At 64.0% G+C, this 57,671-nt stretch carries 49 protein-coding genes and 1 other annotated feature (1 of these 50 running past the window's edge); of the genes, 29 read left to right on the forward strand and 20 right to left on the reverse strand.

What is annotated here, in order from left to right; all coding sequences use genetic code 11:
* Positions 1–226: 226 nt before the first annotated feature.
* Positions 227–973, forward strand: a complete 747-nt coding sequence (locus AB5Y59_RS00590; protein ID WP_180344821.1) for a site-specific integrase — start codon at positions 227–229, stop codon at positions 971–973.
* Positions 974–1,000: 27 nt separating this feature from the next.
* Here AB5Y59_RS00590 and AB5Y59_RS00595 read toward each other — a convergent pair whose 3' ends face one another.
* The 4 genes from AB5Y59_RS00595 to AB5Y59_RS00610 all read right to left on the reverse strand — a co-directional run bounded on the left by AB5Y59_RS00595 (position 1,001) and on the right by AB5Y59_RS00610 (position 5,168).
* The gene (locus AB5Y59_RS00595) at positions 1,001–1,330 is read right to left on the reverse strand and encodes a YbaB/EbfC family nucleoid-associated protein (RefSeq protein ID WP_368211257.1); all 330 of its coding nucleotides are present in this window, start codon (positions 1,328–1,330) and stop codon (positions 1,001–1,003) included.
* Between the two features lie 124 nt (positions 1,331–1,454).
* On the reverse strand, positions 1,455–3,935 hold the full coding sequence (dnaX, locus tag AB5Y59_RS00600; RefSeq protein WP_368211259.1) for a DNA polymerase III subunit gamma/tau: 2,481 nt from the start codon (positions 3,933–3,935) through the stop codon (positions 1,455–1,457).
* 177 nt (positions 3,936–4,112) lie between these two features.
* Entirely contained in the window at positions 4,113–4,658 is a 546-nt protein-coding gene (gene apt / locus AB5Y59_RS00605) for an adenine phosphoribosyltransferase (protein ID WP_010674707.1), read from the reverse strand.
* Between the two features lie 132 nt (positions 4,659–4,790).
* Entirely contained in the window at positions 4,791–5,168 is a 378-nt protein-coding gene (locus tag AB5Y59_RS00610; protein WP_368211260.1) for a YbaN family protein, read from the reverse strand.
* 177 nt (positions 5,169–5,345) lie between these two features.
* Between AB5Y59_RS00610 and dusC the strand changes: the two genes are divergently transcribed.
* From dusC to AB5Y59_RS00630, 4 genes are all read left to right on the forward strand, one after another.
* Positions 5,346–6,290, forward strand: a complete 945-nt coding sequence (gene dusC, locus AB5Y59_RS00615; protein WP_368211261.1) for a tRNA dihydrouridine(16) synthase DusC — start codon at positions 5,346–5,348, stop codon at positions 6,288–6,290.
* A 56-nt stretch (positions 6,291–6,346) separates the two neighbouring features.
* Positions 6,347–7,174, forward strand: a complete 828-nt coding sequence (locus tag AB5Y59_RS00620) for an AraC family ligand binding domain-containing protein (protein WP_368211262.1) — start codon at positions 6,347–6,349, stop codon at positions 7,172–7,174.
* A 74-nt stretch (positions 7,175–7,248) separates the two neighbouring features.
* A complete protein-coding gene (locus tag AB5Y59_RS00625; RefSeq protein ID WP_368211263.1) occupies positions 7,249–8,214 on the forward strand; it encodes a DMT family transporter in 966 nt (321 codons plus the stop codon).
* Positions 8,215–8,295: 81 nt separating this feature from the next.
* Positions 8,296–8,664, forward strand: coding sequence for a TraR/DksA C4-type zinc finger protein (locus tag AB5Y59_RS00630; protein ID WP_039039175.1), 369 nt, complete (start codon positions 8,296–8,298; stop codon positions 8,662–8,664).
* A gap of 158 nt (positions 8,665–8,822) precedes the next feature.
* On the opposite strand, the gene rnd is transcribed toward AB5Y59_RS00630, so the two are convergent.
* The 7 genes from rnd to AB5Y59_RS00665 form a co-directional block, all read right to left on the reverse strand.
* Positions 8,823–9,935 (reverse strand): ribonuclease D, encoded by a 1,113-nt coding sequence (gene rnd / locus AB5Y59_RS00635; RefSeq protein ID WP_368211265.1) that lies wholly within the window; start codon positions 9,933–9,935, stop codon positions 8,823–8,825.
* Positions 9,936–10,033: 98 nt separating this feature from the next.
* Positions 10,034–11,710: a long-chain-fatty-acid--CoA ligase FadD gene (fadD, locus tag AB5Y59_RS00640; protein ID WP_010674700.1), complete on the reverse strand. Its 1,677-nt coding sequence runs from the start codon at positions 11,708–11,710 to the stop codon at positions 10,034–10,036.
* Positions 11,711–11,906: 196 nt separating this feature from the next.
* A complete protein-coding gene (locus tag AB5Y59_RS00645; protein ID WP_368211267.1) occupies positions 11,907–12,758 on the reverse strand; it encodes an alpha/beta fold hydrolase in 852 nt (283 codons plus the stop codon).
* A 9-nt stretch (positions 12,759–12,767) separates the two neighbouring features.
* On the reverse strand, positions 12,768–13,283 hold the full coding sequence (locus AB5Y59_RS00650) for a Slp family lipoprotein (RefSeq protein WP_039039136.1): 516 nt from the start codon (positions 13,281–13,283) through the stop codon (positions 12,768–12,770).
* Between the two features lie 50 nt (positions 13,284–13,333).
* Positions 13,334–14,035: a tRNA (adenosine(37)-N6)-threonylcarbamoyltransferase complex dimerization subunit type 1 TsaB gene (gene tsaB / locus AB5Y59_RS00655; RefSeq protein ID WP_164882021.1), complete on the reverse strand. Its 702-nt coding sequence runs from the start codon at positions 14,033–14,035 to the stop codon at positions 13,334–13,336.
* 97 nt (positions 14,036–14,132) lie between these two features.
* Positions 14,133–16,052, reverse strand: a complete 1,920-nt coding sequence (locus AB5Y59_RS00660; RefSeq protein WP_261999616.1) for an ATP-dependent DNA helicase — start codon at positions 16,050–16,052, stop codon at positions 14,133–14,135.
* 61 nt (positions 16,053–16,113) lie between these two features.
* A complete protein-coding gene (locus AB5Y59_RS00665) occupies positions 16,114–16,359 on the reverse strand; it encodes a hypothetical protein (RefSeq protein WP_010674695.1) in 246 nt (81 codons plus the stop codon).
* Between the two features lie 190 nt (positions 16,360–16,549).
* Positions 16,550–16,674, forward strand: a sequence feature (His leader region).
* A 28-nt stretch (positions 16,675–16,702) separates the two neighbouring features.
* On the opposite strand from AB5Y59_RS00665, the gene hisG reads away from it, so the two are divergent.
* From hisG to hisIE, 11 genes are all read left to right on the forward strand, one after another.
* On the forward strand, positions 16,703–17,599 hold the full coding sequence (gene hisG / locus AB5Y59_RS00670) for an ATP phosphoribosyltransferase (protein WP_010674694.1): 897 nt from the start codon (positions 16,703–16,705) through the stop codon (positions 17,597–17,599).
* 31 nt (positions 17,600–17,630) lie between these two features.
* Positions 17,631–18,956 carry a histidinol dehydrogenase gene (gene hisD / locus AB5Y59_RS00675; RefSeq protein ID WP_128313010.1) on the forward strand — a complete coding sequence of 442 codons (1,326 nt, stop codon included), beginning with the start codon at positions 17,631–17,633 and terminating at the stop codon, positions 18,954–18,956.
* Positions 18,953–20,023: a histidinol-phosphate transaminase gene (gene hisC / locus AB5Y59_RS00680; RefSeq protein ID WP_104455914.1), complete on the forward strand. Its 1,071-nt coding sequence runs from the start codon at positions 18,953–18,955 to the stop codon at positions 20,021–20,023. The genes hisD and hisC overlap by 4 nt, the downstream gene beginning before the upstream one ends.
* Positions 20,024–20,042: 19 nt before the next feature.
* The gene (gene hisB / locus AB5Y59_RS00685) at positions 20,043–21,176 is read left to right on the forward strand and encodes a bifunctional histidinol-phosphatase/imidazoleglycerol-phosphate dehydratase HisB (RefSeq protein WP_368211270.1); all 1,134 of its coding nucleotides are present in this window, start codon (positions 20,043–20,045) and stop codon (positions 21,174–21,176) included.
* A complete protein-coding gene (gene hisH, locus AB5Y59_RS00690; protein ID WP_368211271.1) occupies positions 21,176–21,799 on the forward strand; it encodes an imidazole glycerol phosphate synthase subunit HisH in 624 nt (207 codons plus the stop codon). The genes hisB and hisH overlap by 1 nt, the downstream gene beginning before the upstream one ends.
* Before the next feature lie 5 nt (positions 21,800–21,804).
* Positions 21,805–22,551: a 1-(5-phosphoribosyl)-5-[(5-phosphoribosylamino)methylideneamino]imidazole-4-carboxamide isomerase gene (gene hisA / locus AB5Y59_RS00695; protein ID WP_010674689.1), complete on the forward strand. Its 747-nt coding sequence runs from the start codon at positions 21,805–21,807 to the stop codon at positions 22,549–22,551.
* 132 nt (positions 22,552–22,683) lie between these two features.
* A complete protein-coding gene (locus tag AB5Y59_RS00700; RefSeq protein ID WP_010674688.1) occupies positions 22,684–23,793 on the forward strand; it encodes a two-component system response regulator in 1,110 nt (369 codons plus the stop codon).
* Positions 23,786–25,939, forward strand: a complete 2,154-nt coding sequence (locus AB5Y59_RS00705; protein ID WP_180907286.1) for a PAS domain S-box protein — start codon at positions 23,786–23,788, stop codon at positions 25,937–25,939. The genes AB5Y59_RS00700 and AB5Y59_RS00705 overlap by 8 nt, the downstream gene beginning before the upstream one ends.
* Entirely contained in the window at positions 25,936–29,907 is a 3,972-nt protein-coding gene (locus tag AB5Y59_RS00710) for a PAS domain S-box protein (RefSeq protein WP_368211272.1), read from the forward strand. Before AB5Y59_RS00705 ends, AB5Y59_RS00710 begins: the two co-directional genes overlap by 4 nt.
* A 178-nt stretch (positions 29,908–30,085) precedes the next feature.
* On the forward strand, positions 30,086–30,859 hold the full coding sequence (gene hisF / locus AB5Y59_RS00715) for an imidazole glycerol phosphate synthase subunit HisF (protein WP_042881382.1): 774 nt from the start codon (positions 30,086–30,088) through the stop codon (positions 30,857–30,859).
* A complete protein-coding gene (gene hisIE, locus AB5Y59_RS00720) occupies positions 30,852–31,487 on the forward strand; it encodes a bifunctional phosphoribosyl-AMP cyclohydrolase/phosphoribosyl-ATP diphosphatase HisIE (RefSeq protein ID WP_029314506.1) in 636 nt (211 codons plus the stop codon). Before hisF ends, hisIE begins: the two co-directional genes overlap by 8 nt.
* A gap of 92 nt (positions 31,488–31,579) precedes the next feature.
* Here hisIE and AB5Y59_RS00725 read toward each other — a convergent pair whose 3' ends face one another.
* From AB5Y59_RS00725 to AB5Y59_RS00735, 3 genes are all read right to left on the reverse strand, one after another.
* Entirely contained in the window at positions 31,580–31,900 is a 321-nt protein-coding gene (locus AB5Y59_RS00725) for a hypothetical protein (protein ID WP_048207631.1), read from the reverse strand.
* A 66-nt stretch (positions 31,901–31,966) separates the two neighbouring features.
* Complete coding sequence (locus tag AB5Y59_RS00730) at positions 31,967–32,665, reverse strand: YafY family protein (protein ID WP_191967251.1); 699 nt, start codon at positions 32,663–32,665, stop codon at positions 31,967–31,969.
* A 190-nt stretch (positions 32,666–32,855) separates the two neighbouring features.
* Positions 32,856–34,478: an acyl-CoA synthetase gene (locus AB5Y59_RS00735; protein ID WP_368211274.1), complete on the reverse strand. Its 1,623-nt coding sequence runs from the start codon at positions 34,476–34,478 to the stop codon at positions 32,856–32,858.
* A gap of 467 nt (positions 34,479–34,945) precedes the next feature.
* Between AB5Y59_RS00735 and AB5Y59_RS00740 the strand changes: the two genes are divergently transcribed.
* Entirely contained in the window at positions 34,946–35,743 is a 798-nt protein-coding gene (locus AB5Y59_RS00740) for a helix-turn-helix domain-containing protein (RefSeq protein WP_368211277.1), read from the forward strand.
* 160 nt (positions 35,744–35,903) lie between these two features.
* Positions 35,904–36,443 (forward strand): glycine zipper 2TM domain-containing protein, encoded by a 540-nt coding sequence (locus AB5Y59_RS00745; RefSeq protein WP_010674678.1) that lies wholly within the window; start codon positions 35,904–35,906, stop codon positions 36,441–36,443.
* A 155-nt stretch (positions 36,444–36,598) separates the two neighbouring features.
* Here AB5Y59_RS00745 and AB5Y59_RS00750 read toward each other — a convergent pair whose 3' ends face one another.
* Positions 36,599–39,817: an ExeM/NucH family extracellular endonuclease gene (locus AB5Y59_RS00750; protein ID WP_368211279.1), complete on the reverse strand. Its 3,219-nt coding sequence runs from the start codon at positions 39,815–39,817 to the stop codon at positions 36,599–36,601.
* Positions 39,818–40,412: 595 nt separating this feature from the next.
* On the opposite strand from AB5Y59_RS00750, the gene AB5Y59_RS00755 reads away from it, so the two are divergent.
* From AB5Y59_RS00755 to AB5Y59_RS00775, 5 genes are all read left to right on the forward strand, one after another.
* A complete protein-coding gene (locus tag AB5Y59_RS00755; RefSeq protein ID WP_368211281.1) occupies positions 40,413–41,534 on the forward strand; it encodes an ABC transporter substrate-binding protein in 1,122 nt (373 codons plus the stop codon).
* Between the two features lie 123 nt (positions 41,535–41,657).
* The gene (locus AB5Y59_RS00760) at positions 41,658–42,758 is read left to right on the forward strand and encodes an ABC transporter substrate-binding protein (RefSeq protein ID WP_103243162.1); all 1,101 of its coding nucleotides are present in this window, start codon (positions 41,658–41,660) and stop codon (positions 42,756–42,758) included.
* 51 nt (positions 42,759–42,809) lie between these two features.
* Positions 42,810–43,862 (forward strand): FecCD family ABC transporter permease, encoded by a 1,053-nt coding sequence (locus AB5Y59_RS00765; protein WP_368211283.1) that lies wholly within the window; start codon positions 42,810–42,812, stop codon positions 43,860–43,862.
* The gene (locus tag AB5Y59_RS00770; RefSeq protein WP_368211285.1) at positions 43,855–44,625 is read left to right on the forward strand and encodes an ABC transporter ATP-binding protein; all 771 of its coding nucleotides are present in this window, start codon (positions 43,855–43,857) and stop codon (positions 44,623–44,625) included. Before AB5Y59_RS00765 ends, AB5Y59_RS00770 begins: the two co-directional genes overlap by 8 nt.
* Positions 44,626–44,680: 55 nt before the next feature.
* On the forward strand, positions 44,681–45,910 hold the full coding sequence (locus tag AB5Y59_RS00775; protein ID WP_253584870.1) for an MFS transporter: 1,230 nt from the start codon (positions 44,681–44,683) through the stop codon (positions 45,908–45,910).
* Between the two features lie 201 nt (positions 45,911–46,111).
* Here AB5Y59_RS00775 and AB5Y59_RS00780 read toward each other — a convergent pair whose 3' ends face one another.
* From AB5Y59_RS00780 to fadI, 5 genes are all read right to left on the reverse strand, one after another.
* Positions 46,112–46,996, reverse strand: a complete 885-nt coding sequence (locus AB5Y59_RS00780; RefSeq protein WP_368211287.1) for an AEC family transporter — start codon at positions 46,994–46,996, stop codon at positions 46,112–46,114.
* An 11-nt stretch (positions 46,997–47,007) separates the two neighbouring features.
* Positions 47,008–47,565, reverse strand: a complete 558-nt coding sequence (locus AB5Y59_RS00785) for a YaeQ family protein (RefSeq protein WP_010674671.1) — start codon at positions 47,563–47,565, stop codon at positions 47,008–47,010.
* A gap of 189 nt (positions 47,566–47,754) precedes the next feature.
* A complete protein-coding gene (locus AB5Y59_RS00790; RefSeq protein ID WP_010674670.1) occupies positions 47,755–47,895 on the reverse strand; it encodes a TIGR02808 family protein in 141 nt (46 codons plus the stop codon).
* 263 nt (positions 47,896–48,158) lie between these two features.
* Positions 48,159–50,306 (reverse strand): fatty acid oxidation complex subunit alpha FadJ, encoded by a 2,148-nt coding sequence (gene fadJ / locus AB5Y59_RS00795; RefSeq protein ID WP_045524938.1) that lies wholly within the window; start codon positions 50,304–50,306, stop codon positions 48,159–48,161.
* Positions 50,306–51,616: an acetyl-CoA C-acyltransferase FadI gene (fadI, locus tag AB5Y59_RS00800; protein WP_010674668.1), complete on the reverse strand. Its 1,311-nt coding sequence runs from the start codon at positions 51,614–51,616 to the stop codon at positions 50,306–50,308. Before fadI ends, fadJ begins: the two co-directional genes overlap by 1 nt.
* Positions 51,617–51,799: 183 nt before the next feature.
* Between fadI and AB5Y59_RS00805 the strand changes: the two genes are divergently transcribed.
* The 6 genes from AB5Y59_RS00805 to AB5Y59_RS00830 form a co-directional block, all read left to right on the forward strand.
* Positions 51,800–52,750, forward strand: coding sequence for an AAA family ATPase (locus AB5Y59_RS00805; protein ID WP_368211288.1), 951 nt, complete (start codon positions 51,800–51,802; stop codon positions 52,748–52,750).
* A 28-nt stretch (positions 52,751–52,778) separates the two neighbouring features.
* On the forward strand, positions 52,779–53,669 hold the full coding sequence (locus AB5Y59_RS00810) for a DUF58 domain-containing protein (protein ID WP_368211290.1): 891 nt from the start codon (positions 52,779–52,781) through the stop codon (positions 53,667–53,669).
* Complete coding sequence (locus AB5Y59_RS00815) at positions 53,654–54,211, forward strand: DUF4381 family protein (protein ID WP_234704006.1); 558 nt, start codon at positions 53,654–53,656, stop codon at positions 54,209–54,211. Before AB5Y59_RS00810 ends, AB5Y59_RS00815 begins: the two co-directional genes overlap by 16 nt.
* Complete coding sequence (locus AB5Y59_RS00820) at positions 54,208–55,170, forward strand: VWA domain-containing protein (RefSeq protein WP_368211291.1); 963 nt, start codon at positions 54,208–54,210, stop codon at positions 55,168–55,170. The genes AB5Y59_RS00815 and AB5Y59_RS00820 overlap by 4 nt, the downstream gene beginning before the upstream one ends.
* Positions 55,171–55,191: 21 nt before the next feature.
* Positions 55,192–56,652: a tetratricopeptide repeat protein gene (locus AB5Y59_RS00825; RefSeq protein WP_368211293.1), complete on the forward strand. Its 1,461-nt coding sequence runs from the start codon at positions 55,192–55,194 to the stop codon at positions 56,650–56,652.
* Positions 56,653–56,714: 62 nt separating this feature from the next.
* Positions 56,715–57,671: the 5' portion of a hypothetical protein gene (locus tag AB5Y59_RS00830; protein ID WP_368211447.1), read on the forward strand. The gene runs 522 nt beyond the window's last position; the window shows 957 of its 1,479 coding nt (coding positions 1–957); it begins with the start codon at positions 56,715–56,717; its stop codon lies beyond the right edge, outside the window.

Genomic DNA, 57,671 nt, shown 5'->3' on the forward strand with positions numbered 1-57,671 from the left:
TAACACGGTAGGGGTACCGTTTTGTTATCCGGTTTGAAGCCGTATGACCACTCCCTTTTGTGGGCAACTGTCAGGTGAATACCATCTCCATACACAAGCAATGAGCACCTTCATGCCGCCACCTTCCCTTTCTTTTTATCTTCTCTCGCCTGCTGGCGCTGTTTCTTCTGGACCAGCTAGGCCATGCGCTTAGCGTGCAGTTTTCGAAGAGGCCCTGAAAGATGAGGTGATCGACGAATCACCCTTCATGCGACTACGCCGTCTACGACAAAGTGACGAAGCGCCAGCGCTGAGAGTTGAGCCGTTCTCACGAGAGGAGCTTTCACGCCTGCTGGCCGTTACCAACATCGAGAACCACCGCTTGATGATCGAGTTCCTCTTCTGGACAGGGATGCGGCCGGGCGAGATGAAAGCTCTTGCTTGGGAAGACATCGACATGACTGAGGGCTTGCTCAAGGTTCGATACAACATCAATCGCCTGGGACATCTCAAACCACCCAAAACGCTGGCGGGATACAGAACTATCGAATTATTGCCGTCGGCAATGGCAGTGCTAAAACGCCAGCGCGAGTTGACCTTCATGCTGCCGGCCAGAGCTGAAATCCTATACATGCGCCATAACAAACAACGAGAGGAAATGCGAAGGAGAGTGTTTTTAGGGAGGGAGAATATGCCTTACGTAAGGCCTGAACTATTTACTGCACCAGGGTACTGGGCAGGGCTGCTAAGAAAAGCGCAGCTGACACATCGAGAACCGTATCAGCTGCGCCACAGCTACGCCTCATTACTCCTGATGGCGGGAGCACACCCAGCCTATCTGGCCAAGCAACTTGGACACAAAGACTGGGGGATGATCCGTACCATCTATGCCCAGTGGGTCAGCAACGACAACCCGGATTACCGGAAAGAGTTGGCGGAGAAACTGGGGCAAGATGACCCATATACGACCCACAGGCAAAGCAACAAAGCATAAACTATTGAATTAAAAGGGATAAAACCCTTAGAAAGGCATCTTGAAGCCAGGGGGCAGTTGCATGCCGCCGGTCAGCTCGCACATCTTGGCCTTGTTCTGCTCTTCCACGCGGCGCACGGCGTCATTGACGGCGGCGGCGACCAGATCTTCCAGCATCTCCTTGTCATCTTCCATCAGGCTGGGATCGATCTCGATACGACGCACGCTGTGGCTGCCGGCCATGGTCACCTTGACCATGCCTGCGCCCGCCTCACCGACCACTTCCATCTGGGCCAGCTGCTCTTGCATCTTCTGCATGCGCTCTTGCATCTGTTGGGCCTGTTTCATCAGGTTACCCATTCCACCTTTACCAAACATAGATCGTCTCTCGTCTTGAAATCCGGCATCCAGCGCCGGGCTGTGGGTTCATCTGCCCTAAGTGGGGGCAGCCAAAGGTCTTTTCAACCGGGGGCAAGCCCCGGCACGGTTTTTTCACCGCAACTCAGCGACTCAGGGGTTCGATGCTCTCGGGATGGAGCACGGCGCCGAAACGCTGCTGCAAGAATTTTACGTTGGGATCCGCCGCCAGATCCCGGCTCACCTGTTCACGCACCCCGAGATAGAGACGATGCTCTATCTCAAGCGGCGTCTCCCGCGCGGGATCCGAGCCCAGGGTCACATCGATGTGAACCGGGCCGCCCAGCTCGGGACCGATGATCTCGGCCAGATCGGCGCGGGCCTTGTCGCTCACCAGATGGCGCTGCTCGGGTTTGAGCAGCAGGGAGACACGATTGCCTTCCTGGGTCATCACCGCGTTGATGGCCAGTTGACGCAGCCGACCACCCACCCCGGTGCGGGCGATGAGCTCGGCCCAGGCGTCCCCGCAATTGACCAGCAAGGACGAGGGGATCAGACGGGCGACCTCTCCCTCCTCCTCGGGCTGGGCGTCGCTCTCCAGGGCATCCCAGTCGATGGTCTCCATCAATGCAATGGCGGGCTGAGGCTCGCTGGCGGCCACTGGAGGCGCGGCAGGCACCATAGCGACAACCGCAGGTGCCGCCGCATCCGCGCTGCCGACGTCAGTGCCCAGATCCCAGGGCGGCAGATCCTCCTGCGAAGGAGATGCCATGGTGGCGGGAGCTGGCTGGGCGGAAGTCACTGCCCGCGTGGGCAACGGGGCACTGGCAAACCCCTCGTCAAAACCCTGATTCAGATACTCTTCGTAGTCACTGGCCCCCTCTTCATAGGCATCCAGAGGGGGCAGGTCGTCATACGCCGTTTGCATGGCAGATCCCTGCCCCGGCATCTCGGGCCGCGCCGCTGGCTGCACCTCGGCCTGGGGTGAAGTCGCGATGGCAGGCATCGCAGGGGCCGGTTTGGTCGCGGCCACGGGTTTGACGGGAGTGATCCGGGCGGGTACGGCGTTTGCACTCTGCTCGCCACGCAGGCGGCTTCGCAGCAGATTGCGCTTGCCAAGCAGGCTCTGCATGCTGGAGGTCGAAGAGATGGCGACATCTTCCCCTTGGACCTCAACCTGCTGCGTCTGCCCGGCGTCATCCGCCGCCAACGGCGCAGAGGCAGGCTCTGTAGGCGGACTGGTGGGCACCGCGGCCTCGTAGCCCATCCGTTCGGCCTCACGCAGCAGCTCATCCTGCTCGGCAAAGAGCGGATCCAGCACTGCGCCCTCCTCCGCCTTGGGTGCGGGGGCGACGTGCTCGGCCTCAAGGACAGATGCTGGCGCGGCGGGAGCCTGTGGTGCTGCGCTGGCAGCCGGGGCCGGCTCAGCCCCCTGGGGCTTTCCCGGCAGGAGCGGCGCGCTTTCCCTCGCAGCCGCCATCACGCCGGAGTGCCCTGTCATGAGAGGTTGGACCGCCAGGTTGGCGGGATGGACCACCTCGCGCCGGGGAGAGAAGGCCAGCATCCGCAGACAGGTCATCTCCAGTGCGGTGCGTCCGTCAGGGGCCCAGGGCAGATCCTTGCGCCCCCCCAGCACGATTTGATAGCAGAGCTGCACCTCTTCCGGGCTCATGGCTCCGGCGAGCTGCAGCAAGGCATCGGCATCCGCCCCCTGCTCCTGCACGCTCGCAGGCAGCAGTTGCGCCATGGCCACCCGGTGGAGCAAGGCTTCCAGCTCGGCGTGGAGCTGGTCGAAATCCGGCCCCAGGGTAGCAATCTCGGTGATCTTGGCCATGGTGGCCGGGGCATCCTGGCGCAGCACCGCCTCCAACAACTGGTGCAGGTGGTGATGATCGAGGGTCCCCAGCATGGCGAGCACGCTCTCCAGGCGCACGCTGCCGTTGCCGTGGGCCAACGCCTGATCGGTGAGGCTCAGGGCATCGCGCATGCTGCCATCGGCCGCCTTGGCCAGGGCCAGCAGGGCGCGAGGCTCGAAGGGTTGTCCCTCCTGATCCAGCACCCATTCGAGCTGCCTGGCGATCTGGGTCTGATCCAGGCTCTTGAGATGAAACTGCAGGCAGCGCGAGAGGATGGTGATGGGGAGCTTCTGCGGATCTGTGGTGGCCAGCAGGAATTTCACATAGGGGGGCGGCTCTTCCAGGGTTTTGAGCAGCGCATTGAAGCTGTGGCGCGACAGCATGTGCACTTCATCGATGAGGTACACCTTGAAACGACCACGGGCCGGACGGTACTGCACGTTGTCGAGCAGCTCTCGGGTGTCTTCCACCTTGGTGCGGGACGCCGCATCGATTTCCAGCAGATCGACGAAATTGCCCTGATCGATCTCGCGGCAGGTATCGCACACACCGCACGGATGGCTGCTGATCCCCTGTTCGCAGTTAAGGCTCTTGGCCAGAATGCGGGCGATGGTGGTCTTGCCCACCCCGCGGGTCCCGCTCAGCAGGTAGGCATGGTGAAGCCGTCCCTGATCCAGGGCATTGGTCAGGGCAGTCAGCACATGTTGCTGGCCGACCACTTGTTCAAACGTATGGGGGCGCCATTTGCGCGCCAAAACCTGATAGCTCATAGATCTCGATGCTGGGAAACGAGGCATTGAGGCTGGATGCTAACACAAATGGAGGGCTGGCTGTATGGGGGATGCGCCGCCTTGGGAGGGATCGCTTGAATTTCAAACCGGTGCCCGTTCAGGCACCGGTTTGCGGCAGAAAGCAGGGTGACGAGGCCTGCCGCGCGAAGGGGCGATTTACGCCCCCGCGAGTTCCACCAGAGAGACCACCTTGACGCCAGCGGCGGTCAGGCGGGCATCACCGCCCAGGGACGGCAGGGAGATGATGAAGGCAGCATCCGCTACCTCACCGCCGGCGCGGCGGATGAGCTTGACGGTGGCATCGACGGTGCCGCCGGTGGCCAGCAGATCGTCCACCACCAGCACCTTGTCACCGGGCACGATGGCATCGGTGTGCAGTTGCAGGGTGTCGGTGCCGTACTCCAGGGCGTAGGACTCCTCGATGACGGCGCGGGGCAGCTTGCCCGGCTTGCGCACCGGCACGAACCCCAGCCCCATGGCGTAGGCAACCGGGGCGCCGAAGATGAAACCACGGGCCTCGGTGCCGACAATCTTGGTGATGCCTTGATCACGGTAATGATCGGCCAGCAGATCGATGGTGGCCTTGAAGGCCTCGGCATTCTCGATCAGGCTGGTGATGTCGCGAAACAGAATGCCCGGCTTCGGATAGTCGGGAATGGTCTTGATGCTCGCTTCGATAAACTTCAGGGTTTCCGGATTCATTATTTGACCGCTTATTTTTTGAGCCCTGCCATGGCGGCGCACGGGGTCTCCGCCTGGGGGCAATAAAAAGGCCCGTCACGCAAAAATGACGAGCCAACTCCATAGCATTATTGCCGCGATAGCTTAGGGATTTCACTTCTTCATTGCAACCGGCTCCAGCACCGGCAGACGCATCAACCAGGTGAGCAGGATCACCATTATGACAACCAGCAGCCACCTCACCCAGGGCAACGGCACCACCAGCAGCGATACCGAGAACGAGATCAGGATGAAGATGATGGCGCGGCTTCTGGCGTGGCGGCGAATGCCGCGATACTGCTGCCAGTCGAGGATGGGGGGGCCAAACCAGGGATGCGCCAGCAACCAGCCATGAAAGCGGGGGGAGGAGCGCGCAAACAGCGCCGCCGCCAGCAACATGAAGGGGGTTGTCGGCAGCAGGGGCAGGACTATCCCGACTATCCCGGTGGCGAAGGCAAGCCAGCCCAGGGCCATCAGACACCAGCGTTTCATGGGTACTCCTCTGCATGTATCTCTGCCTTTAGCCTAACAGAGTTGGCCCGGAAGCTGACAGCCTGGCCCAGTCTGCGGCCGTCGATGGGGGCCATCGAGTGGGCAGACGGCTGACAATCCCGGCCATTGCCACTACAATCTGCGCTCTTTTTTCTCCCCTTGTCTTCGGAAGCAGCTATGCGCGTTATTTTGGCCCCCATGCAGGGGGTGCTGGATCACCTGATGCGGGAGGTCCTCACCTCCGTCAATGATTACGACCTCTGCGTCAGTGAATTCATCCGGGTGGTCGATCAACTGCTGCCCGCCAAGGTCTTCCATCGCCTCTGCCCCGAGCTGAAACAGGATGGCAAGACCCGTGCAGGGACCCCGGTACGGGTGCAACTGCTGGGACAACATCCGGAGTGGCTGGCAGAAAATGCCATACGGGCCATCGAGCTCGGCTCTCCCGGGGTCGATCTCAACTTCGGCTGCCCTGCCCCCACGGTCAACAAGAGCAAGGGGGGCGCCGTGCTGCTCAAGGAGCCCGAGACCGTCTATCGCATCGTCAAGGCGGTGCGGGAGGCCGTGCCTGCCCACCTGCCGGTGAGCGCCAAGATCCGCCTGGGATACGATGACAAGGATCTCTATCTGGACAACGCCCAGGCCGTCTATCAGGGGGGCGCCAACGAGCTGGCGGTGCATGCCCGCACCAAGCGCGAAGGCTACAAGGCGCCGGCACACTGGGAGTACGTGGACGCCATCCGCCGTGCCCTGCCCATCCCCGTCACCGCCAACGGCGAGATCTGGAACCATGCCGATGCCCTGACCTGTGCCCGGGTGTCCGGTTGCGATGCCCTCATGGTGGGCCGGGGCGCCATCTCCCTGCCCAACCTGGCCAACGTGATGAAGACGGGGTGTGCCCACATGAGCTGGGCCGAGGTACTGCAACTGATGGTGACCTACACCGAGCAGGATCTGGCGAGCGACAAGGCCGACTACTACCCGAGCCGCATCAAGCAGTGGTTCTCCTACATAGTGCGGGAATACCCCAAGGCCGACGAGCTGTTTCGTCGCATCCGCACCATCAAGACCGCAGAGGAGATCCGCACCGCCCTCGAGCGCGAGTGCGCCTCACAGGCCTAGACTTGGCCGCCGCCCCGCGGCGCCCTATGATGAAGGCTCATTGACAGGAGGTCAGGATGCAAGGAGTGCCGGTCAACTTTACCCATCAGCACGACAGGGCCGATTTTCGCGCCCTGCCGGGGCAGCCTGCGACCGAGCTCTATCGCGCCCACATCCAGCACCACATCTTCGATCCCCATAGTCACGAGGGGTTTGGCCTCGGTGTCATCGAGTGCGGCGCCGAGCGCTTTCGCTATCGCGGCAGCCAGCTCCTGGCCGGTCCCGGCAGCCTGGTGCTGATGAACCCCGATGAGCTGCACACGGGCGAGTCAGCCTGCGAGCAGGGGTGGCGCTATCGCATGCTCTACCTGCCCGCCGATCGGCTCGAGGCCATCAGCGGCGAGCGCGACTGGTATTTCACCGATGCCGTGCGAAGCGATCCGCGCACTGCCCCCGTCCTGCAGGCGGCCCTGGATGCCCTCTGGCACTGTGACAGCGAGCTCGCCGCCGACGGCCTGCTGCTAAGGGTGTGCGAGACCCTGCGCCCCCATGCCCGGGCCCTGGCGGCCCCGCGCGAAGCGGCCCACCCTCTGGGCCGTGCTATCGACTATATGCAGGCCTATTTCGCCCGCCCCATTACCCTGGCCGAGCTGGCCGGTGCAGTGAACCTCAGCCCTTACCACTTCCAGCGCAGCTTCAAGGCCCGCTTTCACGTCACCCCCCAGCAGATGTTGATGGCCATCCGCCTGCAGCGCGCCAAGGGGTGGCTGGCTGCCGGCCTGCCCGCAGCCGAGGTGGCCGCCGCCTGTGGTCTGGCCGATCAGTCCCACCTCAACCGTGCCTTCCTGCGCCGCTATGGCACCACCCCGGTCCGCTACCAGAAACAGGTGCAGGCTGGCCGCTAAAGCGCAATCTGGTTCAATACGCCCCCCTTCCCCCCTGCTAGGCTGGCCTCCTTCTTCTTTACCGGATATGAAACATGTTGATCGGAGTCCTGTTTGCCCTGCTGGCCGGCCTGATGTGGGGGCTCATCTTCGTCGCCCCCCTCTTGGTGGACGGCTATCCCCCCGCCCTGCTCGCGAGCGGCCGCTACCTCGCCTTCGGCCTCATCGTACTGCCGCTCGCCTGGCAGGCACGCAAACACCTGGCGGCCCTCTCGGCCAGCGACTGGCGAGAGGCCCTCGCCCTCACTCTGGTGGGGAACCTCCTCTACTACTTCTGCCTGTCGGGGGCCATCTTGCGCATCGGCTCGCCCCTGGCGGCCATGTTTATCGGCACCCTGCCGGTGGTGACGGCCCTGGCCGCCAACCGCCTCTATGGCGCACGGGACGGTCGCCTCTCCCGCACCCGGCTCTACCCGTCCCTGGTGCTGATGGGGGCCGGCCTCTGTCTGGTCAACAGCGCCGAGCTCACCTGGCACACCGAGGCGCGCACCGAACAACTGCTTGGGCTCGCCCTGGCGGTGGGCGCCGTGCTGTGCTGGACCTGGTATCCCCTGCGCAACGCCCGCTGGCTGCGCGAGCACCCGGGCCGCAGTCCGGCCGTCTGGGCCACCGCCCAGGGGCTGGTGACCCTGCCGGTGGCGCTCATTGCCTATCTCGGCAGCCTCGGCCATCTTGCCCTTAGCGCACCGGACTTTCCCCTGCCCTTCGGGCCGACGCCCCTGCGCTTCGTGCTGCTGATGGGGGCAGTGGGGCTCCTCTGCTCCTGGCTCGGCACCCTATTCTGGAACGAAGCGAGCCAGCGCCTGCCGACCGTGCTGGTCGGGCCGCTCATCGTGTTCGAGACTCTGGCGGGGCTCTTGTACGCCTTTATGCTGCGCGGGATCATGCCCCCCATGAGTACTCTGGTAGGTGTCGTCTGTCTGGTGGCGGGAGTGCTCTACGTCATCACCGGCAAGCCGCAGCACCTGCCGGAAAAACCCGTCAAAGCACGGTTAACTTGACTCATGTCATCTTGATAAACCGCGGGTTTCCCTATACTGGCCGAGTTTTATCACTCGTTTTTGGGGGCTGCTGTGTGTGAAGTGACGCAAGCCCGGTTGGCCGAATGGCATCAGCGCCTTCTGACCGACTGGGCGCAAACAAGAGAGGAGCTGATCCGTCAGCTCAAGGCCTGTCGACAAGATGACTGGGCACAGAAGGTGGAGCGCTGCGAGCGGGATCAACTGGTTGATCTGACCAGCCGTCTCGATCTGCCCGGGGTGGAACACAGCGTGGCACGCCTCAAGCGGCTCGACGCGGCGCTCTGCCAGATGGATCTGGGGCTCTATGGCTTCTGCTCCGATTGTGAGGAGCCGCTGCTCCCTGAACAGCTGGAACAGGATCCGACCCTGCAACGCTGCCCGCGCTGCGAGGCCCGCTACCGCAAGGGATTCCACGCTCACGAACTCTGATGGGGGCACCCTTTGTGCCCGCCATTTTCCTCCTCCACCCTTTCTCGCTTCCCATCATGACCAACCCCCTGGTGCGACGATCCCGGCAACCCCCGGGGGCAGCCGCACAGGCATGAAAAAGGGGAGTCATGGACTCCCCTTCTCGTACTGCGTACTCGTCACTGGGCCAGCAGGTGGCCTACCAGCTCATGACGCCACCCTTGCAGCAGCATGGGCTTGTCCGCCCTGGCCCGCTCCTCGACACTCATGCGCCAGCTCCAGGTGAAGTACTGGTGGATGATCTTCTTGCTCGCCACCAGCTCCGGCGGAATGTTGCTGGCCTTGGCCTTCTCCTCCACCATGGCCTTGATGCGCTTGAGCTCGGCCTTGTACTGGGGGAAGTCCAGCAGACGGCGGATGGGATCGGGCCAGCTAGCAGGGTCGCTCTGCTGGGCGGCGGCGACGATGTCCAGCATCCGCTTGCCGTGGATCTTGATCTCGATGGGCGAGAGGCCCAGCTCGTTGAGATCCCGAAGCGAAGCGGGACGACGCTCCGCCACCTTGAACAGGTGCAGCTCTTTGACCACGAAGTTGAGGGCGAGATCCCGGCGTACCGCTTCCTGCTGGCGCCAGGCGGCCAGCTCGCGCAGGATGGCCAGCTCGCGGCGACCCAGTTGCCAGGCGTTGACTATCTCGAGGTAGGCCTGACGGGGATCGCTGCCCTGGGTCTTGCGGGCGGAGTGGTTCTGGCACTCCTGTTCGAACCAGGGGAACTTGCCGCTCTCGCGCAGTCTGGCCATCACCTTCTCGTAGAGGGGCATGAGGTAGAAGACATCCGCCGCGGCATATTCCAGCTGACGAGGGGTAAGGGGGCGCGCCAGCCAGTCGGTACGGGCCTGATCCTTCTCAAGCTCGACCCCGAGGAATTCGTTGACCAGGGCACCAAACCCCACCGACACGCCATGGCCCAGGAAGGCTGCCGCCAGCTGGGTATCGTGCATCTGGTTGGGCAGGTGACCCGCCTGATGCTGGATGAGCTCCAGATCCTCACCGGAGGCGTGCAGGATGGCAATCTGTCCGGCCCGACCGAGGCGCTGCCACAAACCGGAGAGATCCAGGGTCAGGGGATCGAGCAGGGCAAGCTGCTTGCCATCGTAGATCTGGAACAGACCGAGCTGGGGATAGTAGGTACGGGTGCGAACGAATTCGGTATCGATGGCCAGGGGAACGTCGGCCAGAGAAGCGAGATACTGATCCAGTTCGGCTTGCTGTGAAATGAGTTGATATTGCATCGTTGCCTGCACGTTGGTCGGATCCAGAAAGAAAAAACCGTGGATGTCCCACGGTTTTGCATAACGACAGCGCTGGACTGCAAAGCAGTGCATGCCGGTTACTGCTTGGCAATCTCCTCGTCGCGCAGTACGCGGCGCAGGATCTTGCCCACGTTGGTCTTGGGAAGTTCGTCGCGAAATTCTACCAGTTTCGGCACCTTATAGGCAGTCAGATGTTTGCGGCAGTGGGCAATTATCTCCTCTTCCGCCAGCTTTGCATCTTTCTTGACCACGAAGATCTTCACCTGCTCGCCGGACACCGGGTTGGGTACGCCGACGGCGGCCACCTCCAGCACCTTGGGATGCAGGGCCACCACGTCTTCTATCTCGTTCGGGTAGACGTTGAAGCCGGAGACCAGGATCATGTCCTTCTTGCGATCGACGATCTTGAAAAAGCCCTGCTCGTCGCATACCGCGATGTCGCCGGTGCAGAGCCAGCCATCCTGCATCACCTCGGCGGTCGCCTCCGGGCGCTGCCAGTAGCCGGTCATCACCTGAGGACCGCGCACCTGCATCTCGCCGGGGGCGCCCCGTTCGGTGACCTGGTTCCCCTCGTCATCCACCAGACGGATCTCGGTGGAGCAGACCGGCAGACCGATGGAGCCGTTGTAATCCACCAGATCATAGGGGCAGACGCTCACCAGGGGCGAGCACTCGGTCAGGCCATAGCCCTCCAGCAGCGGGGTGCCGGTCAGTCCCTTCCACTGCTCGGCCACCGCCCGTTGCACCGCCATGCCGCCACCGATGGTGAGCTTGAGCTTGGCAAAATCCATGCCCTTGAACTCGTCGTTGTTGACCAGGGCATTGAACAGGGTGTTCACCCCGGTGATGCAGGTGAAGGGGTACTTCTTGATCTCTTTGACAAAGCCCGGGATGTCGCGGGGGTTGCTGATGAGCAGGTTGTAGCCCCCCAGACGCATGAACAGCAGGCAGTTCACCGTCAGGGCGAAGACGTGATAGAGCGGCAGCGCCGTGACCACGAACTCCTTGCCGCGCTCCAGCACGGGGCCATAGACACCGAGGCACTGCTCGACGTTGGCGATCATGTTGCGATGAGTCAGCATGGCCCCCTTGGAGAGGCCGGTGGTCCCGCCGGTGTATTGCAGGAAGGCGATGTCCTGGTTGCTGATCTCGGGTTTGATGTACTGCAGGTAGCGCCCCTTGGCGAGGGCCTGGCGCATGGTGCTGGCATGGGGCAGGTTGTACTTGGGCACCAGCTTCTTGACGTATTTGACCACGAAGTTGACCAGGGTCCCCTTGGCCAGCCCCAGGTTGTCCCCCATCCGGGTCAGGATCACGTGCTTGACCGGGGTGTCATACACCACTTTTTCCAGGGTGTGGGCGAAGTTGGAAACGATGACGATGGCCTTGGCGCCGGAGTCTTTCAACTGATGCTCCAGCTCGCGCGGGGTATAGAGGGGGTTGACGTTCACCACCGTCATGCCGGCCCGCAGGATGCCGAATACCGCGATGGGGTATTGCAGCAGGTTCGGCATCATCACGGCCACCCTGTCCCCCTTGCCGAGCTTCAGCTCGTTTTGCAGGTAGGCGGCGAAGGCTCGGGACTGCTCCTCCAGCCGGCGGTAGGTAATGGTCTGCCCCATGTTGACGAAGGCGGGCTGATCGGCGAACTGGTTCACCGACTCTTCAAACATCTCGACCAGAGAGCCGTATTGGTCTGGATTGATCTCGGCGGGCACCCCTTCTGGATAACGCTTCAGCCAGACTCTTTCCACGAACTTCTCCTGCATAACTCGCACCTGTGCGCTCACTGTGTTGCCTCCGTCCCTGTCACATCCATTTCAATCAATTGTTTTAAGTTCATGCTCTAATGCCGCACATATTTACATAAGGCAACATCAATTAACAGTGAATTAACAACGGGAAATGTGAGGGAGAAAGCAAACCTGACATGATTCAAAGCCGCCGATCCTACCGGATTTGAGCGAAGTTTTCGATATAAACGGCGGTTTCTGATGAATTTTCCATATGAAAATGATGGCCTCCTGCCACTGTCACCCGTTCAATGTGGCCAAAGGCCGCCTCCCGCAACTGCCACTGTGCCAGGAGCCCGGGGAAGCCCTGCTCTCCCCGGATAAAGAGCACCGGACAGACGATGGCCCGGATCAGGGCCTGGGCCTGCCCCTCGCTCATGCGCAGGGGGGAGAGATCGCGAAGACGGGGATCACTGCGCCAATACCAGCGCCCTGCCCGCGCCTCCAGTTGTCGCTCGCAGATAAGGCGTGCCGCACTAGGGGGGATGTCCGCCACCTTGCAGCGGGCAGCCACCGCCTCCTCGAGGGTGGCAAATCCACTGGTTGCACGCTCACGGGTACGAGTGCGGTTGAGGATGGCGCGGCGCAGCTGCCCCGGTACCTCCTCGTCGGGCTGGCTCAAGGGGCCGAGCCCCTCCAGCAGAATGAGCCGCTCGATTTGCTCGGGAAAAACGCCGGCATAGGCAGAGGCAATCAGCGCCCCCAGGGAGTGACCAAGCAGGATGAAACGCTGCCAGCCCGCGGCCTGGGTGATCTGGTAGAGATCATCCAGCCAGTCCACGAAGACATAGGAGGTATGCTTGTGATCGGAGTGACCATGGCCCGGCAGATCGACGCAGACCAGATGAAACGCCCCCAGCCAGGGGGCCAGAGGCAAAAAGCTGGCACCGTTGTCGAGCCAGCCATGGAGGGCCACCAGCAGCGGTCTGCCCTCCTGACCATTGTCCAGCAGGGCGATGTGCCGCCCGTCCGCCAGGCGCAGCCTGCGCTCCTGCAATGTCGCCGTCATCCGGGCTCCTCAGCGGCGCAGGGGCCGTCTGGGCCAGAAGGGATCATAGAAAGGATCGTAAAAGTAGGGATCCATGTAGCGGATCTCCACCTCCTTCACCGGTGGCCACAGCTTGCTCCCCGTCACCTTGAGTACCGAGAAGCGATACTTGTGCTCGCCAATCTGGCTGTCCACCGGCTTGTCGAGGGTGCCGAGCACCGTCAGGCTGCGACCCTTGGCATAGAGGGTCGGGTCGACAAACCCCTGCATGATGGCGAGAAAACGACCTGGGCTCTGCTCGGTCTGCTCCGGCACCCCGTTGGACTTGAGGGGCAGATAGACCACCTCGATGACACTCTGATCCGCCTTGTTGTGGACCGCCGAGATGACACCGCTCCAGCGGGCCGGCTTGCCTTCCATCCCCTGCAGGGCAGGTTGATAGGCCACCAGCTGATCCGCAGGCTCATAGGCAAGCTCTTTGGGCACCGTGCTGCAACCGCCCAGCAGCAGCCCCACCAATCCCAGCATGATCACGGATTTTCTCATTCGTCTCTCCTTCATCGTCCGACAAAGCAGCCCGGGGCAGCTGTTGCCGCCTATTCGCGACCCGGCAGTTTCTTCCAGGTCACCTTGTCACGCAGATAGACAGGGGTGGCTTGCTCAACCGGCACCGCCTCACCCGCAAACCAGGCCTGGCGTGCCAGAGGCAGCATGTCGGCGGCCGCCGGGAAACGCACCTGGCTTGGCATCAGCACATCTGCCAGGCCGCCCAGGGCCTCACCATAGGTTTCAAAACCGGTGCCAACGCAGCTCACCGCGCCAGTCAGCTTGTCACGGGCCTGCACCAGTGCGGCTGGCTCGCTCACCACCTCCTCGCCCACCAGCGTCATCACTCCGTCCACCAAGGCGTAGTGGCCGAAATAGACCTCGTCCATGCGCGCATCGATGGCGGCAAGCACCTGCTCGGCCCCTTCCAGCTTATGGGCCCCCTGGGCCATGGCCGCCAGGGTGGAGACACCGATCATCGGCACGCCGGCACCAAAGGCGAGCCCCTGGGCCACGCTGATCCCGATCCGTACCCCGGTGAAGGAGCCAGGCCCACGACCGAAGGCGATGGCGTCGAGCTCATCCAACGATAGACCGGCTTCATCCAACAGAGCCTGAACCATGGGCAGGATCTTGCGGGTATGGTCACGGGGCGCCTCTTCCCAGCGGGAGTAGAGGGTATCGCCCACCAAGAGGGCTGCGGAGCAGGCTTCGGTGGCGGTATCCACGGCCAGGATCTTCAACTCATCCATTCTTTTTATTCTCTTCACATCAGTCAGTTAAATCGTCAGCATGGCCAAGGCCTGCCGTCATGCATGGCCGGGTGCAATCAGCCCCGGCGCGGCGGACTCACTCCCGTGGTCCGAAAAATTCTCCCAGGGTCGCCAGCTCCCGGGTCCGTGGAATGGCAGGCAGGCTCTTGATGAAAGTGGCGCCATAGGGCTTGTTGACCACACGGGGATCACAAATAACCAGTACGCCGTGATCACTGCGATCACGGATGAGCCGCCCCACCCCCTGCTTGAGGGCAATCACCGCCTTGGGCAACTGCAGCTCGGCAAAGGGATCCCCCCCCTTGAGCTTGCAATCCTCCACCCGTGCCTTGAGCTGGGGATCGTCCGGGCTCGCAAAGGGCAGCTTGTCGATGATAACACAGGACAATGCCGCCCCCCGCACGTCTATCCCCTCCCAGAAACTGCTGGTGGCCACCAGCACGGCCCGACCGTTTTCCACGAAGGTCTTGAGCAGCCGCTGCTTGTTGTCTTCCCCTTGCAGCAGGACGGTGCGGCCGATTTCCCGGCGTAGCACCTCAGCCACCTGGCGCATCACCTGATGGCTGGTGCAGAGGAAGAAGCACCCCCCCGGCGTCTTGTTGATGAGGGGGATCATCAGGGTCGCCAGCTGCTCCCCGCGCCCGAAGGCATTGGGCTCTGGCAAGAAACGGGGTACGCACAGGCGCGCCTGCTCGGCGTAATCGAACGGACTGTCGAGAATGAGTTCGGCGCTGCCGGCCAGCCCCATCTCGGCGACGAAGTGGGCGAAGCGATTGTCCACCGTCAAGGTGGCCGAGGTGAAGACCCAGGCCACCTCGGGGCGCTGCACCTCGGCACCGAAGCGCTCGGCGACCGACAGCGGCGTCAGATTGAGGGTAAAGTGCAGACGCGAACAGTCATACCAGTAGGAGAAACCGGTCTGGTTGACCGCCAGCACCTCCCCAAGGCGAGTACGCAGCTCGCTGATGCGCTCGAAACAGTGATCCAGCTGCTCCCCTCGCCCGAGCGCCAGTTTCAGCACTTCATAACAGAGCCCGATGGCATCGTTGAGGCGGGCCAGCGCCTGGGCCCAGAGGGATTGTCTCAGCAGATCCCGGGTGTTGCCGCGCCCCCCCTCCACGCCGAAGGCAAGGCGCAGATCCTGACTGGCAATGGCGAGCCTGTCCGCCGCCTTGCCAAGCTGGGCCATGTCATGAGCCTCTGCCCGGTAGGCGAGCTGGATATCCTGCGCCAAATCCTGGATGGTGCGGCTGCCCACGGACTTGCCGAAGTAGTGGCTGGCGATCTCGGGCAGCTGGTGCGCCTCGTCGAATACATAGACCTGCGCCTCGGGCACCAGCTCGCCAAAGCCGGTGTCTTTGACCGCCATGTCGGCGAAAAAGAGGTGGTGGTTGATCACCACCACCTGGGCGTCCATGGCTCGGCGCCGGGCGATGACCAGGTGACAATCATCGTAATAGGGGCAGTCGCGGCCCAGGCAGTTGTCGTTGGTGCTGGTGACGTGGGCAAGGATCTCGGCGTTCTCCTGTAGCCCCGGGATATCCCCCACATCGCCGTTGTCGGTGGCAGTCGACCAGGATTTGACCTTCACGAGATCGCTCAGGATCTCGGGCTTTTGCAGATGGGATTCACTCAACAGCCGGTTCATCCGCTCGATGCAGAGGTAATTGCTGCGCCCCTTGAGCAATGCCACCGGCGGGGTGTAGTGAAGCGCCCCCGTGATGGTGGGCAGATCCCGATAGAAGAGCTGCTCTTGCAGGTTCTTGGACCCGGTGCTGATCACCACCCGCTTGCCGGATTCCAGCGCAGGCACCAGATAGGCATAGGTTTTGCCAGTGCCCGTTCCAGCCTCCACCAGCAAGCGGCTACCTTGCTTGATGGCGCGCGACACCGCCTCGGCCATCTCCAGTTGCGGGGCACGGGCCTTGAAGCCGTCAATATGGCGGGCCAGGGGGCCGTCTGGCTTGAACAGGGTCTGGATGATGGTCAAAGGCATGTCCCGCTGCAAAAGCGGGCATTATGCCAAAAGCGCGGAAAAAGCGGGACTGATAATGCGTTCAGACGAAGAGATCAATCCGGTGGTCCGGATCCGGTTTGTGATCATCATCCTGCACCGCTGGTTGATCAGGCTTTGGCGGCTGCTCTCTCTGCTGGTGATGCTGGCCACCGCCGCCGTTGTCGGTGCCTATCTTGCGCAGCTGATGTTTCTGGCTGATCTGGGTCACCTCCCGCTTGATGTCATCCGGGCTCGGTGTCGAGGGTGCGCGGGGCAGGATGGGAAATAACAGGTCCTGGCTGGGCATGATGTCGCCTCCTTTGGCATCTCATTGTCTAGTTATCGACCAGAAAACCGTTTTCTCAACTTTAATCGTCCGGATCACATTTTTCGGTTGCATTTTCTGTCAAGGCAGGTAGTTTAAACCGGGCGTCAACAACGGCATCTGATTTGTAAAGGATTGATTACATCATGAAGTTCACCAACCTGAAGACTCATTATCACCATCATCATCCCGAATAGTCTTTCAGGAGGTTGACTGCTGGAAGACACTTAACTGGTGACTTCCAAAAGGACCGCAAGATTCATGAACCCTCGGAAGCACATACTTCCGAGGGTTTTTTCGTTTTTGACTAAAAGGAAATCGAGCAATGGAAACACAACGTCTGCGCATCGCCATGCAAAAATCCGGTCGTCTGAGCCAGGATTCCCAGGCCCTCTTCAAGAGCTGCGGCCTCAAGATCAACCTGCGGGAACAGCGCCTCATCGCCCATGTCGAGAACATGCCCATCGACATTCTGCGAGTGCGTGATGACGACATCCCGGGTCTGGTGATGGAAGGGGTGGTCGATCTTGGCATCATCGGCGAGAACGTTCTCGAAGAGGTGCAGCTCATTCGCGCAGCCCAGGGGCAGCCCTTTGCGGTGAAGACCCTCAAGCAGCTCGACTTCGGCGGCTGCCGCCTCTCTCTGGCGGTGCCGGACGATGTCAACTACACAGGACCCGAGAGCCTGGCCGGCAAGCGCATCGCCACCTCCTACCCCGGTCTGCTCAAGCGCTTCTTCGACGAGAAGGGCCTGGGCTTCAAGAGCGTGATGCTGGGTGGCTCGGTGGAAGTGGCCCCCCGCGCGGGTCTGGCCGATGCCATCTGCGATCTGGTCTCCACCGGCGCGACCCTGGAAGCCAACGGCCTGAAAGAGGTCGAGGTGATCTACCGCTCCAAGGCCGTCCTGGTGCAGGCTCCCAACCCCCTGAACGATGCCAAGCAGAAACTCATCGACAAGCTGCTGCCCCGCATCCAGGGGATGCAGCAGGCGCGCGAAAGCAAATACATCATGCTGCACGCCCCCAAAGACAAGCTCGATGCCATCACCGATCTGCTGCCGGGGGCGGAGCGTCCCACCATCATGCAGCTCGCCGGTGACACCAACCAGGTGGCCCTGCACGTCGTCTCCAGCGAAACCCTGTTCTGGGAGACCATGGAACAGCTCAAGGCCCTGGGTGCCAGCTCCATCCTGGTGCTGCCCATTGAAAAGATGATGGAATAAGCCGAGAGAGATGGAATAAGGAAGACACATCATGCAGACCCTGATCTGGAAGACCCTCTCCCCCGCCCGGCAAGCCGAGGTCCTGACCCGGCCCGCCCTTGGCGACGAAGCCGACATCGGTACTGTGGTGCGAGACATCATTGCCGCGGTACGCAGCCGGGGCGATGAGGCCCTGCGCGAGCTGAGCCAGCGTTTCGAACGCGCGCCCCGCGAACAGCTTCGGGTGAGCGACGCGGAAGTGGATGCCGCCTGCGCTCGACTCGGTGATGACATCAAGGGCGCCATCGAGGCCGCCATCGCCAATATCCGTACCTTCCACGCCGCCCAGGTGCAGCCCGTCGTGCGCGTCGAGACCCAGCCAGGCGTACTGTGCGAGCTGCGCACCCAACCCATCAGCCGGGTCGGTCTCTATGTCCCGGGAGGCAGCGCGCCGCTCCCCTCCACCGTGATGATGCTGGCCATTCCGGCAAGCCTGGCCGGTTGCCGTGAGGTGGTGCTCTGCACCCCGTCTCCGGCGAGCGACGAGATCCTGTTTGCAGCCCGCGCCTGTGGTGTTCGTCAGGTGTTCGCCATCGGCGGCGCCCAGGCCATCGCGGCCATGGCCTATGGCACGCAGACCATCCCCAAGGTGGACAAGATCTTCGGCCCGGGCAACGCCTATGTGACCGAAGCCAAGGGCCAGGTTTCCCGTGACTGGCGGGGCGCCGCCATCGACATGCCAGCCGGCCCCTCCGAGGTGCTGGTGATCGCAGACGAGAGCGCCAACCCGGCCTTCGTGGCATCGGATCTGCTCTCCCAGGCCGAGCACGGCCCCGACAGCCAGGTGGTGCTGGTCACCACCTCTGCTCCCCTGGCCGATGCCATCGGCAGCGAGATCCAGGCGCAGCTCGCCGACCTCAGCCGCCGCGACATCGCCGAGCAAGCCCTGAAGGCAAGCCTGGTGATCCTCTGCGACAACCTGGAGGAGGCCTGCGCCATCTCCAACGCCTATGCCCCGGAACACCTCATCGTGCAGACCCGGGCACCCCGGGATCTGCTGGACAAGCTCGAGAACGCGGGCTCCATCTTCCTCGGGGCATGGACACCGGAGTCGGTCGGTGATTACGCCAGCGGCACCAACCACACCCTGCCCACCTACGGCTATGCCCGCACCTGCTCGAGCCTGGGGCTTGCCGACTATCAGCGTCGCTACACGGTTCAAGAGCTCACTGCAGACGGCATTCGCGGCCTTGGCCCCATTGTCCAGCGCATCGCCCAGGCCGAGGGGCTCGATGCCCACAAGCATGCCGTCACCCTCAGGTTGAACGCCCTGGCCGCCGAGCCCCAACAAACAGCACAGCAGAAGGATTTGTCATGAGCATCGTCAATCTGGCCCGTCGCGTTGTACGGGCTCTCACTCCCTACCAGTCCGCGCGCCGCATCGGCGGCCAGGGCCACGTCTGGCTCAATGCCAATGAGGCCCCCCTGGCCTATCCCTTCACCGTCGAGGGGAGTCGCCTCAACCGCTATCCCGAGTGCCAGCCGGCCGAGGTGGTGAATGGCTATGCCGCCTACGCCGGGGTCAATCCGGATCAGGTGCTGGTAAGCCGCGGTGCCGACGAGGCCATCGAGCTGCTGATCCGCACCTTCTGCGAGGCAGGGGAAGATCAGATCCTCATCTGCCCCCCCACCTACGGCATGTACGCCATCAGCGCCGAGACCTGTGGCGTGGGGATTGTCGAGCAGCCATTGACCGCCAGCCGTCAGCCGGACTGGCCCGCCATCGCCGATCGCCTCTCTGACGTGAAGCTGGTGTTCCTCTGCTCCCCCAACAATCCCACCGGGGATCTGGTGGGCCGCAAGGGACTCGTCGCCCTGCTGGAGAAGGCCCGGGACCGCGCCATCATCGTCGTGGACGAGGCCTACATCGAATTCTGCCCGGAGGCCTCCGTGGTGGACCTGCTCGCCCAATACCCGAACCTGGTGGTGACCCGCACCCTCTCCAAGGCCTTTGCCCTGGCGGGGATCCGCTGCGGCTTTACCCTGGGGGATCCCGAGGTGATTGCCATGCTGGCCAAGGTGATCGCGCCCTACCCCATTCCCGACCCCATCGCCCAGATTGCCGCCCAGGCGCTCTCTCCCATGGGGCTGGAACTGATGCAGGAGCGGGTGCTAGAACTCAACAAGCAAAAGGCGCTCATCAAGGCGGAGCTGCTTCGTCTGTCCTGCGTCAAGGAAGTGTTCGAGGACAAGGGCAACTTCGTGCTGGTGCGCTTCAAAGATGGCGCCGCCGTGTTCGCCGCCATGAAGGCCGCCGGCATCATCTTGCGTGATTTCTCCAGCAAGCCTGGCCTTGACAACAGCATCCGCATCACCATCGGCTACCAGGGCGAAATGGACGCCGTGCTGGCGGTATTGCGTGACCTGCCCCCACCCTCTCTGTAAGACAAGCAAGGATGTAGCGATGAAAACCCCGTTTTTGTTTATCGACCGTGACGGCACCCTGATCGAGGAGCCGGTCACCGACAAGCAGGTGGACAGCCTTGCGAAGCTGCGCTTCGAGCCCATGGTGATACCTGTGCTGCGTGAGCTCCAGGCCGCCGGCTACGTGCTGGTGATGGTGACCAACCAGGATGGGCTCGGCACCGCCAGCCTGCCCCTTGAAAACTTCCAGCCGCCTCACGACCTGATGATGCACCTCTTCGAATCCCAGGGTGTTACCTGGGAACAAGTGCTGATCTGCCCCCACTTCCCCACCGACGGTTGCAGTTGCCGCAAGCCTCACCTTGGGCTGGTGAAGGAGTATCTCGCCTCGGGCCGCATCGACTTTGCCAACTCCTTCGTGATTGGCGACAGACAGACCGACATCCAGCTTGCCGAGAACATGGGCATCCGCGGCATACGCTACCACCCGCAAGATCACGGCTGGACTGCCATTTGTGATCAGCTGCTCTCCAAGGGGCGCGTGGCCGAGGTGGAGCGCTACACCAAGGAGACCCGCATCCAGGTGGCGGTGGATCTCGACAAGAGCGGTGGCAACCAGATCGCCACCGGCATCGGCTTCTTCGATCACATGCTGGATCAGATAGCGACCCACGCGGGCTTTCGCCTCAAGCTCAAAGTGAGCGGCGATCTGCACATCGACGATCACCACACGGTGGAAGATGTGGGATTGGCACTGGGTCAAGCCCTGCGCCAGGCCCTTGGCAACAAGCGCGGCATCGGCCGCTTCGGCTTCGTGCTGGCGATGGACGAGGTGCAGGCGGTGATCGACGGGCGTCCCCGCCAGGAGGCTGACAGCACCTCGCTGACCGAGCTGGACGTGGCCACTGCGCTGGATCTGAGCGGCCGTCCCTACTTCGTGTTCGACTGCCCGAGCGGCTTTGGTCGCGACAGCGTGGGAGAGATGGCCACCGAGATGGTGCCCCACTTCTTCCGCTCCCTCTCTGACGCCATGGCCATCACCTTGCAGATGAAGGTGGGCAGCGGCAACACCCACCATCAGGTGGAGGCGCTGTTCAAAGGCTTTGGCCGCGCCCTGCGCCAGGCCATTCGCGTGGAAGGGAGCGAGCTTCCCTCCAGCAAGGGGGTGCTGTGATGGGGAAACAGAACCTGGTCATCATCGACACCGGCTGCGCCAACCTCGCCTCGGTGCGCATGGCGTTCGAGCGCCTCGGCGTGCAGCCCAGGGTGAGCTGCAAGGCCACCGACATCGAGCAGGCGGACAAACTGATCCTGCCCGGCGTCGGCACCGCCATCGCCGCCATGAAGAACCTCAATGAGCGGGAACTGGTGCCCCTCATTCGCGCCGCCAAGCAGCCGCTGCTCGGTTTTTGCCTCGGCATGCAGATGCTGGCACAGGCCTCGGAAGAGAACATGAGCGCCGATGGCAGCGAAGGAGCGCTCATCGACTGCCTCGGCATCGTGCCTGGCAGGATCCGCCTGATGGAGGTGGGCAACCTGCGCCTGCCCCACATGGGCTGGAACCAGATTGAACACGACGAGACCCACCCGCTACTCAAAGGCATTCCCAGCGGCAGCTACTTCTACTTTGTCCACTCCTATGCGCTGGAGGTGACCGACGCGACCCTGGCGACCTGCGACTACGGCCTGCCCTTTACCGCCATCGTCGGGCGGGACAACTTCTTTGGCGCCCAATTCCACCCGGAGCGATCCGGCCAGGCCGGTGCCCGCCTACTGCAAAACTTTCTGGAGCTATGACAGGCATGATTATTCCCGCAATCGACCTTATCAACGGTCAGGTCGTGCGCCTCTACCAGGGCGACTACGGCCAGAAAACCGCCTACAGCGACAACCCGCAGGCCCGCTTCGATGACTATGTCAGCCAGGGGGCGGCGCAGCTGCACCTGGTGGATCTGGACGGCGCCAAGGATGCCAAGGCACGCCAGTTGGCCCTCATCGCCCAGCTGCTGTCCGCCACCGAGGCACCGGTGCAGGTCGGCGGCGGCGTGCGCAGCGAACAGGACGTGGCCGACTTGCTGGCGGCCGGCGCCAGCCGGGTGGTGATCGGCTCCACCGCCGTCAAATCCCCGGATCTGGTGGCCAGCTGGATGGAGAAATATGGCCCCGAGCGCATCGTGCTGGCGCTGGATGTCAACATCGATGAACAGGGCAACCGCCACATCGCAGTAGCTGGCTGGCAGGAGAACAGCGGCATCTCCATCGAGGCGCTGATCGAGCGCTTCCTCCCCGCCGGACTCAGACACGTGCTCTGCACCGACATCAGCCGTGACGGTACCCTGGCGGGCACCAACGTCGAACTCTACCGGGATCTCTGTGCCCGCTACCCGAGCGTCGGCTTCCAGGCCTCCGGCGGTATCGGCGGTCTGGCGGATATCGAGGCGCTCAAGGGAACCGGCGTCAAGGGGATCATCCTCGGCCGTGCCCTGCTGGAGGGCAAGTTTGACGTGGCAGAAGCCATTCGCTGCTGGGGTGACGGCCGCGCTGCGTGACGCGCCCCTTTCCGGCATCAGACAGCCTGCCCATCCGGGCAGGCCTCTTTCTCCCCGATGGGGGCGAACCTTATGATTTGGCAGCAATTGGCTCTATACTCGACCTCACAGGGATAGCGTCATGGAAGACATATGTTGACACCTCACAACGCCACCATCCTGATCGTCGACGACTCACCCGAAAATCTGATGGTACTGACCGAATTGCTTTCGCCTCATTACCGCGTGCTGGCTGCGCAGAGCGGGGAAAAATGCCTGCGCATCGTCAGCGCGGATCCAAAGCCTGACCTCATCCTGCTGGATGTGATGATGCCCGGCATGGATGGTTATGAAGTGCTCAGGCAATTGCGTCAGTCCCCGATCAGCAGCCGTATTCCCGTCGTTCTGCTCACCGCCCTCGCCGACCCCCAGAGCGAGGAGTTCGGCCTCTCCCTCGGCGCCGCCGATTACATCACCAAGCCCATCAAGCCGGTGGTCGTTCAGGCCCGGGTACGTACCCAGCTGGAGGCCAAGCAGGCCCGTGACGGCCTGCAAAACCAGAATGCGGCGCTGGAAGCCGAGGTCGCGCGGCGAATGGCGGAAAACGACCTGATCCAGCAGGTCTCCATCCGCGCACTCGCCCATCTGGCGGAGATCCGCGACCCCGAAACCGGCAACCATATCCTGCGCACCCAGGGCTACGTACGTCTGCTGGCCAGCGCCCTGGCTGATCACCCCCGTTTCGCCGATACCCTGACCCCGGGTTACATCGACCTGCTGAGCCGCTCCGCACCGCTTCATGATATCGGCAAGGTGGGCATTCCCGACCACATCCTGCTCAAGCCGGGCAAGCTGACCCCGGAGGAATGGCAGATCATGCGCACCCACGCCAAGCTCGGCAGCGATGCCATCGAGGAGGCCGAACAGGACATGGAGCAGCCCCTGGCCTTCCTCACCCTGGCCAAGGAGATCGCCCACTGGCACCACGAGAAGTGGGATGGCAGCGGCTACCCGGACGGCTTGCAAGGGGACGCCATACCCCTCTCGGCCCGCCTGATGGCGCTGGCAGACGTGTTTGACGCCCTCATCTGCGCCAGGGTCTACAAGCCGGCCATGAGCTACGACGAGGCTCGCGCCCTCATCCTCTCCGGCAGTGGCCACCATTTCGATCCCGATGTCGTGACCGCCTTCGATCGCCATTTCGACGCGTTCGTCACCATTGCCGAACGCTACCAGGATGGCAGCGAGGCCGTGGATGGCTGAGGCTCCCCTGACCCGGGCACATGTGCTCAACGTCGTGCTCACCTATGCCGCCGTGGCAAGCCTGTGGATCCTGCTCTCCGACAAGGCGGTGGAGTGGCTGTTCAGCACCCCTGCCCAGTTCGCCATGGCAAGCACCATCAAGGGCTGGCTCTTCATCCTCATCACGGCCCTCATGCTTTATGCCATGCTGCGTCGTCGCATTGACACCACCGGCAGCACACCTGTCTTTACGCGGCGTCAATGGATCCCCTTCCTGTTGCTCAACGGGCTCATTCTGGCCCTGACCGCCATGGCCATCGCCCGCAACATCGAACTGGCACGCAACAAGGAGGTGGCTCGTCTCGAAGCCATCGCGGATCTCAAGAGCCAGCGCGTTACCGAGTGGCTCGGAACCCACGAGCAGGATATTCACCAGCTCATAAAGGGTCTGGGCAGTACTGATTTCTATCGTCCCGGACAAGCACCATCCTCACCCGAAGCGATCACGCCACCACTGGCAAGGCTGCTCGAATTCATCTCGGTACGCGGATTTCACGGTGCGGCCGTGTTCAATCCTGCCGGACAGCCCCTGTGGCATACCCCGGGTGGCGACACCATGAATGCCACGTTGCGTGACGCCCTGCCACGGCTCGAGCAGGGCAAAGTCATGCGTCTTGGTCCCTATCTCGATGATCGCGGTCACGCCAGGCTGGACTTTCTGGTCAATCTGGAGGTTGCTGCAGGACCTGCCCCCGTGCTGGTGATGCAGATAAGCGCAAATCGCTGGCTCGATCAGATCCTGGGGTCCTGGCCCGTCCCAGACAGCAGCGGAGAAGCCATTCTGTTTCGCCAGCAGGGGGATCAGGTCCACTATCTGAGTAGCCTGCGCTATCGCCCGGAACCGGCTCTCACCCTGCACTATCCCGTCACCCACCCCACCCTGCTGGCTGCCCAGTATTTGCGGCTCGCCGAACGCGGCATGCCCCAGGTACTCTATGGCCAGGATTACCGGGGCAGCGAGGTCTTCGGGGTTGTCTATCCGGTCATGAACACGGACTGGTACCTGCTGGCCAAGATCGACAAGGCGGAACTCTACCAGGCCACCTTCAAGGAGAGCGTCTGGATCGGTCTCATCGGCCTGCTGGTGCTCTTTGTCACCAACGCCGGCATCATCCTGCTGCGCCAGCACACCCGGCTGCAGATGGCCGAGCAGCTTCAGCATTCCCAGTCCCAGCGGCTGGAGGCGTTGCAACTGCTCTCCGCCATCGCCGACAGCTCGGAAGACGCCATCTTCGCCAAGAACAAGGAGGGCAGATACATCCTCTTCAACCGGGCCGCCAGCCAGTTTGTCGGCAAGCCGGTTGACGAGGTGCTGGGCCAGGATGATCTGACGCTCTTCCCGCCGCAGCAGGCGCAGATGCTGATGGCATCCGGGCGCCAGGTCATAGAGCGCAACCGGGTGCAGACCGAGGAGGAGTACCTGACCCTGCCCGATGGCGAGCATGTGTTTCTCGCAACCAAAGGCCCCTTGCAAGACAGCGAGGGGCAGGTGATCGGGATCTTCGGCATCTCTCGGGACATCACGGACTTCAAACGGGCCGAGGCCGACTTGCGAGAGCGCGAGGGGCTGTTCCGTGCCCTGGTGGAGCAATCCCTTGCCGGGATCTACATCATCCAGCAGGGTCGGCTCTGCTACATCAACCCCTGTTTTGCCCGACTGTTTGGCTATGACACCCCGGGGGCGCTGATCGCCGTTGGCCAGTTACACGCCCTTGCCGCTCCCAAGGACAGCACCAGGGTCGCCGAGCTGGTGCACGCGTGCGAGCAGGACGCGCGCGATATCCACACCCGCTTCAGTGCCCTGCATCAGCACGGGGAATCCCTGGAGGTCGAGCTGTACGGGCGGCGCGTCGACTACCTCGGCCAGCCCGCCATCATCGGCATTCTGCTCGATGTCACCGAACGGGAGCAGGTTGAACAGGCCCTGACCCGCCAGGCCAGCGAGCTGCGCCAGCAGAACCATGAGCTGGAGCGGTTCAACAAGGTGATGGTAGACAGGGAGCTCGCCATGCTGGCCCTCAAGCACCAGATCAACGGGCTCTCCCGTCAGCTCGGAGTGCCGCCCCCCTATCCCCAGGCCCCCATGCCACCGGAGGATCTCCCATGATGAGCTGGTCACCCCTGTGGCATGTGCGCCCCTCCACCCAGCGCTGGGGGATCTCCCTGCTGGCCGTGCTGCTGCCCGTTCTGATGTTGCAAATCCGGGTCCAGCTGCCCATCGCCTTTGGCGAGCGACCGCTGCTGGTTCTCTTCATGCTGCCCATCATCGTTTGCGCCCTGTTGGGGGGCTTGTTGCCAGGTCTGCTCTGCACTCTGATCACCGCCCTAGTCACCAGCTATTTCATGCTCCCCCCCATTTATTCACTGAGTGTCGAGGCTGGCCAGGATCTGGTGCAATGGTGCCTGCTCATCGCCAACGGTCTGCTCATCAGCGTGCTCAGTGCCGCCTTTCATCGCGCCCGGGCCAGAGAGGTCCTGCGCTGGCAGGAGCTGATGAACACCCAGAACCAGTTGCAGCAGAGCGAGAACCGCTTCCAGGTCACCTTCGAACAGGCAGCGGTCGGCATCGCCCTGGTCTCCCCCGATGGACACTGGCTGCGTGTCAATCAGCGGCTGTGCCACATCCTGGGCTACCGGGCCGACGAGCTCACCGGGATGACGTTCCAGCAGTTGACCCACCCGGACGATCTCTACCTCGATGAGGCCCATGTGGCCCGGGTGCTGGCGGGAACTATCCCCCACTACACCCTGGAGAAGCGCTACCTGCACAAGGGGGGCGAGATCATCTGGACCACTCTGACGGTGGCCCTGGTGCGCGACGCCGAAGGCAATCCCGACTACTTCATCTCCATCATCGAGGACAACCGGCAGAACAAGGAGACCGAGGAGGCGCTGCGCCGCAACGAAGCCATACTGCGCGAGTCCCAGCGTCTCGCCAAGATAGGGAACTGGCGCTGGCGCGTGGCCGATGACAGCCACTTCTGGTCACCGGAGATCTATCGCATCTATGGCCGGGATCCGGCCCTCCCCCCCGCCGTCTATCCCGAGGTCAGAAAATACTTCACTCAGGAGGGGTGGCACACGGTGGCCCAGGCCGTCGAGCGCTGCAGGATGGACGGGCAGCCCTACGAGTGCGATGCCGAAGTGATCACGGAGCAGGGGGAGACCGCCTGGGTCATTGCCCGCGGGGCGGCGCTCAGGGACAGGGATGGCACCATACTCGAGCTCTACGGCACCGTGCAGGACATCACGGAGCGCAAGCTCGCGGAGCAGCGCCTGCAACACAATCAGCAGATGGCGCTCGATACCCAGCGCCGTGCTCGCCTCGCAGCCCTCAACCTGATGGACGACGCCATCAGTGCACGGGTGCGCGCCGAAACCGTCAGCAGCGCCCTGCGCGAGAGCGAGCAGCGCCTGCTGATGGCCCAGGAAGGGGCCCATGTCGGCATCTGGGAATGGGACATGGTCAGCAACCGTCTCTTCTTCTCGCCGGAATGCGCCCGCCTCTATGGCCGCAGTGCCGAGGTGCTCGGCGAGCTGGCAGCCTGGCAGGCCTGCCTGCATCCGGATGACAGGCCCCGCATCGAGCAGTTGCTGGCGGAGCGGGCGGTCAGCGGCGCCCCCGTCGAGCTGGAGTTCAGGATCCTGCTGCCAGATGGCGGCATCCGCTGGCTGGTGAGCAAAGGGAGCGTCTATCGGGACGCCCAGCAGCGACCCGTGCGCCTCCTTGGCATCCATCTGGACATCACCCAGAGCAAGCTGGCCGAGCAACAGTTGCGCCAGTTGTCCCTGGCCCTCGAACAGAGCCCTGACGGCGTCTTCATCACCGACACCCGGGCGCGCATCGAATACGTCAACCCCGCCTTCCTCGCCGCCAGCGGTTACCAGCAGCACGAAGTGATAGGCCGGACCCCGTCCCTGCTGCGCTCGGGCCTCACCCCGGATGCCAGCTATGTCGCCCTGTGGGATGCCATCAACCACGGCCAGCGCTGGCATGGCGAATTCATCAACCAGCGCAAGGATGGCTCCCACTACCAGGTGCTGGCCACGGTGTCGCCGATCCGCCAGGAGAGCGGTGAAATCACCCACTACGTCACGGTCCAGGCCGACATCACCGAGAAGAAGCAGCTCGGCGAGGAGCTGGACCAGTATCGCTACCACCTGGAGGAGATGGTCAACGAGCGCACCCGGCAGCTGGCCCAGGCCCACCAGCGGGCCGAAAGTGCCAACCACGCCAAGAGCGCCTTCCTTGCCAACATGAGCCACGAGATCCGCACCCCCATGAATGCCATCCTGGGGCTCACCTATCTGCTCAAGCGCGACACCCGGGATCCCACCGACCTCGAACGGCTGACCAAGATAGACACTGCCGCCCAGCACCTGCTCAGCATCCTCAACGACATCCTGGATCTCTCCAAGATCGATGCGGGCAAGATGACGCTGGAGCTGACCGATTTCTCCCTCACCGCCATGCTGGACAACGTCCGCGCCCTGATGAACGACCAGGCCAGGGCCAAGGGGCTCACCATAGTGACGGACATCGGCGATACCCCCGCCTGGGTGCACGGCGACATCACCCGCCTGCGCCAGGCCCTGCTCAACTATGCGACCAACGCCATCAAGTTCACCGAGCAGGGAACCGTCACCCTGCGCGTCAGGCTGGCCCGCCCCCTCACCACCGGCTACCTGCTGCGCTTCGAGGTGGAAGACACCGGCATCGGCATCACCCCTGCACAGCGCGAGAAGCTGTTCCAGGCGTTCGAACAGGCGGATGTCTCCACCACTCGCAGATATGGCGGCACTGGCCTTGGCCTTGCAATCACCAGCCGGATCGCCGCCCTGATGGGGGGTGAGGTCGGAGTCACCAGCGAGCCAGGCCAGGGAAGCTGCTTCTGGTTTACCGCCAGGCTGTTCAAGGCAAAGGAGGACGCCCCTTCCCGGACCTCGTCCGAGCAGGGGAACCAACAGGCCTTCAGCTTCCCTCGCCACGCCCGGATCCTGCTGGTGGAAGACAACGCCATCAACCGGGAAGTGGTGCTCGAGCTCCTGTGCCACAGCGGCCTCGTCATCGAGACGGCCGTCAACGGCCAGGAGGCCCTGGCCCTCGTCAGCCAGCACCCCTTCGACCTCATCCTGATGGACATACAGATGCCGGTGATGGATGGCTACAGCGCCACCCGCGCCATCCGGGCCCTGCCCGGCATGGACAGGCTGCCCATCCTGGCGCTCACCGCCAGCGCCTTCGAGGAGGACAGAAAGGCGAGCGCATCGGCCGGCATGAACGATTTCATTGCCAAGCCCGTCACCCCCGCCAAGCTGTTTGAAGCCCTGCAGCGCTGGTTGCCCCAGGGCAAGGTCCCCGAGCTTGCCCCGGACGACAGCACTCGCCATCCCGTGACAGGCCCCCTTGCCCGCCTGCAGGCACACCCGGGTCTGGATCTCGACCAGGGGCTGGCGGCCCTCAACGGCAATCAGGAGAAATACCTGGCCCTGCTTCGCTACTTCATCCATGAACATGGCCAGGACATGGCCCGGCTGCACCGCCACTTGCAGGCCGGGGAGCACAACGGTGCAACCCGCATGGTCCACAGCCTGCGCGGCGTGGCGAGCACCCTGGGGGCACGTGAGCTGTCGCGCCACTGCCTGGCCCTGGAGCAGGCCATCGCGGACGGCAACACTGAGCCCACCGGACTCATGTCATCCATCGATGAAGAGATCGCCGCCCTTTGCGCTCTGCTCGGGGACGATCTCGCCGCCCCGACCACCGATCTGGTGCCTCTGGGGGATAAGTGGCGCCAGCAACTGCTGGGCCAGATGGAAGCCCTGCTGGTGCAAAGCGACACCGCCGTGATCCCCCTCTACGAGCAGTATGCCGGTCCCCTTCGCCTCATGCTGGGGTCTCGCAGCGACACCCTGACCAGGCAACTGAAGGCGTTTGATTTTGATGCCGCCCTGCTCACCCTGCGCCAGCATATGGCAACGGACGAGACCCACCCGGACGATCGGGCTCCCCTCCCCGAGGCGCCAGCCTGCCATCCGGGGCAGGTGAAGGGCGACAAAGGGTTGAATCACTGAATGAAGTCATGCATATAGTGGGGTGCCCAGAGGCGACGAGACGACCTGCCGGGCCTGTCGTTTCCCCCGTCAGGGGCCCCCGTTCAAGGCATGCCAACCGTGTTCCCGTCCGCCGCCCGGGCCAACGCCGGCGGCAGAACGACGTTTCTTTAACCGTGCTTTACATGGAGCAATGAGCATGTTGTCAAAGCGTATTATCCCCTGCCTCGACGTCAAAGATGGCGTGGTGGTCAAGGGCGTGCAGTTTCGCAACCACGAGGTGATGGGCGGCATTGTCGACCTCGCCCGCCGCTACGCCGCCGAGGGCGCCGATGAGCTGGTCTTCTATGACATCACCGCCTCGAGCGACGAACGGGTAGTGGACAAGAGCTGGGTAAGCCGGGTGGCGGAAGTCATCGACATCCCCTTCTGCGTCGCCGGCGGCATCAAAAGCGTGGAGGATGCCCGCCAGATCCTGGAATTCGGTGCCGACAAGGTCTCCATCAACTCCCCCGCCCTGGCCGATCCCACCCTGATCACCCGGCTCGCCGAGCGCTTCGGCGTGCAGTGCGTGGTGGTGGGTATCGACTCCTACTTCGATGCCGCCCTCGGTCAATATCAGGTCAAACAGTTTACCGGCGACGAGAGCCGCACCCGCACCACCACCTGGACCACCCTGGAGTGGGTACAGGAAGTGCAGCGCCGGGGCGCGGGGGAGATAGTGCTCAACGTGATGAACCAGGACGGCATGCGTCAGGGGTACGACCTTGAGCAGCTCAAGCTGGTGCGCGCCGTGTGCAAGGTGCCCCTCATCGCCTCCGGCGGCGCCGGGGCCATGGAGCACTTTCGCGATGCCTTTACCCTGGCCGACGTGGACGGGGCGCTGGCCGCCTCCGTGTTCCACAAGGGCCTCATTCCCATTCCCGAATTGAAACGCTGGCTGAAAAACGAAGGAGTCGCCATCCGTGAATAATCAAGCAGTAGACAATGCATTGCCGCTGGCCGAGCGCCTGGACTGGGCCAAGTGTGAGGGCATGATCCCCGCCATCGTCCAGCATTCCCTCAGCGGCGAAGTGCTGATGCAGGGCTTCATGACCCGCGAGGCGCTGGAAAAGACCCAGACCACCGGCCAGGTCACCTTCTTCAGCCGCAGCAAGCAGCGCCTGTGGACCAAGGGCGAGAGCTCGGGCCATGTGCTCAAGCTCGTCGCCATCACCACCGACTGTGATCAGGACTCCCTGCTCATTGCCGCCGACCCGGTCGGCCCCACCTGCCATCTGGGCAACCCCTCCTGCTTCGACGGCCACCCCGTGCCGCCGCTCGGCTTCCTGGCCGAGCTCGAACAGATCCTGGCATCACGCAAAGGGGCAGATCCCGCCACCAGCTACACCGCCAGCCTCTATGGCAAAGGCACCAAGCGCATCGCCCAGAAGGTGGGTGAAGAGGGGGTGGAAGTGGCCCTGGCCGCCATGGCGAAAGACAGAGAAGAGCTCATCAACGAATCCGCTGACCTGCTCTACCACCTGACCGTCTTGCTGCAAAACGAAGGCTTGGGTTTGAAGGATGTGGTGCAGCGCCTGCATGAGCGCCACACCAAGTAATTATTGAATTCTGTTCAACAAAACGGGCCCTATGGGCCCGTTTCATTTCATGATTGTCCCCTCGCCGGGGGATGGCAGGCCCCGCTCCGCCCTCAGCCGATACGGGTCCAGAAGCTCATGTTGACCGAGTGATGGTCAAGCAGGGTCAGGTACTCCCCTGCCACGTCGTTGTGCAGCCACTGCTGGCAGTAGGCTTCCACCAGCGACTGGCTGGGGGCCATCACCACGTCCGCATAGAGGCCGTCGGCGCCGCGCAGCAGGCAGTGCATGATGAGCCCGGATTGCTGGACAAGAAACTCGGACTCGACCCGCCGTGACAGGGCGAGCAAATCCGCCTCCGTCACCCCTTCCCTGAGCCTGAAGGTGGCAAATTCGACGCCCCCTGCCTGTTGCATGTCACCCTTGATGATCATCTCGTTTTCTCCGTTGTGGATGGTCTGGAGAACCCAGCATAACGAAGGGCTACTGACAGCCTTGTGTCAGTCCTGAATGACCTTTTCGGCGCCACTGCGCCCAGGGGGAAACGCGTCCGACTGGCGCAGGGCAAGGTAATCGGCCAGGGTCGCGCCAGGTGGTGCCCCTTCTCCCGGTCGGCACGGCGCCAGGGTGTCGATGCGATCCACCCTGAAATCCCGGTAGGCCCGGCGCAACGCACACCAGGCGCCGAGCGTCCAGCATCCGCCCCAGTAGAAGAGCCCGAGGGGAAAGAGCTGGCGTTCCGTCCTGCTGGCGCTGGCATCCCGGTAGCCAATGTGCAGCCAGTAACCGGCCGTGATGGCGTCGTGCAACCTGTCCCAGCGAGCGTATGCAGGGTGCGCCGTGGAATAGTCCGGCACCCGCACCACGGGGACGCGAGGTGCCCGAGCCTCCTTGGCGGGCAGAGCCGCCTCAATCTTGGCGAGCAGGGCGCGGGCAGGATCGGCCATCCCCTTGCCCGTCAGCACCGCCACCAGGTTCACCCCGGTGATGAGGGCCTCCAGCTCGGCCGCACTCAGTTGCAACGGGGCCATTTCGAACCCCTCGCTCAGCCGATAGCCCAGCCCGGCTTCCCCGTAAACCGGAATGCCCGCCAAAGAGAGATCGTCGATATAGCGGTAGATGGTGCGCTCCGACACGCACAGGCGCGTCGCCAGCTCCCGGGCGGTCAGGGGTTGATGCGCCCGCAGCAGGTTGGTCAGTTGAAACAGTCGGTCCGATTTTCTCACAGGCATCCTCAGGCTGGCGGGACATGGCGGCCATGGTAAGCCGGGACGGGCTCGAAAGGCACGTCTTGTTGGCTGGCGACCGCTACCGGCGAGGCCCTGCTTCTTTGCATCACGCAACACAAAACGGGCCCGCAGGCCCGTTGATGGCGCGGCGCCTTTGCCGTCACGCCAACTGCTTGCGCAGCATGAATTTTTGCACCTTGCCGGTGGAGGTCTTGGGCAGCGGGGTGAAGATGATGCGCTTGGGGGCCTTGAAGTGGGCCATCTGCTCGCGGCAGAACGCAATGAGCTCGGCCTGGGTGAGCTCGCGCCCCTCCTTGAGCTTGACGAAGGCGCAGGGCACCTCCCCCCAGGTCTCGTCCGGCATGGCGATCACCGCGGCTTCTTCCACATCGGGGTGGCGATAGAGCACGTCCTCCACCTCCAGGCTGGAGATGTTCTCCCCGCCGGAAATGATGATGTCCTTGGATCTGTCCTTGATCTCCACATAGCCGTCCGGGTGCCAGACCGCGAGATCCCCGCTTCTAAACCATCCCTGTGCCATCGCCTCTTCGCTCGCCGCCGGGTTCTTGAGGTAGCCCTTCATGACGATGTTGCCCCGCAGCACTATCTCTCCCAGGGTCTTGCCATCCATGGGGACCGGATCGCCGCTGACGGGGTTGATGACCCGCATCTCCCCTTGCAGGGGGGAGGCCACCCCCTGGCGCGCCTTGAGACGGGAGAGGGTGGTGGCATCCTGCCCCTGCCAGCGTCTTTGCGGCTCGCACACCACGCAGGGGCCATAGGTTTCGGTGAGGCCATAGACATGGGTCACGGCGATCCCCATGGCCTCCATGCCGGCGATCACGGTGGCGGGCGGCGCTGCCCCCGCCGTCATCGCCTTGACGGGGTGGTCGAGTCCCTGTTTGAGGGCCGGATCGGCATTGTTGAGCATATTGAGCACGATGGGGGCGGCGCAGAAATGGCTCACCTTGTGTTCGCGCAGCGCCCCGTAGATGGCCGCCGCCTGCACGTGGCGCAGACAGACGCTCACCCCGGCGGTGGCCGCCAGGGTCCAGGGGAAGCACCAGCCGTTGCAGTGAAACATCGGCAGGGTCCAGAGGTAGACCGGGTGCTTGGGCAGCTCCCAGGAGAGGGCATTGTTGACCGCATTGAGGTGGGCGCCGCGATGGTGATAGACCACCCCCTTGGGGTTCCCCGTGGTGCCGGAGGTGTAGTTGAGGGAAATGGCCTGCCACTCGTCCGCCGGCAGCCAGCCGGGTTCGTCCCCGTTCCCCAGGGCGATGAACTCCTCGTAGTCGATCTCGCCGACCAGCTCCCCTTCCCGGTAGAGGGGATCGTCGATGGCGAGCACCAGGGGCTGGCTGTCAATGAGAGAGAGCGCCTTTCGCACCACTGCGCCGAACTCCCGGTCCACCAGCACCACCTTGCTCTGGGCGTGCTGAAAGATGAAGGCCATGGCGTCCGCATCGAGCCGGGTGTTGATGGTGTTGAGCACGGCGCCGCTCATGGGCACCCCGAAGTGCGCCTCGAACATGGCCGGCACATTGGGGGCGACGATGGAGACTGTGTCCCCCTCGCCAATGCCGCGACGGCGCAGGGCCGAGGCGAGCTGGCGGCAACGGCGTTCGGTCTGAGCCCAGCTCTGGCGCAGGGGCCCGTGGATCAACGCCGGATAGTCGGGATAGACCCGGGCTGCCCGCCCCAGAAAGCTCAAGGGGGTCAGCGCCTCGAAATTGGCGGGCGTCTTGCCAAGGCCGGCGTCGTACATGTTCTGCTCTGTCATCGGATCCTTCCTCACAGGGGCACAAAACGGGGTGGCTCTCGCGGTTCACCACGACCGGCATTGCGCCCTTATACGGAGCCAGGACGCCGGCGGGAACCAGATGAAAGGGTATCAAGGGGGGCCGAGCCCAGGTATTAGCGAAACGTCTTAGGGTGGTGAAGAGATGACACATGCCCCCACCGACCACCTTGCCACGGGAGCATGAACGAGCCTCAAATCAATGCCGCCAGCACAAACATCAGACAAACCAGAAGGCACGCCAGTACGTTGACTACGGGGGGCAGCGCCAGTCCCCTGAGCCCCCCACTCACCCACAGGCTGTGCTCACTCCTGTCTATCCACTGAACACCGCCCCTCATCTGATCGCGATACATGACTACCTCTCCTGTGCTAAAAGAGAGCAAAGCATCACGCCAAGACCACATCAAGGCCATAAATACAAATGAATGGTCACCAGGAGATACCAAATGGATAGAGAGAGGACCCTCCCTCGGGACAGAGACAGCATCGATCACGCCATGTGCCAGTTGTTCAAGCGCCACCTCAAGCGCGCCGGCATCTCGTACAAGGCGCTGGCGGGAGAGTTGAACATGTCGGAAGCCAGTGTCAAACGACTGCTCAATCAGACTCAACCCTTCACTCTGGACCGCATGCTGGCGATTGCCACGCTCCTCGGCGTTCCCCTCTCCCAGATCCTGACGGAGGCAGAGCAGTTGGCCGCAAGCGTCGTCCACTTCACGCCGCAGCAGGATGCCGCCTTCTGCCAGCGCCCCGAGCTCTACAGCCTGTTGCTGCAGATCCTGCAACAGGGCACGGATCCCGATGCGCTGTGCCAGCACTTCGGGCTCAATGCCCCCTCGCTTTATCTGTATCTGCGCGAGCTCGAGCAGCTCGGACTCGTGGCGCTGCAGAGCGGACTCAGCTTTCGTCTGCTGGTGCCCCGGCACGTGGCATTTCGGGACTCGGCCCGCTTTCCCCTGCGCTTCAAGAATCAAGTCATCGAAGGGTTGCAGGCACGCGTCCAGCACCTGACGCCCCGCGATCGTCAGGCCTATCTCATCACCGCCCGGCTTCGGCTGACCGAAGCCGAGTTCATGGAGTACCGCCTTGCGCTGGAGACGCTCATGCTGGACACCCTCAAACTGAGCCTCAAACGTGACCCTGTCACGCCGGATCTGGCGGACTACACCATCCTGGACATGGGCGCACTGGGCAGTTATCAACCCATGTTGCCGCAACCCGTCAACCTCAATCCCTCCACATAGGTCTCTTCTTTGTCGCCAATCGCCGACGCTATTTTTGTGCGGTCATTTTTTGCGCAGTCAGCCCCTGTCGCGATCCCGTGGCCCTTGCCTTGAGCCTGCGGCGCAAAATGCCAAGAATGATCCCAAGCCCTCAACGGGTATGAGTACAAGGAGAAGAGTGATGAACAAATCCATGTTGGCAGGTGTCGGGATCGGTGTGGCCTCTGCGCTGGCATTGTCGGCGGTCGCCAGCGGATCCCTGTTTTCATCAGAGCCCCAGTTTGCCGAGGTGCTGGCCAGCAAGCCGGTGACCGAGACCATCAAGACGCCACGTCAGGAGTGCCGCAACGTCACCCTGACCCACCGCAAGCCGGTGCAGGACGAGCACAAGATCCTGGGTACCGTGGTTGGCGCAGCCCTGGGCGGCGTGGTCGGCCACCAGTTTGGCGGTGGCAGCGGCAAGAAGGTGGCCACCGCCGCCGGTGCCGTGGCAGGGGGTTATGCCGGGAATCAGGTGCAGGGCAACATGCAGGCGGGTGATACCTACACCACCACGGAGCAGCGCTGCAAGACGGTGCAGGAGAGCAGCACCCGCACCATCGGCTATGACGTCACCTACCGCCTCGCCGGCCAGGAAGGGGTGGTACGCATGGAGAAGCAACCCGGCCCCACCATTCCGGTCAAGGATGGCAAGCTGGTACTGAGCAACGCGCAGGGTTGATACTCCGTTAGGAGCGCCCTGCCATGAGGAAGGCCCACCATGACGGTGGGCCTTTTTCATCTTCGCAACCCCACCTGTCTGCAACAGGTCTTCCCAACAAACGTTTTCTCAACAGAAAGGGGCCCGCAGGCCCCTTTCTTGTTGCTCAATCATCCTCAGTGGCGACCGAAGGGCCACCAGGGCTTGTCGTTGTCCTGGATGTCGACCCGGGTCTGCTGCAGGGCGCCGGGCTGGCCCCCTTCCACCCGATCGAGGCTCACCCTGAACTGCTCGGTGGGCTCGACGAACCAGTCATCGATGATCAGCACTTTGACCGACTTGCTGCCCCCCTCGCCCGCAGCCCAGCTCACCGACTGACCGAACCAGGGCAGGAAATCCAGCCCCCAGCGCGCCGTGACCCCGTCAAGGGCCACCCGGGCCCGGGCCGGCTTGCTCAGATCGCCGCTTCGCACCAGGGGGATCTCGGCAAACCACTGCCCCTCGTTCACCGTCATGCTGGCGCGCGCCAGCGAGATGGTGGAGGGCGCCAGCTTGTCCTTGATGGTCACCAGGGTCTGGTGCTGATCCCCCAGGGCCGCGCCGCTCGGGTCAAACAGCTCCAGGGTAAAGGTCTCGTCCCCCTCGCGCAGGGTATCGCTCTTCACCGGGATGCTGATGGTCTGGCTGTCGCTCTGTCCGGCGGCCCAGTGCAGGGTGCCGGTGAGCGGCGCCACGTCGTTGGCATCGGCGCTGCCGTAGGCAATGCGGTAGCTGACGCTCGCCTCCCCATGGCTGCCATCGCGGCGCGCCACGCTCAAGACCAGAGTGTTGCCCTCCTCCACGTTCGCAGCGGCGCTCTCGAGGCTCAATACCCCGGCGGGCGGCAGCGGATACTGGATGGCTACCAGCACGGGATCGTGATCCGAGGCGCTGAAGGGCCCTTCGGATTTCGCCAGCTGGCCGCTGTACTTGCTGCCGTACTCGAAGAAGTTGCTCTCGGCGGAGTTGATGTGCCAATCCTCGATGCCGATCACCTTGGCCGCGAGGCTCGGGTTTGCCAGGGCGTGATCCAGGTTGCCGAGCTCCCCTTCATAGCTGTAGGAGTAGGTGTCGGTGCCGTGGAAGCGGGTGTTGAGGTTCACAAACCCATACCCCTTGCCAAGGGCGCTGCCGCTCTCCTCGAAGGGCTGGCCCGCCAGGGTAGTGAAGGAGGCGCTCATGATCTGGCGCGCTTGGGCGGCCGGATCATAGTCAGTCAGCACCCGGATGGGATCTTCCATGCCATAGGCGTTCATGTCGCCGATAAGCAGCAGATCCCCGGCCAACTCTTTGAGCTGTTCTCCCAGCACCTTGGCGGCAGAGACCCGCAGCGCGTTGCAGTGGCCCTGGCCATCCAGCGGATCGGCAGTGGCGTAGTCGGGGTAATCCTCGAAGCAGGCGGAGCCCTTGGACTTGAGGTGGTTGACCACCAGGGTCAGGGGCGCATCCCCCTTGGGCGAGCTAAAGCGCTGCACCAGCGACTCGCGCATCCCCTGATTGATGGTCACCGGCTTGCCGCTGGCGTCCACCGCCTCGGCCTGCTGCACCGGCAGCGCGATGAGGCTGGCGGCCCCTTGCGGGCTCACGCTGGCGGGTCGGTAGATGAGCCCCACCGTGATGGCGTCGGTGCCAATGGGCTTGCCATCCGGCGAGGCAATCCAGCGGTAGTGATCCGCCTCATTCGGCTGGGCGGCGTTCAAGGCCGCCACCAGATTGGCGATGGCGGAGTTGTCGCCGTAGCCGTTGTTCTCGATCTCCATCAGCCCCACCACATCGGCGTTGAGGCGGGTGATGGCGCTGACGATCTTGGTGCGCTGCAACTCGAACTCCGCCACCGTCAGGGCGCCCCGGTTGCTACCGGTGGGGTTGGCATCGCCCCCCACGACCGTGGTGAAGAAGTTGAGCACGTTGAAGCTCGCGACCCGCAGATCCCCCGCCTCGGCGAGCTCGGGGGTTTCCACCCGATCCCAGCCGCTGTGATCAATCTGGCTCGCGTCGATGCGGTTGCTGGCCACCAGCCTGAACAGGTTGTAGGAGTAGCCAAGCGCCCCCTCCAGCCCGTTGAGCTTGTCGCCGATGCGCAGGTAACCGTCCTCGGCGTTGAAGCCGGGGAACCAGGGCAGCACGCCATCCGGCGCCTTGGCGTCGGTCTCCACCACCAGCTGGTTCTGCTGGTTGCGAAGGGCCCAGTCGCTCGCCTCCTGGCTCATGGCGGCAAATTTCTGGGTCGACTTGATGAGCGGCGCACCATAAGAGAGCACCAGGTTGTTGCGCTTGCCGTCGTAATCAAAGCTGAAGTTGCGGGTCACCACCAGGCTGGAACCCGGCACCAGCCGCACCTGCATCCCCTCGTGACGCTCCAGCAGCTGGCTCAAACTCTCCCCCGCCACCGGCAGCAGATCCACCGCAGCCGGGATGGCCCCTTGCGGCCGGGTCACCACCAGCTCGTCGGCGTTGAGCTGGGTCTGGTTGAAATACTCCTTCACCTTGCCCGAAACGCACACCTCGGCCCCCGGCACGACGGCAGCGTTGGCCTTGGTGGTGTAGACGAAGAGGCCGTCGGAGGTGGCCGGATCGCCATCCCCTTGCTCATCTTGAATGAAGAAGCCCTTGTAGAGGCCGCTCACCACCTGGGTCACCACGCCGCGAGTGGCATAAGCCTGTTCCGATTCAAACTTGCCGGCCGGCACCAGCGGGCTGCTGCTGCCCGGGCCCTGAATGGCGGGCACCGGCACCAGGTCGTCCACCGGGCAGACGAAAGCGGGCGGCTGGGTGCCATCGCAGGGGCCATCGCCACTGCAACCCAGACCACTGGCGTCATCTTTCGGGGCCGCCACGTATTCCTGCGCCGGATCAAAAGGGGACGTAGCATCAGTGCGGCCCATGGTGACGGTGGCCTTGCGGCGCAGGGTCATGTCCAGGGTCGAGACGTTGCCCGACACCCAGGCCGTGCCCGGATCCACCCCCACCTGGCCGACGCTGTCCACTATCTCGCTGCCGCGATAGAGCACCAGGGCGTCGTCGCCGTTGAACACCAGGTTGCCGCTGGTCTGATTGGCCTTGGCCAGGATCTCGGCATTTGCGGAGGGGTTGGCCAGCACCAGGGTGGCGCCCGGGGCCAGGGTGCCTTGCAGCGCCAGGCTGTTGGTGGGGGATTCACTGATGGGTTTGCCGTTGGCGTAGAGGGCCAGCCGGTATTGGGAGAGATCGACGGGGTCGCTGCCGAGGTTGCTCAGCTCCACCGCCTTGTTGTTGCCGGACCCTTCCAGGTATTCGGTGATAAGCAGTTGCGCCTGTGCCTGTCCAGCGAGCGCCAGCCCGACGGCCAGCGCCACCAGAGAGTGTCTTCCTGACATGGTCAGTTTCCTTTTTTATTTGCAGATCATGTTATTGGCGCCCCGCACAAGGCGGGCCGCAGCACCTTGGATGCAGCCATCAACGGGAGGCATGTCAGCCCCCGGCGAAACTGCGCGCCCACTCTGCCCCGTCGGCGCCGGGGCTGCTGCGAGCTGGCTAACAATGACAACAAAATGTTGCGCCAAGGTGACGGGCAATACCCGAATGGGCAGTGTCTGCCATCGCTGCGCAGGAAGTTGTCGTCCCCCAGCCCCTGCTGGCGGCCTCTGTCAGGGATCGACATCGGCGCCGGGCCAGACGGGGGGAGCACTACGGCGGCCTCTGCCCGGTACCATTTCGTGAGCAACCCCACTCACAGACACTGGATCATGGGCAAATCCATGGGCGCCATACCGGACGCCACCCCCAGCGTGGCCCGAGAAGGCAGAAAACCGGGGGATGAGACTCTCTCCTGGCGCTCTTGTGGAACCGGTTCCAGTAATGACAGAAATAACAAGAGAGGGGATGACACAAACGTTTGTTGCTTTTGCGCTCGCGAATGGCAATAGTTCTCACTTTCTTTTTTGACCGTCTCTATTCTCGAGGTGCTACAAGATGTTTCGTCACCCCCTGGCAAAGTTGCTGCTGCTCGGCCAGCTCGTCCTGGTGAGCTGGATGGCGCAGGCCACCCCCCCCGTTGAAGTGGAAGATGTGATGGGCCGCAAGGTCTCCCTGAGCCTTCCGGCAAACCGCATCGTGCTCGGTTTCTATCCCGAAGATTACCTGGCGGTGGCCGGTGAAGGCGGGGCCGAACGCCTGGTGGGCATGTCCCTGGGCTGGTTCATGAAGTCCCGTCCCGCCATCTGGTCTCTCTACGTGGCCAGCCAGCCACAACTGGCCAAGGTCCCGGATCTTGGCAACGTGCAGGATCAGAGCTTCTCCATCGAGAAGACCCTGGCGGTCAAGCCCGACCTGGTGATCCTGGCGAAGTGGCAATATGAGGCCCTGAGCGCCGACCTGCCACGCCTTGAGCAGGCGGGGATCCCGGTGGTGGTCATCGACTACAACGCCCAGACCCTGGCACAGCACATGGCAAGCACCCTGCTGCTTGGCAAGCTGACCGGCCAGGAAGCCCGAGCCCGGAAGATGGCCGACGAGTACAAGGCCAAGATTGACACCATCACCTCCCGCATTGCCGCCGCGAAGCGCACGCCGCCCCGGGTCTACATCGAGCTGGGTGACAAGGGTCCGGCCGAGTACAGCTACACCTATGGCAAGGACATGTGGGGCGCCATGGCCCTGCTGGCCGGTGGCGACAACGTGGCCGCCCCCTTCGTCGATCGCTGGGGCCCCATCCACCCGGAACAACTGCTGGCGAGCAAGCCCGAGGTGATCCTGATGGCGGGCTACGAGAGCGTGAGCAGTGCCGTCGCCATGCAGGTCGGCCAGGATGTGTCGGCAGAGACCGTGCGCCAGCGTCTGCAAGGCTTTGCTGCCCGTCCGGGCTGGAGCGAGCTGCCTGCGGTGAAGCAGGGTCGCCTCTACGCGGTCTATCACGGCGCCACCCGCAGCATCATGGATGCCGCCCTCATCGAGTTCATGGCCAAGGCCCTCTATCCGGACCTCTTCCAGGATCTCGATCCCCTGGCCACCTATCAGGCGTTCTACCAGCACTATCTGCCCATCCGTCCCCAGGGCACCTTCATGCTGGGCATTCATCAGCACAACGCGCACTGAGTGTCGGCCGGGGTCTCTCCGGCTCATTCCCTCCCCCACTCGGTGGAGAACCCACCGGCGACCTCAGGTTGCCGGTGACAAAAACGATAAAAAACCACAAGACAAGATGGAGTTCACACGCAGATGACACTTTTCTCCCGCTATGCCAGCCTGGTGCTGGCAAGCCTTTGCTGCTTGTTTGGCACCGCACAGGCGAAAGTTGAAACCCTGACAGATGTGCTGGGACGGGAAGTCCAGGTCGATCTCCCCGCCAAGCGGGTAGTGCTCGCATTTTACTTTGAAGACTACATGGCCGTCGGTGGCGAACAGGCCTTCGATCGGGTCGTCGGCATCTCCCGCGAGGCCTGGGAAGGCTGGCGTCCTGCCAACTGGTCCCTCTTTACCGCCCATCGCCCCTCCCTCAAGGAGATAGCCGACGTAGGCGAGGTAGAAGTGCAGACCTTCTCGGTGGAAAAAGTGCTCGCCCTCAAACCCGACGTCGTCGTCCTGGCCGACTGGCAATATAAAGGCCTTGGCCAGGACGTGGCCCGTCTCGAACAGGCCGGTCTGCCCGTGGTGGTCGTGGACTACAACATGGAACTCCCCGCCAATCACAAGGCCAGCACCTTGCTGCTCGGCAAGATTGCGGGCACCGAGCCTCGCGCTCGCCAGCTCGCAGACGAGTACCAGCATGCCATCGACGAAGTACATGGCCGGATCGCCGCCGCCAATCTGCCCAAGCCCCGTTTCTACGTGGAGTTTGGCAACAAGGGGCCTGACGAATATGGCTTCAGCTATGGCAAGGGCATGTGGGGTCCGCTCGGCCACTTGGCTGGCGGCGACAACATCGCCGCCCCCTTTGTGGAATGGTACGGCCCCATGAACCCCGAGCAGGTTCTGGTCTCCAAACCCGAGGTCATCTTCCTCACCGGCACTGAATCCACCCAGAACCCCACCGCCGTGCTGCTGGGCCAGGGTGTCAATCCCGCGCTCGCTCGGGCACGGCTCCAGGCCTTTACCGAGCGTAAAGGTTGGGCGAACCTGCCAGCGGTGAAGGAAAAGCGCATCTATGGGATTTACCAGGGCGCCTCCCGCACGCTGCTCGATTACACCATGGTCCAGTTCATGGCCAAGGCGCTCTATCCGAGCCTGTTCAAGGAGATGGATCCGCTTGCCAACTACCTCGACTTCTATCGGCGCTATCTGCCGGTCAAGGCAGACGGCACCTTCGCTATCGCTCTTTAACCTTCAACCTTCGTGGGCGCCTCTTGTGGCGCCCGTTTCAGGATTGTCACCATGAATGATTTGGCTGCCCTGCAGCAGACCCTCGCCCGGCAGCGGCAACGGGAGCGCCGTCGCTGGCACTGGCTCCTGCTGCTCGCCCTGATCCTGTGCATTACCCTGGTGCTCGACATCGCCACCGGCCCCTCCCTGCTGGCCCTGCACGACGTGATCGATGCCCTGGTTTCCCCCGCCCAGGCCGATCCCATGACCCGCACCATCGTCCACGACATGAGACTGCCCATCGCCCTCATGGCCCTGGTGGTCGGAGCCTCTCTCGGCCTTGGCGGTGTGCAGATGCAGACCCTGCTGGACAACCCCCTCGCCAGCCCCTACACCCTCGGGCTCGCGGCGGCGGCGGGCCTTGGCGCGGCGCTGGCACTCTACACCGGCGGCCTCGGGCTTCCTCCCCTGGTGGCCATCCCGGCCGGCGCCTTCATTGTGTGCATGTTTGCCGCCTGCCTGCTGTTTGGTCTGGCCATGATGCGCCATGTCAGCAGCCAGACCCTGATCCTGGCGGGCATCGCCCTGCTGTTCCTGTTCCAGTCCCTGCTCTCCCTGCTGCAGTTCCTCTCCTCCCCCGAACTCAACCAGCAGATCCTGTTCTGGCTGTTTGGCAGCCTGATGCGCACCACCTGGGACTCCCTGATCATCACCGCCGTCGTCACCCTGATCTGCACCCTGCTCATCTACCGGGATGCCTGGGCCCTCACCAGCCTGCGCCTCGGGGAAGCCCGCGCCCGCAGCCTCGGGGTCAATGTCGACAGACTGCGCATGAAGACCCTGGTGCTGGTCGCCCTGCTCACCGCCACCGCCACCAGCTTCGTCGGCGTGATCGGCTTCGTCGGCCTGGTGGCCCCCCATATCGCCCGCATGCTGGTGGGGGAAGATCAGCGCTTTTTGATCCCCCTCTCCGCCCTGTGCGGCGCCTGCATGCTCTCGGCGGCCTCGGTGCTCTCCAAGTCCATCATTCCGGGGGCCCTCTTCCCCATCGGCATCGTCACCGCGCTCATTGGCGTGCCCTTCTTCATCTGGTTGATCCTCGGCAGGGGGCGTAAACGTGCTTGAAATATCCCGACTCTCCCTCTCCCTCGGGCAGCAGACCTTGCTGCGGGATCTCAGCCTCACTCTGCATCCGGGTCAGGTCCATGTGATCATCGGCCCGAACGGGACCGGCAAGACCTCCTTGATGCGCATCCTCTTTGGTGAACTGACCCCGGACAGTGGCGACATTCGCCTCGGGGACCAGAGTGCCCGCCAGATGACGCAGGCCAGGTGGCGCCAGCAGTTTGGCTACATGCCCCAGAACATCCAGCTGGAGCTGGATCTCAGCGTCATCGAAGTGGTGGTGCTGGGGCGCCTCGACAGCCTCTCCATGCGCCTCGCGGACGAGGACATCCTGGCTGCCGGCCGCGCCCTGCAGGCGCTCGGCATCGCCCATCTGGCGGATCGCCCCCTCTACTCCCTGAGCGGCGGCCAGCGTCAGATGGTGCTCTTCGCCCAGGTGCTGCTGCGCGCCCCCCGCATCATGATGCTGGACGAGCCGGTCAGCGCCCTCGACCTTCATCACCAGATGCAACTAATGGAGCACCTGTGCCAGCAGACCCGGGAGCAGCAATGGATCACCCTGGTGGTGCTGCACGATCTCAACCTGGCCGCCCAGTTTGCCGATCAGCTGATCGTGCTGGCAGGGGGAGATCTGCAGGCCTTCGGCCCCCCCGCCCGGGTGCTCGACGCGGCCCTCATCGAGCGCCTCTACCAGGTGCCGGTGGAGATAAGCCACGATCAGCACGGCATCCCCTTCCTCAGAACCCTGCGAAAGACATCATGACACAGTGCTGCGCCACCCCGGCGACCACCGACCCACGCGCTGGCTGGAGGCGATCATGAACGGCGCCTCCTACTGGCGGGACTGGCAGGGCATGAGCCCGGCCGCCCGCCTGCTCATCACCAATGGGCTCGCCTTCAATCTCGGCTTCTACATGATGATGCCCTTCCTCGCCCAGCACATGGGCAGCGGGCTGGGCCTGGCCGGCTGGGCCTGTGGCCTCGTCATGGGGATGCGGGTCTTCAGCCAGCAGGGGCTCTTCCTGTTGGGCGGTACCCTTGGAGATCGCATCGGCTACCATCCCGCCATCGTCTGGGGCTGCCTGGTACGATCCTTGGGCTTCGTGCTGCTGGGCTGGGCCGAGTCCCTGCCCATCCTGCTGCTGGCCGCCGCCCTCACCGGCTTTGCGGGGGCTCTTTTCACCCCCTGCGCCCAGGCCTACCTTGCCAGCGAATGCCACAACCCGAGCCAGCGTCAGCGCGCCTTCGCCCTGCACAATCTGGCCAGCGAGGCGGGCATGCTGCTCGGCCCCCTGGTCGGCCTCACCTTGACCCAGCAGAGCTATACCCTGACGGGGATCCTGGCGGCGAGCCTCTTCGCCCTGCTCGGAGTGCTGCAATACCGGGTGCTGCCCAAACGCCCGGTGAGCAACCAGAGCCCCCGTGGCGCCATCTTGCGCCAATGGGGGGAGATAGTGCGCCAGCGCCCCTTCATGGGGTTCACCCTGCTGGCAGGCAGCTACCAGATCCTGTTCCACCAGCTCTATCTCGCTCTCCCCGCCCATATCCAGAGCCTGCCGGACGCCACCCACCTGCTCGGCGGCGTCTTCACCCTCTCGGCGGTGATCGGTGTCGTGCTCCAGCTCCCGGCCTCCCGCCTGGTGGAGCGCCGCCTGGGAGTACCGCTCGCCATGGGGCTGGGGATAGGCATGATGGGCTTGAGCTATCTCGCCCTGCCCCTGCTGGCACCCTGGCCGACGGCAGGGGTGTTGACGCAGGTGGCCCTGCTTTCCCTGGGCTCCATCCTCTGCTTCCCGCTCTTCGCCGCCCAACTGCCCCGCTACGCCCCCCCTGAGCAGCTCGGCAGCTACTACGGCTTCTATGCCAGCGCCGGGGGCTGCATGGCGCTCTTTGGCAACCTGCTCATCGGCTTTATGCTGGGGGATGCGGGCAGCCGCCCCGCCACCGCCATCTGGTGGCTGCTGGCCCTCGCGGGCCTGCTGGCGGGAGTTGGCCTTTATTCCCAGCTGCGCAAGGATGGCCAGGTGCAACCTGCTCCCCATCAATAAACAGGGCGGCCAAGGCCGCCCGGTTTTATTCCCTTTTCTCCCCCTTCAACTCTCTGCCTTATCCGGCTAAACCGGCTTCAAGACCTTGTCAGATACGCGAGCAAGCTCGGCTGTACTCGATAAGCAAAGCAACATCGGACATGCACGATGGCAATAAAAAGGACGCCATCGGGCGTCCTTGAAGAGGAAGACAGAGCAGGGTCAACTCCCCAGATGCAGCGCCAACCACACCGCAAGGGGGATCACCACCACAGAGAGCGCATTGCCGCCGAGCACGATGCTGGCCACCTTGTCGGGCTGGCACTGGTACTGCTCGCACAGCATGTAGTTGAGCACCGCCGGGGGCAGCGCCACCGACAGCATCAGGAGTGGTATCCAGTCAGGTTCGAGGGGCAGCAGCCAGACGGCGAGCCCCAGGGAGAGGCCCCCCGCCAGCAGGTAGAGCAGGTTGCACTTGATGGCCAGCCCCAGATGATCCAGCTCCCCTTCCATCAGCCTCACTCCCAAGGCAAACAGCATCAGGGGCACCGCTATCTGGCCGAGCAGGGTGGCGCTGGTCACCAGGTATTCCGGCAGCGGGATATGCAGGTTGGCCACCAGCAGCCCGGCGAAGGCGGCCCAGAGCACGGGGCTTCTCAGCCAGAGCCAGCGGGAGCTGCTGGCGGAGAGGATAAACATGCCCACCGAGAAGTGGAGCAGGTTGGAGAGCACAAAGAGGATGACGATGGCGCCGAGCTGCTGCTCGCCAAAGGCGAGCACCATCAGCGGAATGCCGAGGTTGCCGGTGTTGCGAAACATGGCGGGCAAGATCAGCGCGGCTCGCTCTATCTCCTTGAGTTTGAGCAGGGCGAGCAGCAAGCCGGGCAGCAGGATGACCAGGGCACCGGCCCCCACAAGGGGCAGGTGCGCCGCGAGATCCAGGGGGTATTTCACCAGGGCCGAGAAGACCAGCGCCGGGGTAAAGAGCTCGATATTGGCCCGGTTGACATAACCCAGGGCCCCGCCCGGCCGCAGCCGCCCATAGAGAGCGCCAAGGCCCACCACCGCAAATACGGGAATGACGATATTGAGCAGGGCGCTGAACATGGGTATCCCGTTTACAGTTCGCGGGCCGGGCGTCCCATCAGCACCACGGGGTCCAGCGTCACCTCCTGGCTGCCGTTGCTGACCCAGAGCTGGCCGTCGGAGATGGTACAGGTGAGCTGCATGGTGCGCTCCACCATGGCCGCCAGGGGCAGGGTCTGGCTGTCGGAGAGTTCGATGACGCTCAGGTTGTCGTGCAGACCGAGCTTGCCCTGGTTCTGCTTCCACCAGACGCTGGTGCCACGACCGCCATAGAGGTAGAGCACCACCTGGCGAGAGCGGTTGCATGCCTTCTTGAGACGGCGCTCGTCCGGCTGACCCAGCTCAATCCAGAGTTCAATCTCGTCGGAGTAGTTCTTGCACCAGAGCTCAGGCTCGTCGTCGGCTGAGAGCCCCTTGGTGAACTCCAGCCGCTCGGCGGCATGCCAGGCGAAGGCCGCGAGGCGGATCATCATGCGCTCGTCGGTCTCGGAGGGGTGACGGGCCAGGGTGAGGGAGAAGTCCTGATAGAGATTGCGATCCATGTCAGACAAGCTGATCTGGGCCTTGAAGATGGTTGCCTTGAGCGCCATAGAAGTCGTGAATACCTGATAAAAGAGAAGGGGGCGGACATGCCGGGCGTCAGTGTAATCAAAATGGCCGCCGGGTTCGACCGTCTTGCGCTCCCTTTACCCCATCAGGGGCGGGCAAGTGCTTCAGAAGACACAAAAAAACAAATGCCAGTCGTGAGACTGGCATTTGGCGGCATGAACGAGAGTGACTCACTTCTCGGCGGACTTGACCCCGAAGGCATTGAGCAGCAGGCAGCAGGTCACTGCCACTGCCACGAACCCGCTCAGGAAGATAAAGGGCATGGCCCCATACCCCAATACAGTCCAGATGGTGTGTTCAAGCAGACTCATAGTGTGTCCTTCATCCAGTGAAATGGGTGTCCCTTTCGTGACGGGGTCGCCCCCGTTCCTGAGTAAGACTATTTGACCTCAACCCGCGCCTGAGTCCTATGCCACCAAAGTAATAAATGGGGCACCAGTTTGCGCCAGATCAAGGTTTTACCCCTCCCCGCCCCGTTTTTCTTCGCGCCCCCGCCCCAAACCGGAAAGGTACGCCCAACAAAAAGCGAGGCGACCTTGGGGTCGCCTCGCTCGATGCATGCCGTCGAGAGCCATCAGTAGAAGGTCTGCTGTTCCGCCGCCATCGCTTTCAGCCGCGCACAGGGGGCGAAGCGGTCGCCAAAGCGCTTCTGATGGTGCTCAAGACGCCCCACCAGATAGTCGATGCCGAGGCTGTCCATGTAGCGGAACGGACCACCCAGGAAGGGAGGGAAGCCGATACCGAAGATGGCGCCAATGTCGCCATCCCGGGCCGAGGCCACCACGCCGCCATCCAGGGCCATGGCTGCTTCGTTGAGCATCAACAGCACGCAGCGCTCGGCGATCTCCTGCCTGGCAAGCTTGGCCTGGGGCTTGACGCCCAGCACGTCGTAGACGCTCGCGTCCACCGTCTTCTTGCCCTCCTTGCCGGTGAGCTTGTTGCGCGGGGCCGCCTTGCCATAGAGATAGAAGCCCTTGCCGTTCTTGCGCCCCTTGCGATCGTCCTCCAGCAGCTTGTCAAAGGCCTTGGGCGCCTGGAACTGCTCGCCACCCAGCTCTTTTTCGAGGATGGGGGAGATCTTGGCCCCCACGTCGATCCCCACCTCGTCCAGCAGGGTGATGGGGCCGACCGGGAAACCGAAGTCGAGCAGAGCGCCGTCCAGTACCTCCACCGGCTCCCCTTCCAGCACCAGGCGCGCCGCCTCGTTCATGTAGGGCGCCAGGATGCGGTTGACGTAGAAGCCCGCCTCGTCCTTCACCACGATGGGGGTCTTGCCCTGGGCCCGGGCGAAGGCCAGGGTGGTGGCCACCGTCTCGGCACTGGTACCCGCGTGGGGAATGATCTCGGCCAGCGGCATCTTGTCCACCGGGCTGAAGTAGTGCAGCCCCACCACCCGCTCCGGATGCGTCGCCGCCGAGGCGATCTGGTGGATGGGCAGGGAGGAGGTGTTGGAGGCAAACACGGTGTGCTCCCCGCACTCGCGCTCCACGTCCTGCACCATCTGGTGCTTGAGGTTGATGTCCTCGAACACCGCTTCCACCACCATGTCCACCCGGTGGAAACCGGAATAGTCCAGGGTGCCGGTGAGCAGGCTCATCTGTTTTTCCAGCTCGCTGCGCAGCAGTTGGCGACGCTTGAGCTTCCTGGCGAGGAGGTCGTAGCTGTAACGCATAGCATTGCCGATGCCGGCGCTCGCCACATCCTTGATCCGCACCGGTACCCCCGCCTTGGTGGCGGTGACGAAGGCGATGCCCCCCCCCATCAGGCCGCCCCCCAGCACGGCGGCATGACCCACCTTGCGCGGCTCGGCCCCCCGATAGCTCACCTCTTTCTTCATCTCCGTGGTGGCGAAGAAGAGGGAGCGCAGGGCGGCGGATTCCGGCGTCATCACCAGCTCGCCGAAGTGGCGGGCCTCGGCCTGCAGGCCGGCCTGCATCCCCTCCTCCACGCCGATGCGCACCACCTCGATGATGCGCTCCGGCGCCGGGTAGTTGCCCCGGGTCTTGGCCTTGACCCCCTTGCGGGCCTGATCGAACAGCACCTTGCGACCAAATTTGTTGGTCTCCAGCACCTTGCCCTGCAGATCCCGTTTCAGGTGGTGGCGTGGCTTGCCCTTCTTGGCAAGCTTGATGGCGGCCTCCAGCAAAATGGACGGGGGCACCATGTCATCCACCAGCCCGAGCTTCCTAGCCTGTTTGGCCCGCACCTGCTTGCCGGTCAGCATCAGATCCAGTGCCTTGGCCACCCCGATGAGGCGCGGCAGGCGCTGGGTACCGCCGGAGCCCGGCAGCAGGCCGAGCTGCACTTCCGGCAGGCCCAGCACGGTTTTACCGTGATCGGTCACCACCCGGCCATGACAGGCGAGCGCCAGCTCCAGCCCGCCGCCAAGGCAGGGGCCGTGAATGGCGGCGATCACCGGGATCCCCAGGGCTTCGATCTCGGCGAACACCTCCTGTCCGGCCCGGGACAGCGCTTCGGCATCCTGGGCGCTGGTGCAGGCCGCCAGCATGGCGATGTCGGCCCCGGCAACGAAGGAGTCCTTCTTGCCGGAGACGATCACCAGGCCGATCAGATCCCCGTTCCCCTTTACCTCGGCCAACAGAGTGCGGATCTCGTCCGCAAAGGAGGCCTTCAGGGTGTTCATGCTCTCACCGGGCACATCCATGGTGAGGATGCCGATGCCGTCTTTGCGAATATCCAGAGAAAAAGTCTTGGCACTCATCATTCCACCTCCAGCACCATGGCCACACCCAGCCCACCCGCCGCACAGGCGGTGTTGAGCCCCAATCCCCCACCCCGGCGCCGCAGTTCATGCAGGGTCTGGGTGATCATGCGCGCCCCGGTGGCGGCAAAGGGGTGACCAAAGGCCAAAGAGCCGCCGAGCACGTTGAACTTCTCCATGTCCACCTCGCCGATGGCCTGATCCCGGCCCAGCTTGTCACGGGCAAATTCGGCGCTTGCAAACATCTTGAGGTTGGCGAGCGTCTGGGCAGCAAACGCTTCGTGCATGTCGATGAGGGTCAGATCCCCAAGGGTGATGCCGGCACGGTCCAGCGCCAGCGGCGTGGCATAGGAGGGGCCCATCAGCATGTCCTGCCAGACATCGATGGCGGAAAACGCGAAGCTGCGGATGTAACCTAGCGGCTCCAGACCCAGCTCGCGGGCCCGCCCTTCACGCATCATCAGCACGGCGGCGGCGCCGTCGGTGAGCGGGGTGGCGTTGGCGGCGGTCACCGAGCCGTGAGCCCGGTCAAAGACCGGTTTGAGCTTGGCGTAACTCGCCAGATCCGAGCTTTCGCGGATGTTGTTGTCCCGCTCCAGCGGCGACTTGTAGGGGGGCACGTGGGCGGTGAACACCTCGCCACTCAATTTGCCCTGGGCCCAGGCTTCGGCCGCCAGGGTGTGGGAGCGGTGGGCCAGCGCATCTTGCGCCTCGCGGCTGATCTGGTGGGTCTTGGCCATCTGCTCGGCGGTCTGCCCCATGGAGAGACCGGTGGAGTACTCGGCCACGGCCGGGGGCACCGGCAGCAGGTCCTTCAGGCGCAGACGGCGCAGAATATTGAAACGCTGCTGGAGGTTGCGCGCCTTGTTGAGATCCACCAGGGCGCGGGCCAGAGACTTGCTGACCCCGATGGGCAGCACGGAAGAGGAGTCGGCACCGCCGGCGATGGCGATGTCCACCGTGCCGGCCATGATGGATTCGGTGACATTGGCCACCGCCTGGAAACTGGTGGCGCAGGCGCGCGACACGCTATAGGCATCGGTGCTGACGCTCATGCCGGTGCCAAGCACGATCTCCCGGGCGATGTTTGGCGCTTCCGGCATCTGCACCACCTGGCCGAACACCAGCTGGTCGATGAGCTTGGGGTCGAGATCGGTGCGGGCGAGCATCTCGCTCACCACCAGTTTGCCCAGATCCACCGCAGGCACGCCGTGAAAAGCGGTGGCCTGCTTGGCAAAGGGGGTGCGCAGACCCGCCACGACGGCTATCCGTTCGCCCTGGCGAGTCGTCAGTTTCAATGGCTGTTTCATCCTGGCTCCTTGGGTTAAAAAGGCAGAGGTCTGACCTCATTGCGCCACATCTTAACAATCCAATCACAACTTTCATACGGCTGATTGAAACTAAATTGTCCCCATCTTGCCACCCTCCCTCGCCCTTGTGAGCCAACTGGGGTATAAAAAGATCAACTTCCATAAAAACAACGGGTTTATCGCATGGCAGCGGCCGAGTTCAGAGCACTTGGAGACTATCTGGGCAGCCAGATCCTGGGACAGGGCCCCCTCATCGAGGGGCTGCTGATCGCCCTGTTATGTGAAGGACATGTGCTGATCGAGGGGGCCCCCGGTCTTGCCAAGACCCGGGCGGTCAAGGCGCTGGCCGGCGCCGTGGAGGGGCGCTTTGCCCGTATCCAGTTCACCCCGGATCTGCTCCCTGCCGATCTCACCGGCAGCGAGGTCTTCCATCCCCAGGATGCAAGTTTCGTGTTTCAACCCGGCCCCCTGTTCAATCACCTGGTGCTGGCGGACGAGATCAACCGGGCGCCGGCCAAGGTGCAGTCCGCTCTGCTGGAGGCCATGGCCGAGCACCAGATCACCGTGGGCAAGAAGAGCTGGCGCCTACCCTCCCTCTTCATGGTCGCCGCCACCCAGAACCCCATCGAGCAGGAAGGGACCTATCCCCTGCCGGAGGCCCAGCTCGATCGCTTCTTGCTCAAGCTGCTGGTGGATTACCCCAGCCCCGCCATGGAGCTGGCCATCCTTCAACTCAACGCCCGTGGCGACGCCCTGCCGACGCCGCCGGTCACCCTGAGCCAGTCCGACCTGATGGAAGCCCGCACCGCCGTTCAGGGGGTACAGATGCAGGGGCGCCTCGAGCACTATCTGGTGCAACTGGTGTGCGCCACCCGCCCCGGCAGCGGCCTGTGCCCCGAGCTGGAACCCCTGGTCGCGGTGGGAGCCAGCCCCAGAGCCAGCATCGGCCTCGCAAGAGCCGCACGGGCCCGGGCCTGGCTCGCCGGGCGCGACTTCGTGCTGCCCGAAGACATCCAGCAACTGGCGCCAGCCGTGCTGCGCCACCGCCTCATCCCGAGTTATCAGGCGCTGGCGGACAACCTCGATAGCGAGGCGCTCATCACCCTGCTGCTGGATGCCATTCCATGCCCCTGAGCCGACCCCCGCAGGCAGCCCTGTCGCCATGACCCCCGCCGCCGAGCCCCGGGATCACCCCGACATCGCCCTCACCCTCGAGCGGCTGCTAGCGGTGCGCCTCTGGACGCGCCAGGGCGAGCGTGCCCGCATTCATCAGGCGGCCCAGGGGCGTATCGGGCGCCAGCCCGGGCTCAATTTCAGGGAGCTTCGCCTCTATCAGGCCGGTGACGAGGTGCGTCACATCGACTGGCGGGTCACCGCCCGCCTCGGCCGCCCCCACACCCGCCTCTACGGGGAAGAGCAGGATCAGGCCCACTGGTTGCTGCTGGATCTCTCACCCGCCATGTACTTTGGCTCCCGCGCCCAGCTCAAGGCCCGCCTTGGCTGCGAGCTGGCCGCCGCCCTGCTCTGGCAGGGGGAGAAACAGGCCAATACCTTGATCTGCCAGGGCGCAGCCCCCCACACAGAGCACCAGCGCGGCTCTCTCATGCCTCTGCTGGAAGCGCTCTGTCGCCATTACGAGGCAGGGCTGGATCGCGCCCCCCCGCCCTGGACGCTGGCCCAGACCCTGGTGCGACTCACCCTGCCCCATGGAGCCAGATTGACCCTGATAAGCCACCACCAGGCACCGGACCAGGCCCTCTGCCAGCAGTTGCAACGCCTTCGCCCGCGCCACGACATTCACTACTGGCAGATCCGCGATCCCCTGGAAGCCGCGCTGCCCGAACAGGGGCAGCTGGCAGTGCAGGCAGGCAGACACAGCGGTTGGCTCGCGGGAGAAGACCCCCGCTTTCGCGCCCGCTATCAGAGGGCGGCCGACGAACAGGCCGAGGCCTGTCGCCAGCAGTTGCTGCCCCTGGTGACGCGCCTCTATCGCCTCGACAACGGCGCCACCCTGCAACGCCAGTGGCAGGAGGGCGGATGCCGTCTGTTTTGAGGGGGGAGCAGGGCGTGCCCGCACCGGATGCATATCGCCAGCCCTCGTCCAGCGAGTCCTTGCAAGCCATCCGTGCCGAGCTGCGTGACATCCACCAAGGCCCCGCTCTCGAGCCTGCACAGGATCCTCGCCTGATGGCCCTCGGGGGGCTGCTGATCGCGGCGATCGCCGCTTGCCTGATCGCCACGACGGCCCTCACCCTGTTGCGCCAGCGCCGCTGGGCGCACCGGATAGACTGGCAGGCAGACGATCTCGTCCCCAGGCTGCAGGATGCCCTGCGAGAAGCGGCCATGGCCCGCTGGCCCGAAGCGGCCCCCCTGCAAGGGGAGGCCTGGCTCGCCTGGCTGGACAGCAAGGGGGGGAGCGATTTTTCCCGCTTTGCCGCCCAGTGGCCGCTCTGGCTCTATGGGGGCAGAGTGCCCGATGAGGCGCAGCGCAAAAGATTGCGCCTCGCCTATCTCGCCTGGGGGCGACGCTGCGTCAGCGCGCCGCGATTCCCGGCAAGCAAGCGAGGGGCACCTCCCCCGGAGGGTACGCGATGATCCTCGCCTGGCCCTGGTTTTCCCTCGCCCTCGCCCTGCCGCTGCTGGTGCGCTTCGGCCTGCCTCCCATGAAGGGGCGCAAGGGAGGAAACCGGCTCGTTCACGGAGGTTTTCCCCTGCTCCAGCCCCAGGCGGGGCAGCCCTTGTGGCGCATGATGATCTGCTGGTGCGCCCTGGTACTGGCCCTGTGCCGCCCCCAGTGGCAGGAGCCCCCGAACATTCACTACCAGAGCAGCCGAGACCTCATCCTGGCGGTGGATCTCTCCGACAGCATGCGCACCCAGGACATGCTGGATGACGGAGAGCAAACGGACAGGCTTGCCGCGGTGCGCCAGCAGATAAGCAACCTTGTCGCCTCCCGCCCGGGGGATCGTATCGCCCTTGTCGTCTTTGCCGATCACGCCTACCTGCTCTCCCCCCTCACCCAGGAGACCGGGGCCCTGCTCACCCTGGCCAGGGAGCTCGACTTCGATCTGGTGGGGCGCACCACGGCCCTGGGGGAAGCCATCCTGCTGGCACGCCAGCACGCCGACCCCACCCGCCCCACCGCCCTGCTGCTGGTGACGGACGGGCGCAATACCTCGGGCAATGCGGATCCCCTGACCGAGGCCCGGCTCGCCGCCAAAGCCGGCATCCGTCTCTATACCCTGGGGGTGGGCGCCGACCCCGACACCTTCGCCGGGCCCGCAGGGGACGCCGATCCCAGTGCCGAACTGGATGAAGCCCTGTTGCAGCAGTTGGCGACACTGGGAGGAGGCCGCTATTTTCGCGCCCGCAACCGGGGCGATCTCGCCGCCATCAACCATGCCATCGACACCCTGGAGCCCCTCGCCCGGCCCCAGACCCTCTCCCGGCCCCACCAGGAGCTCTACCCCTGGCCACTGGCCCTGGCCTGGCTGCTGCTCTGCTGGCCAGCCCGCTGGCGCATCCCCCTGTCACACAGGCCATCCCATGAGTAGGCAGGCCATGATGGTGGCACCATGGAGCTGACCTTGCTGCGCCCCCTCTGGTTGCTGGCCCTGCTCCCCTGGCTGTGGCAGGGGTGGCGCCGCCGCCGCGATCCCGGCTTGCTCTCCCCGGCCATGCAGGCCTATCTGCTGCCGAGCCGCCATCGGGCCATCCCCTGGCGCTGGCTTGCCTGTCTGCCGGTGATCCTGGCGCTCTCGGGCCCCGCCCTGCGCCAGCAGAGTCTCTCCATGCCGAGCCCGGCCCTCGATATCTGGCTGCTGGATCTCTCCGACTCCATGCTGGCGCAGGATCTGGCGCCGGACCGGGCAACCCGGGTGAGGCTGGGATTGCAGGAGATACTGGCCGACATAGATCGGCAGGACGCGGCCCATCCCATCGCCCTCATTCTGTTTGCCGGGGATGCCTACCTCGCCATGCCTCCCACCCGGGATCATCAGGCCATCGCCCTGCTGCTGCCGGACCTGCGCCCGGCCATCATGCCTGTCCAGGGCAGCGCCCCCGAGCGCGCCGTGGCCCTGGCCCTCACCCTGATCCCGCCGGGCCAGTCCGCCCGTCTGCTGCTCGTGACCGACGGCCTCTCCGGGACGGCGCGCGATCGCATCGCCGCCCTCTGGCCCTGCCTCAACGACCTGTTCTGCAAGGCAGGCTCGGCCCCGCGGCTCGACATCCTGCTGGCCAGCGGGGGCAAGGAGACCCGGCTGCCCGGCGTGGCTGCCGAGCGCTGGCAGCTCGGCAGCCCGATCGGCCACACCTTGCCGGCGCCCGACGAGGAGGCCATGACCGCCCTTGCCGCCAACACCGGAGGCAGGCTGGCCTGGCTTGATTCCGGCCTGCCCCGCTTTGCCCCCCTGCCCATGGGCCAGGCCCTGACGCAGGGGCAATCCCGGGATCTCGGCCCCTGGCTGCTCATCCCCTTGCTCCCCCTGGCGCTGCTGGCGCGGATCGGCGCCCACTGGCTGCTGGTGATCCTCGTCATTGGCTTCGCGCCCCCTTCCCTGCAGGCGGCCTCCCGACAAGATGAAGCAGGCTGGCAGGCTTATCGCCAGGGACACTATCGGGAAGCGGCCAACGCCTTCCAGGATCCGGTCTGGCAAGGCAACGCCTGGTATAGAGCCGGGGATTACGCCAGGGCCGTCGCCGCCTATGGCAGGGCAAACAGCGCCACCGCCCACTACAACAGGGGCAATGCCCTGGTCTGGCTCGGGGATCTTACCGCCGCAGAGCAGGCCTATCTGAGCGCCCTTCGCCTTGAACCTGGGCACAGGGATGCCTTGCACAATCTGGCCCTGCTGCGGGCCAACCCGCCGCAGACAACGCCCTCGGCAAATACCCCGGCGCAGGCCGACACTCCCAACCCCGCCCGCGCCTCAGAGGCTCCCCGCCCCCCGGCGCCCCCCGTGCTGCTGCTGGAGCAGCGCCTTCGCAAGGAGGCCCTGCGCCGCCCCCTGATCAAGGTGGAGGAGCCCTGGTGATCCTCGTGCTGCGCTTGCTCTCCCCCCGGATCGGCTGCTGGCTGCTGCTCGCCCTGTGCGCCATGCGGGTGCAGGCCGCCCCTGTCGAGGCCGAGCTGTTGCCGGGGGCGAGCGAGCGCGACTGGCTGCTCGTCATCGAGGCCGACGGGATGTACCGCGATGAGGATCTCAACCTGCAACCGCTGCTGCGCCAGTTTGCGGTCGGGCGGGTCAGCATCCAGCGGGTCAGTGCCCAGAGCCGCAGCCTGACTCGCTGGCAGATCCCCCTGCACCTGCTCGATACCAGCCCGCGCCAGGTGCCCTCCCTGCCCCTTGGCGCCGATCTCACCCCCTCCCTGGCGGTGCCGACACGTTCCCTGGACGGCACCCTGATGCCGGCACAAGACCCGGTATTCTCTCCGGTCGAGCTGCAGGCCCGGGTGCTCCATGAGGGGAATCTCTACCCCGGCCAGCCCTTCATCTATGAGCTGACCCTCTGGCTGCCTGCCAACCTGGAGGCCCCCAACCTCGGCGAGCCCATCACCCCGGCCTTTACCATTCGCCGCCTTGGCGAGGATCGCTGGGACTCTCCCGCCAGCCCCGGCCTGCCAGGGCGTCTCACGCGAAAATGGCTGCTGCAGGCCAAAGGACCCGGGCTCCATCCCGTCGAATCCCCCCGCTTTCAGGGGCGGTTGCCGCCCCAGGACCAGGCCGGTGCGACCGCGCCGGGCAACGCGGGGGATCTGCTGTCCGCCAGGGCGGCGACCCTCTTCATCAAGGTGGACAAGGCCCCCCTGGAGCCGGTGGCGAGCAGCCTGGTGTTGCGCCAGCAGTTCAGCCCGGCGCAGGCCAGGGTGGGTGAGCCGGTGATCCGCACCCTCACCCTGGTGATGGAAGGGGGGGATGGCAACCGCCTACCCCCCTTGCCGGCCCCGCCCCTGCCCGCCGGCCTCTCCATGAAGCCGGACGGCGAGCAGCAACAGGAGCGATTCGTGGCCGAGGGGGCGCTTCGCTTCGAGCGCCAGTGGCGCCAGGCCCTG

Origin of the sequence: Aeromonas sp. s10 (assembly GCF_040907975.1) — a bacterium.
Classification (GTDB): domain Bacteria; phylum Pseudomonadota; class Gammaproteobacteria; order Enterobacterales; family Aeromonadaceae; genus Aeromonas; species Aeromonas caviae.

What these genes read in the sequence shown, in the direction of transcription:
- tsaB (WP_164882021.1), bottom strand. Translation starts at nt 14,035, where the DNA reads ATGGATGAGTTGAAGATCCTGGCCGTGGATACCGCCACCGAAGCCTGC.
- hisD (WP_128313010.1), top strand. Translation starts at nt 17,631, where the DNA reads ATGCAGACCCTGATCTGGAAGACCCTCTCCCCCGCCCGGCAAGCCGAG.
- AB5Y59_RS00725 (WP_048207631.1), bottom strand. Translation starts at nt 31,900, where the DNA reads ATGATCATCAAGGGTGACATGCAACAGGCAGGGGGCGTCGAATTTGCC.
- AB5Y59_RS00785 (WP_010674671.1), bottom strand. Translation starts at nt 47,565, where the DNA reads ATGGCGCTCAAGGCAACCATCTTCAAGGCCCAGATCAGCTTGTCTGAC.
- AB5Y59_RS00735 (WP_368211274.1), bottom strand. Translation starts at nt 34,478, where the DNA reads ATGACAGAGCAGAACATGTACGACGCCGGCCTTGGCAAGACGCCCGCC.
- AB5Y59_RS00710 (WP_368211272.1), top strand. Translation starts at nt 25,936, where the DNA reads ATGATGAGCTGGTCACCCCTGTGGCATGTGCGCCCCTCCACCCAGCGC.
- fadI (WP_010674668.1), bottom strand. Translation starts at nt 51,616, where the DNA reads ATGAAACAGCCATTGAAACTGACGACTCGCCAGGGCGAACGGATAGCC.
- AB5Y59_RS00790 (WP_010674670.1), bottom strand. Translation starts at nt 47,895, where the DNA reads ATGAGTCTGCTTGAACACACCATCTGGACTGTATTGGGGTATGGGGCC.
- AB5Y59_RS00700 (WP_010674688.1), top strand. Translation starts at nt 22,684, where the DNA reads ATGTTGACACCTCACAACGCCACCATCCTGATCGTCGACGACTCACCC.
- AB5Y59_RS00780 (WP_368211287.1), bottom strand. Translation starts at nt 46,996, where the DNA reads ATGTTCAGCGCCCTGCTCAATATCGTCATTCCCGTATTTGCGGTGGTG.
- fadJ (WP_045524938.1), bottom strand. Translation starts at nt 50,306, where the DNA reads ATGAGTGCCAAGACTTTTTCTCTGGATATTCGCAAAGACGGCATCGGC.
- AB5Y59_RS00620 (WP_368211262.1), top strand. Translation starts at nt 6,347, where the DNA reads ATGCAAGGAGTGCCGGTCAACTTTACCCATCAGCACGACAGGGCCGAT.
- dusC (WP_368211261.1), top strand. Translation starts at nt 5,346, where the DNA reads ATGCGCGTTATTTTGGCCCCCATGCAGGGGGTGCTGGATCACCTGATG.
- AB5Y59_RS00595 (WP_368211257.1), bottom strand. Translation starts at nt 1,330, where the DNA reads ATGTTTGGTAAAGGTGGAATGGGTAACCTGATGAAACAGGCCCAACAG.
- hisF (WP_042881382.1), top strand. Translation starts at nt 30,086, where the DNA reads ATGTTGTCAAAGCGTATTATCCCCTGCCTCGACGTCAAAGATGGCGTG.
- AB5Y59_RS00650 (WP_039039136.1), bottom strand. Translation starts at nt 13,283, where the DNA reads ATGAGAAAATCCGTGATCATGCTGGGATTGGTGGGGCTGCTGCTGGGC.
- AB5Y59_RS00610 (WP_368211260.1), bottom strand. Translation starts at nt 5,168, where the DNA reads ATGAAACGCTGGTGTCTGATGGCCCTGGGCTGGCTTGCCTTCGCCACC.
- AB5Y59_RS00815 (WP_234704006.1), top strand. Translation starts at nt 53,654, where the DNA reads ATGCCGTCTGTTTTGAGGGGGGAGCAGGGCGTGCCCGCACCGGATGCA.
- rnd (WP_368211265.1), bottom strand. Translation starts at nt 9,935, where the DNA reads ATGCAATATCAACTCATTTCACAGCAAGCCGAACTGGATCAGTATCTC.
- AB5Y59_RS00750 (WP_368211279.1), bottom strand. Translation starts at nt 39,817, where the DNA reads ATGTCAGGAAGACACTCTCTGGTGGCGCTGGCCGTCGGGCTGGCGCTC.
- apt (WP_010674707.1), bottom strand. Translation starts at nt 4,658, where the DNA reads ATGAATCCGGAAACCCTGAAGTTTATCGAAGCGAGCATCAAGACCATT.
- AB5Y59_RS00755 (WP_368211281.1), top strand. Translation starts at nt 40,413, where the DNA reads ATGTTTCGTCACCCCCTGGCAAAGTTGCTGCTGCTCGGCCAGCTCGTC.
- hisC (WP_104455914.1), top strand. Translation starts at nt 18,953, where the DNA reads ATGAGCATCGTCAATCTGGCCCGTCGCGTTGTACGGGCTCTCACTCCC.
- AB5Y59_RS00820 (WP_368211291.1), top strand. Translation starts at nt 54,208, where the DNA reads ATGATCCTCGCCTGGCCCTGGTTTTCCCTCGCCCTCGCCCTGCCGCTG.
- hisA (WP_010674689.1), top strand. Translation starts at nt 21,805, where the DNA reads ATGATTATTCCCGCAATCGACCTTATCAACGGTCAGGTCGTGCGCCTC.
- dnaX (WP_368211259.1), bottom strand. Translation starts at nt 3,935, where the DNA reads ATGAGCTATCAGGTTTTGGCGCGCAAATGGCGCCCCCATACGTTTGAA.
- AB5Y59_RS00665 (WP_010674695.1), bottom strand. Translation starts at nt 16,359, where the DNA reads ATGCCCAGCCAGGACCTGTTATTTCCCATCCTGCCCCGCGCACCCTCG.
- hisB (WP_368211270.1), top strand. Translation starts at nt 20,043, where the DNA reads ATGAAAACCCCGTTTTTGTTTATCGACCGTGACGGCACCCTGATCGAG.
- AB5Y59_RS00760 (WP_103243162.1), top strand. Translation starts at nt 41,658, where the DNA reads ATGACACTTTTCTCCCGCTATGCCAGCCTGGTGCTGGCAAGCCTTTGC.
- hisG (WP_010674694.1), top strand. Translation starts at nt 16,703, where the DNA reads ATGGAAACACAACGTCTGCGCATCGCCATGCAAAAATCCGGTCGTCTG.
- AB5Y59_RS00805 (WP_368211288.1), top strand. Translation starts at nt 51,800, where the DNA reads ATGGCAGCGGCCGAGTTCAGAGCACTTGGAGACTATCTGGGCAGCCAG.
- AB5Y59_RS00825 (WP_368211293.1), top strand. Translation starts at nt 55,192, where the DNA reads ATGGAGCTGACCTTGCTGCGCCCCCTCTGGTTGCTGGCCCTGCTCCCC.
- AB5Y59_RS00810 (WP_368211290.1), top strand. Translation starts at nt 52,779, where the DNA reads ATGACCCCCGCCGCCGAGCCCCGGGATCACCCCGACATCGCCCTCACC.
- AB5Y59_RS00775 (WP_253584870.1), top strand. Translation starts at nt 44,681, where the DNA reads ATGAACGGCGCCTCCTACTGGCGGGACTGGCAGGGCATGAGCCCGGCC.
- AB5Y59_RS00705 (WP_180907286.1), top strand. Translation starts at nt 23,786, where the DNA reads ATGGCTGAGGCTCCCCTGACCCGGGCACATGTGCTCAACGTCGTGCTC.
- AB5Y59_RS00660 (WP_261999616.1), bottom strand. Translation starts at nt 16,052, where the DNA reads ATGCCTTTGACCATCATCCAGACCCTGTTCAAGCCAGACGGCCCCCTG.
- AB5Y59_RS00645 (WP_368211267.1), bottom strand. Translation starts at nt 12,758, where the DNA reads ATGACGGCGACATTGCAGGAGCGCAGGCTGCGCCTGGCGGACGGGCGG.
- AB5Y59_RS00765 (WP_368211283.1), top strand. Translation starts at nt 42,810, where the DNA reads ATGAATGATTTGGCTGCCCTGCAGCAGACCCTCGCCCGGCAGCGGCAA.
- AB5Y59_RS00625 (WP_368211263.1), top strand. Translation starts at nt 7,249, where the DNA reads ATGTTGATCGGAGTCCTGTTTGCCCTGCTGGCCGGCCTGATGTGGGGG.
- hisH (WP_368211271.1), top strand. Translation starts at nt 21,176, where the DNA reads ATGGGGAAACAGAACCTGGTCATCATCGACACCGGCTGCGCCAACCTC.
- AB5Y59_RS00740 (WP_368211277.1), top strand. Translation starts at nt 34,946, where the DNA reads ATGGATAGAGAGAGGACCCTCCCTCGGGACAGAGACAGCATCGATCAC.
- AB5Y59_RS00745 (WP_010674678.1), top strand. Translation starts at nt 35,904, where the DNA reads ATGAACAAATCCATGTTGGCAGGTGTCGGGATCGGTGTGGCCTCTGCG.